This is a genomic window from Bradyrhizobium sp. 153 (assembly GCF_023073835.1).
Classification (GTDB): domain Bacteria; phylum Pseudomonadota; class Alphaproteobacteria; order Rhizobiales; family Xanthobacteraceae; genus Bradyrhizobium.
In genome coordinates, this window is sequence record NZ_JADPKH010000036.1 from 1 (window position 1) to 41,589 (window position 41,589).

33 protein-coding genes and 2 pseudogenes are annotated in these 41,589 nt (G+C 57.9%); 20 read left to right on the plus strand and 15 right to left on the minus strand.

The window, feature by feature from the left end; all coding sequences use genetic code 11:
- The first annotated feature begins 639 nt into the window (after positions 1-639).
- From IVA91_RS09655 to IVA91_RS09665, 3 genes are read left to right on the plus strand one after another with little or no spacing between them, the layout of a single operon-like run.
- Positions 640-2,232 carry a class II glutamine amidotransferase gene (locus tag IVA91_RS09655; protein ID WP_247458640.1) on the plus strand — a complete coding sequence of 531 codons (1,593 nt, stop codon included), beginning with the start codon at positions 640-642 and terminating at the stop codon, positions 2,230-2,232.
- Positions 2,233-2,236: 4 nt separating this feature from the next.
- Positions 2,237-2,920, plus strand: coding sequence for an HAD hydrolase-like protein (locus IVA91_RS09660; protein WP_247296196.1), 684 nt, complete (start codon positions 2,237-2,239; stop codon positions 2,918-2,920).
- Positions 2,921-2,931: 11 nt separating this feature from the next.
- Entirely contained in the window at positions 2,932-3,858 is a 927-nt protein-coding gene (locus tag IVA91_RS09665) for an NAD(P)-dependent oxidoreductase (RefSeq protein ID WP_247458642.1), read from the plus strand.
- A gap of 2,509 nt (positions 3,859-6,367) precedes the next feature.
- On the opposite strand, the gene IVA91_RS09670 is transcribed toward IVA91_RS09665, so the two are convergent.
- Together IVA91_RS09670 and IVA91_RS09675 are read right to left on the minus strand one after the other, a co-directional pair.
- The gene (locus tag IVA91_RS09670) at positions 6,368-7,111 is read right to left on the minus strand and encodes a LuxR family transcriptional regulator (protein ID WP_247281335.1); all 744 of its coding nucleotides are present in this window, start codon (positions 7,109-7,111) and stop codon (positions 6,368-6,370) included.
- A gap of 631 nt (positions 7,112-7,742) precedes the next feature.
- On the minus strand, positions 7,743-8,606 hold the full coding sequence (locus IVA91_RS09675) for a hypothetical protein (protein WP_247458644.1): 864 nt from the start codon (positions 8,604-8,606) through the stop codon (positions 7,743-7,745).
- An 861-nt stretch (positions 8,607-9,467) separates the two neighbouring features.
- On the opposite strand from IVA91_RS09675, the pseudogene IVA91_RS09680 reads away from it, so the two are divergent.
- From IVA91_RS09680 to IVA91_RS09705, 6 genes and pseudogenes are all read left to right on the plus strand, one after another.
- Positions 9,468-9,916: pseudogene (locus IVA91_RS09680) on the plus strand (transposase); the annotation flags it as partial.
- A 695-nt stretch (positions 9,917-10,611) separates the two neighbouring features.
- Complete coding sequence (aepX, locus tag IVA91_RS09685; RefSeq protein ID WP_247458689.1) at positions 10,612-11,484, plus strand: phosphoenolpyruvate mutase; 873 nt, start codon at positions 10,612-10,614, stop codon at positions 11,482-11,484.
- A gap of 366 nt (positions 11,485-11,850) precedes the next feature.
- Positions 11,851-12,651, plus strand: coding sequence for a phosphocholine cytidylyltransferase family protein (locus IVA91_RS09690; RefSeq protein ID WP_247450369.1), 801 nt, complete (start codon positions 11,851-11,853; stop codon positions 12,649-12,651).
- A gap of 7 nt (positions 12,652-12,658) precedes the next feature.
- Complete coding sequence (locus IVA91_RS09695) at positions 12,659-13,264, plus strand: CDP-alcohol phosphatidyltransferase family protein (protein WP_247458646.1); 606 nt, start codon at positions 12,659-12,661, stop codon at positions 13,262-13,264.
- A gap of 250 nt (positions 13,265-13,514) precedes the next feature.
- A complete protein-coding gene (locus tag IVA91_RS09700) occupies positions 13,515-14,606 on the plus strand; it encodes a histidinol-phosphate transaminase (RefSeq protein ID WP_247281289.1) in 1,092 nt (363 codons plus the stop codon).
- Between the two features lie 131 nt (positions 14,607-14,737).
- A pseudogene (locus IVA91_RS09705) lies at positions 14,738-15,034 on the plus strand (IS21 family transposase); the annotation flags it as partial.
- Between the two features lie 177 nt (positions 15,035-15,211).
- On the opposite strand, the gene IVA91_RS09710 reads toward IVA91_RS09705, so the two are convergent.
- Positions 15,212-16,927 carry an outer membrane beta-barrel protein gene (locus IVA91_RS09710; RefSeq protein ID WP_247458648.1) on the minus strand — a complete coding sequence of 572 codons (1,716 nt, stop codon included), beginning with the start codon at positions 16,925-16,927 and terminating at the stop codon, positions 15,212-15,214.
- A gap of 1,430 nt (positions 16,928-18,357) precedes the next feature.
- Complete coding sequence (locus IVA91_RS09715; protein WP_247458650.1) at positions 18,358-19,575, minus strand: endonuclease/exonuclease/phosphatase family protein; 1,218 nt, start codon at positions 19,573-19,575, stop codon at positions 18,358-18,360.
- On the opposite strand from IVA91_RS09715, the gene istA reads away from it, so the two are divergent.
- Positions 19,570-21,120, plus strand: coding sequence for an IS21 family transposase (gene istA / locus IVA91_RS09720; RefSeq protein WP_247458660.1), 1,551 nt, complete (start codon positions 19,570-19,572; stop codon positions 21,118-21,120). The two genes, IVA91_RS09715 and istA, sit on opposite strands and share 6 nt — an antisense overlap.
- Entirely contained in the window at positions 21,117-22,040 is a 924-nt protein-coding gene (gene istB, locus IVA91_RS09725; RefSeq protein ID WP_247458662.1) for an IS21-like element helper ATPase IstB, read from the plus strand. Before istA ends, istB begins: the two co-directional genes overlap by 4 nt.
- 525 nt (positions 22,041-22,565) lie before the next feature.
- Here istB and IVA91_RS09730 read toward each other — a convergent pair.
- Both IVA91_RS09730 and IVA91_RS09735 read right to left on the minus strand, forming a co-directional pair.
- Positions 22,566-24,068: an alkaline phosphatase family protein gene (locus IVA91_RS09730; RefSeq protein WP_247458664.1), complete on the minus strand. Its 1,503-nt coding sequence runs from the start codon at positions 24,066-24,068 to the stop codon at positions 22,566-22,568.
- A 900-nt stretch (positions 24,069-24,968) separates the two neighbouring features.
- The gene (locus IVA91_RS09735; RefSeq protein WP_247458665.1) at positions 24,969-26,378 is read right to left on the minus strand and encodes an MATE family efflux transporter; all 1,410 of its coding nucleotides are present in this window, start codon (positions 26,376-26,378) and stop codon (positions 24,969-24,971) included.
- Positions 26,379-27,627: 1,249 nt separating this feature from the next.
- On the opposite strand from IVA91_RS09735, the gene IVA91_RS09740 reads away from it, so the two are divergent.
- Entirely contained in the window at positions 27,628-27,954 is a 327-nt protein-coding gene (locus IVA91_RS09740; RefSeq protein WP_247458667.1) for a hypothetical protein, read from the plus strand.
- Between the two features lie 54 nt (positions 27,955-28,008).
- Positions 28,009-28,182, plus strand: coding sequence for a hypothetical protein (locus IVA91_RS09745; protein ID WP_247281282.1), 174 nt, complete (start codon positions 28,009-28,011; stop codon positions 28,180-28,182).
- A 37-nt stretch (positions 28,183-28,219) separates the two neighbouring features.
- Here IVA91_RS09745 and IVA91_RS09750 read toward each other — a convergent pair whose 3' ends face one another.
- The 3 genes from IVA91_RS09750 to IVA91_RS37085 all read right to left on the minus strand — a co-directional run bounded on the left by IVA91_RS09750 (position 28,220) and on the right by IVA91_RS37085 (position 29,118).
- Positions 28,220-28,435, minus strand: coding sequence for a type II toxin-antitoxin system HicA family toxin (locus IVA91_RS09750; protein ID WP_247281281.1), 216 nt, complete (start codon positions 28,433-28,435; stop codon positions 28,220-28,222).
- Between the two features lie 84 nt (positions 28,436-28,519).
- Complete coding sequence (locus tag IVA91_RS09755) at positions 28,520-28,924, minus strand: hypothetical protein (RefSeq protein WP_247458670.1); 405 nt, start codon at positions 28,922-28,924, stop codon at positions 28,520-28,522.
- Positions 28,921-29,118: a helix-turn-helix transcriptional regulator gene (locus IVA91_RS37085; RefSeq protein ID WP_346015475.1), complete on the minus strand. Its 198-nt coding sequence runs from the start codon at positions 29,116-29,118 to the stop codon at positions 28,921-28,923. The genes IVA91_RS09755 and IVA91_RS37085 overlap by 4 nt, the downstream gene beginning before the upstream one ends.
- A gap of 616 nt (positions 29,119-29,734) precedes the next feature.
- Between IVA91_RS37085 and IVA91_RS09760 the strand changes: the two genes are divergently transcribed.
- The 4 genes from IVA91_RS09760 (at position 29,735) to IVA91_RS09775 (ending at position 31,257) form a co-directional block, all read left to right on the plus strand.
- Entirely contained in the window at positions 29,735-29,980 is a 246-nt protein-coding gene (locus IVA91_RS09760) for an AbrB/MazE/SpoVT family DNA-binding domain-containing protein (protein ID WP_247281279.1), read from the plus strand.
- Positions 29,981-29,999: 19 nt separating this feature from the next.
- A complete protein-coding gene (locus tag IVA91_RS09765) occupies positions 30,000-30,341 on the plus strand; it encodes a type II toxin-antitoxin system PemK/MazF family toxin (protein ID WP_247450926.1) in 342 nt (113 codons plus the stop codon).
- Positions 30,342-30,419: 78 nt separating this feature from the next.
- A complete protein-coding gene (locus tag IVA91_RS09770) occupies positions 30,420-30,737 on the plus strand; it encodes a DUF1778 domain-containing protein (protein ID WP_247458672.1) in 318 nt (105 codons plus the stop codon).
- A 235-nt stretch (positions 30,738-30,972) separates the two neighbouring features.
- The gene (locus tag IVA91_RS09775; protein ID WP_247458674.1) at positions 30,973-31,257 is read left to right on the plus strand and encodes a hypothetical protein; all 285 of its coding nucleotides are present in this window, start codon (positions 30,973-30,975) and stop codon (positions 31,255-31,257) included.
- Between the two features lie 533 nt (positions 31,258-31,790).
- On the opposite strand, the gene IVA91_RS09780 is transcribed toward IVA91_RS09775, so the two are convergent.
- The 6 genes from IVA91_RS09780 to IVA91_RS09805 form a co-directional block, all read right to left on the minus strand.
- A complete protein-coding gene (locus IVA91_RS09780) occupies positions 31,791-32,111 on the minus strand; it encodes a hypothetical protein (RefSeq protein ID WP_247458676.1) in 321 nt (106 codons plus the stop codon).
- 4 nt (positions 32,112-32,115) lie between these two features.
- Positions 32,116-32,952 (minus strand): ABC transporter permease, encoded by an 837-nt coding sequence (locus tag IVA91_RS09785; RefSeq protein WP_247458692.1) that lies wholly within the window; start codon positions 32,950-32,952, stop codon positions 32,116-32,118.
- A gap of 39 nt (positions 32,953-32,991) precedes the next feature.
- The gene (locus IVA91_RS09790) at positions 32,992-33,924 is read right to left on the minus strand and encodes an ABC transporter permease (RefSeq protein WP_247458678.1); all 933 of its coding nucleotides are present in this window, start codon (positions 33,922-33,924) and stop codon (positions 32,992-32,994) included.
- A complete protein-coding gene (locus IVA91_RS09795; protein ID WP_247458680.1) occupies positions 33,924-34,922 on the minus strand; it encodes an oligopeptide/dipeptide ABC transporter ATP-binding protein in 999 nt (332 codons plus the stop codon). Before IVA91_RS09795 ends, IVA91_RS09790 begins: the two co-directional genes overlap by 1 nt.
- Complete coding sequence (locus tag IVA91_RS09800) at positions 34,919-35,905, minus strand: ABC transporter ATP-binding protein (RefSeq protein ID WP_247458682.1); 987 nt, start codon at positions 35,903-35,905, stop codon at positions 34,919-34,921. Before IVA91_RS09800 ends, IVA91_RS09795 begins: the two co-directional genes overlap by 4 nt.
- A 74-nt stretch (positions 35,906-35,979) precedes the next feature.
- Positions 35,980-37,560, minus strand: coding sequence for an ABC transporter substrate-binding protein (locus IVA91_RS09805; protein WP_247458683.1), 1,581 nt, complete (start codon positions 37,558-37,560; stop codon positions 35,980-35,982).
- A gap of 555 nt (positions 37,561-38,115) precedes the next feature.
- On the opposite strand from IVA91_RS09805, the gene IVA91_RS09810 reads away from it, so the two are divergent.
- The 3 genes from IVA91_RS09810 to IVA91_RS09820 all read left to right on the plus strand — a co-directional run bounded on the left by IVA91_RS09810 (position 38,116) and on the right by IVA91_RS09820 (position 41,290).
- Positions 38,116-39,135, plus strand: coding sequence for an aminotransferase class I/II-fold pyridoxal phosphate-dependent enzyme (locus IVA91_RS09810; protein ID WP_247458693.1), 1,020 nt, complete (start codon positions 38,116-38,118; stop codon positions 39,133-39,135).
- Between the two features lie 12 nt (positions 39,136-39,147).
- On the plus strand, positions 39,148-40,020 hold the full coding sequence (locus tag IVA91_RS09815; protein WP_247458685.1) for an isocitrate lyase/phosphoenolpyruvate mutase family protein: 873 nt from the start codon (positions 39,148-39,150) through the stop codon (positions 40,018-40,020).
- Positions 40,021-40,381: 361 nt separating this feature from the next.
- Entirely contained in the window at positions 40,382-41,290 is a 909-nt protein-coding gene (locus IVA91_RS09820; protein WP_247458687.1) for a LysR family transcriptional regulator, read from the plus strand.
- The last annotated feature ends 299 nt before the right edge of the window (positions 41,291-41,589 follow it).

Consider the following 41,589-nt stretch of genomic DNA (forward strand, 5'->3'; position numbering starts at 1 on the left):
TTTTGCTGTCCAATCCCATCTCAAACCTCCGTCCAACCCGGAGGCTTCTTCGCACAGCTATCCCGATCCCGAACCAAGGGCTCCGGCTAAGCGCTTACCGGACAGCGCTGTTCGCTCCGTGACATCAAGGAGATCGGAGCGCGCACGAATTCAAACAGCAAACAGGGCCCGATGGTCCCTCGGTGGGGCGTCCAGTTCGCTGAACGTCTTCGTTCTTCAGCGTACGGTTGGGACTGGCCGCTTGAGGATTGGACAAAGACATTCCCGCCGCGGCAACAGTCGCGTAACCCTCTTTGCTGCGGCTTCTAGGCGGAGCATCGCGGGATAGCCCCCATCAGGCACCGTGCCCACCAAAGCTGACTTTTGGTGGCCGCCATCTCGGGAGTCCGGCAGCCGGATCAGGGCGGCCTTTTCGAATCACACACTTCGTTTGCCAATCTCGGCGAAGCCTCATGCGCGCGAAAGAGGGCTTGGTACGAGCCTTGCTTGCTGAGGCGCGAAACCATGTGCTTCGCGCGAGCCGACGGATTACCTCCGCTCGGTGTCGGTTCCAGACATTGGATGTCTGCAACCGGACAGGGTGGAAAACAACAACGCGCAACGGGCGATATCCATAATCGTCGATCAAGGAGACATAGCATGTCCGGTGTTGCAGGCGCATTTCTGCTGCCTTCAAGCCGCTCACAAAGGACGGTTTACGATCAGCTCAAGCACATGGTGCCGAGGCTTGAAAACCGTGGACAGGAGGGGTTCGGCGTTGCCGCGTTTATGCATGAAGAACGGTTTCAACATACAAAGTCATGCCGGCCAGCAGGCAAACTAGCAGGTGTTGATTTCACTGAGCAGGACGCGCATTTCAGACCGCATGTAGCTATAGCACACGTTCGCACTCCCTCTCACAGAGAGAAGAGTGACGCCGACTTCCAGCCTTTTGACAATCATAAAACCTCCTGCCGCCGTTTGACGGTTTGTTTGAACGGGGCTCTGGTCAACGCTGATGAACTTAGGAAAGAACTGCACGCCGAAGGTCATTCCATCAGCGGCAACACCGATGCGGAGCTCTTGCTCAAGCTTATCGAGAGCATTTGTCAAAGAGATTATTGGCAGCACGGTCTGCCGGTTAACTACGAGAAGGTCTTCCAAGACATTGACAAGGGTGTTGACGGAGCCGTCAGTGCACTCTTGTTGGATGGCCTAGGAAATCTGACCGCCTTCCGCAATCGCATGGGCTTGCGGCCTTTGGAATTCATGCAAACCGAAGATGGTTTTCTACTTTTTGCCTCAGAAAACAGTGCTTTCTCTGGTCTACAAGGCCGAGTCGACGAAATTCGGCCAAGTCACATCAAGCATGTGAACGGCAGAACGGGAGACTGCCTTGATCACTTTGTGGGCCAGGCTCGGCACAGTCCCAAGCTTTGCGCCTACGAAACGCTTTATCTGGGAAATGCAAGAACGTTGGTGCAAGGGCAATCTCATCTAGCAACTCGTCATGATATAGGCATGACCTTGGGCCGAATTGTCTGGCCGCGATTAGCGGTCGAAACAAGCTCCGCTCCCATAATCGTTTCTTCCATGCCGCGCACCGGGACACCGTATGCCGACGGTCTATTTGCATCGCTGGCCAAGCAGCAAAGTGCGCTCGTCCAACGGCGCGAGGTGATCGCAGTAAACCGCTCTCAGCGCACACTTATCGGGTCTCTTGGCGAGCGCAACTCGCTCATCTGGCAAAAGTACCGCGTCGCAACGAACGACGTTACGGATAGAATCATCGTCGTAGCCGATGAAGCTCTTATTCGCGGCGATACAAGCCGCGCAGTGACGGAGATGCTCCTTGCCGCTGGGGCAAAGGCTGTGCATTGGGCAATCGGTTCACCGCCTATCGTTGCACCAAATTACTACGGCATGGGTATCGAGACCATAGATGAGCTAGCGTTCTGGAAAATATGGAAAAGCCTGGCACCCGAAACGCGGCAGGATAGCCTGCGCTTTCATAGGATCGCGCCGCAAACGCTTCGGGTGATCGAACGCAAAATTGCTCTATCGATCAACGCTGCTACCATTACGTATTTGCCCTTTGAAGATCTGCTTTCCTTGCTGCCGCGGGGACATGAGGGAATCGATCTTTCTGCGTTTACGTTCGAGATGCCGACCCCTTGCGGGCAAAAACGCGCAGACGAGAATTTAAATAGATTGATCGCCGAGCTCACCTCAACGAAAACGTCTGCAGCATGAGGCCATGATGAAACCTGCTCTTGTATTCGACTGGAACGGCACTCTCCTCGACGACGCCGACGCCTTGCTACAAACGACGAACACCATTTTGGGTCGCTTAGGCCGGGCTGCCATTGATATGCAAACCTTTCGGGATCATTTCGATGTTCCACTTTCGGTTTTTTTCCGCAATCTAGGAATGTCGCAGAGTGAAATAGAAACGGTGGATAGCCATGACAGTGCTATTTTTCACGACACCTACGAACCACTGGCGAGCAAAGCCGATCTGCGCGACGGCGCGCGTTGCATTTTGGAAACGGCACGTCAACAACACGTTTCCAGCATTATTGTCAGTAACCATATAGTCGACCCCCTTATTACCCAATTGCGAAGACATGGAATCGAAGATTGTGTCGCGGAGGTTCTGGCGTTTGAAAGCCGCGCTACTCAATATAAAGGCATAAGCAAAGGAGAGCGGCTTCGTCTGTATATGCGAGCATACAATCTGGACCCCAGCTCAACTTTCATCGTCGGGGACATGCCGGTCGAAACGGATATTGCACGCGAACTTGGCTTGATCAGCGTAGCCATTACGGGCGGATTTGTTTCCGAGACGCGTCTGCGAGCGGCGCAGCCGGATTATCTCATCGAGGACCATCATAAGCTGCTGCCCATTCTGCAGGAGCGTGGTCTTTTTCAGAACTCATAACGACGCAGAGCATGACTGAAACTCCGTCAACTGAAACGCCTGGGAAAGTCGGACAACGAATCGGCCTAATCGGCGCAGGGTGCATGGGAACAGGCATAGGAATCAGTCTTTTGCGTCATGGCACTGAACTGCATATCAAAGTCAACAGAACCCGTGTTGGCGCGGAACGCTTGACTGGCATGGGTGCTCATGAGCACACCGCAATTTCCGAATTGGCCCGGCATGTAAGTGCCGTCGTTTTATCCCTGCCCTCAAGTTGCGAGGTCGAGGAAGTCTGCCTTGGGCAACATGGGCTATTTGCACATTTGCCCCGACAGAGTTTGATACTTGACTGCACCACGTCCTATCCTGCTTCAACCCTCACTCTAGCCGAACAGGCCAAAAAGCATGCATTGCACTTCATAGATGCCCCCGTAACACGAAGCCCTGAACAAGCAGAGCAAGGGCGTCTCAACGCCATCGTTGGATCTGATCAGAACACGTTTCCTATGGCGGCTCGTGTTCTTACCACATTTTGCGAGAACATCGTCCATGTGGGTGATATTGGACAGGGCCATAAGCTCAAACTTGTCTATAATAGCATGACGATGGGCATGGCGGCGGTGGTAGCGGAAGCTTGCCAGCTTGCCGATGCCATTGACGTCGACCTTGCAATCTTACGCTCCTTGGTCAGTCGCGGCGCGACCAACAGCGGGATATTCCAAAACTTTGTAGCCTTTTTGTTGGACGAAAAGCCGAATGCTTTGGCAATATCGATCAGAAACGCCAAAAAGGATATTGACTGCAGCGTGCGATTAGCGAACGAAACCGCGTTGAAGGTCCCAGTTCTGACTGCCGCCGCGCAAAAGTTCCAAACCTGTCTCGCCGAAGGCAAAGGTGAATTGACCTTGCCTCATCTTGCGCTTTCGTTAACGGATGACGAATCACAGCAGAATTAGCAGCGACGCACCCAAAACAAATCTCTACAATCCATGTCTTCCTGTTCTCCAGCGTCGCCTTCACACGGATGGCGAAAGCATCGGCTAGATGCTTTTGTACTTCAAAGCGATGCTCGATCCCGGGCTGCTGTTTTGAGCACGCAGGCCCGGCCATCGTTCCCGCTTTCTCCAAGCTCTTTGAAGAATACCAGGCGATCACGAGAGAGGAGACCGCGATTTGGCGCAACAGCCACATACGGAAGTGAAAGAGCTCGAGGACGTCACCGGCCACAAAGCGGTTGCATAACTTTCTGACGACGCCGGGTAGACTATGCGGAATTGCACCGCGAACGTGTCCTGGCTGATGAGGTTGTTGAGCGGGCGTTTGGAATATGTCGATGGACATGTTTAGCCGGATGCTCAAGGAGCTGAGCATCAGACATCTCCTCAACATACCGCAAAGCTTTAAGGAGTTGAGGGTTGTTTGACGTCAGACATTGTGCGCGGCAGCATTCGATGATCACTGATGGCCCATCATCGATGCGTCAAGACCATGATTGCGCAGCTCGGTGGTCGTTCCGACAGGCAACCTTCGGAAGGGTCTGATGCCTTCAACGCTTTCCGAAGTTAGTCGACGATGCCCAAGATCCGAACCCGCTGCTCACGGACCGTGGACGCGCATTTCGTTCTCGGGCGCTTTGCCGAGATCTGCACTAACTGCGCTCTTTGATGCGAGCCGCCTTCCCAAGTTGGGCAGCTAACTCCCACGTGCCTAACCAATACGCGCATCAACGCTAAAATTCTGGAAATGGCGGGATTCTAGCTCCAGTACCTAACGCAACGTGAGATTAGGGCGATTTCGTTTCTGAGGAATGTTGTGCTGAAGTTACAGCAATTCACGATGATGTTGCCAAGACGCGCAGAGCCGGGCTCAAGTGTGGAATAGCACTCCAATGAAGAATTTTCTGCTTCTGACTGCAAGCATCGTCGCACCAACGCGGCGGTCCCGCACTTGGCGCGATCTCGCTCCACAGCCTGTCCAAACCAACGCGCCGCAGCTGTCGGTCGCTCCCGCGATCTGTGACTGCACCGGTTACTATAGTGGGCATAACGGCGGCTGGGTTCGAGCCATAACTGCTAGGATTTCGCAGGCGTTACTCCCGAAGGCTGCCATGGTACGACGGCCGGCACTATCGGTGGCCAGATTGGCTATCGCTGGCAGATCTTCAATGTGGTCTACGGCGTTGAAGGCCAGGGCAACTGGGCACTCTTCAGCGGCTCCAAATATCAGCACCGCTTTCCCGTCGAACATCAATCGAACCAAGACGGATGCGTTCGGCTTGCTCACCGGCTAGCTCGGCTACGCATTCAAAACCGTGCTGCTTTAGGCCAGGCGGTCCTGTGATGACCAGCAAAACAGACCAGACCAACTCCGACGGTCACTGGGGCGGAGCTTGCTAAAAGCGATAATGTCCGTTGGGGGCGCGCCGTAGGGGCTGGCCTGGAAAGTTAACTTCGCGCCCAGCTGGTCAGTTGGCGTCGAGTATGACCACCTGTTCATGCCGGAGAGCAACGTGACCTTCCCCGCTGTCGGGACGGATCGCATTCACCAGGATGTCGATATGATGACCCTTCGGCTTTACTACAAGCTGTTTCCGGTGGTTGGAAAATGGCGATCTCAACACGTTTGCGGCGGATCGAGGAGCCCCGACCTTCGGTCGGGGCTTTTTCTTCGGAGTGCTCTTTCGCGCAGCGCTAACTGGCCGCTTTTGCCGAAGCGCCGCCTTTCCAAGTTACGCAAGGGACATGATCTTCTGCACTGGCGCCGGCGACATGCGCCCCGTCGGCAGCGGCACACTGGGTGTACGCGCCAGATCCCAGCCTTCGACCTTTGACGGCGTGGTGTGTACGGTCAAGGCTAATGACGCGATTGTCAGGTTCGAGATATCGATGTTTCCAATCTGACGCGCCCGCGCAACATGAGGCGACTAGAGAACCTTCAGTTTTCAACCGGCACGCTGCTTGCTTCATTTCGTACCGCCGTCACCGATGCCGGCTGCCCGGCGCTTGGCTAAAAACCGGATGCGCGCAATGCCCTCCAGAAGGAGCTTGTCGACTAGGTCTAGAAGCTGGTCTTTTGATCGACTCATACTTGTAAGATAGTCAAGGAAGTAGCAGTTTTAAACTCATGACAAAAATCAACTGAAGCAAACCGATCAGCTCGAATCAAACTACCGATCTTCATTGGCGCCTAGCTACGATCGACCGAAACCCTCACGTCCTACGAACACCTGCAAATGCTGGACTCCCTAGCCAGACCTATTCTAACTTGCCGCTCCAAAGAATGCCCGAGACTAAGCTCGTAGTTGACGTATACGACGTGCGCGCTAGCAGCAAGTGGCTTCCTCACATGGCAGGTCGAGCTTGCTCAATGCCTTGGCGAACGATTGCCCATAGGATCGCTTTTTGTCTTCACAGCAGTTTTCATACGCAAACTGGCTCCGATACAATCATCGTCCCATCAAGATGCTCACGCAACATGGACGTCAAAGATAAGGTTGAGGCGGATCGCCACAATGGCGGCTTGGATCCGGCTGGTCGCGCCCAGCTTTCGCATCGCGTTCTTAAGATGAAAGTTCACCGTATTCTCGCTGATTTGCAATATCCTCCCGATTTCCCATGACGATTTGCCCTCTGCCACCCACCGTAGGCAATCTAGTTCCCGCTGCGATAGCGCAACTCTCATATTGCAGTTATCTTCGGCCGGACGTGTGATCTCCACACAAGCGGTGTGAAAGTGCCAGGCTAGTGCGTTGAGATGGCCTTTGGAATGTTGAGGATCGGCATCGTCGAACCGAGATGCAAACGATACGACGGATAACCGACCCAATGGCCCAAACAACGGTACACTCATGCCGTGCTTGAGACCGGCCTCTCTGGCCTCATCAAGTACGCGCCGTTCGTCGGGCTGTAGTTGATATTGCTCGGCGAGTTGATCCCACAGAAAGGGCCGCGAAAGCGTCGGTGTCCGCCGGACTACTGGATCGATTTTGTGGTACTTTCGCTTAAAATATCGTTCACACCATTCAGGCGGCCACTTTACGGCCACCGCCGGTGGCGGATACTCCGGTAGACGAAGTGGCTCCGCGAAATTGAGCGCTCCGTAAGAGACTTCGCTGAAGCCTTCGTCGCTCGCACAGCTAACGAGAAGCTCGAAAAGCGGTCTGAGGCATTGTGTTCGCGTCGCGCATTCGGTGAAGCTGAAAAGATCCATTTTGTGGCGCCTCAGCAGGCTGGCCCGAAAGGTCGGCATTGCGCCGCTCAATTGAGCTGGTTTTGAGCGGAGGCAAGTTCCAATCCGTCGCCGAGCCGCTCCGTGATCCCGAGCTCAAGGAGGCCGGTGTCACCGCCGATGTTCGGCTTGCCGGCGAGCATGAAAATTCTGCTTGGTGCAGAGGGCACTTTGCATACGCATCTCCGGAAGGGCGAGAACCTGGCGATGAGAACAGCAAGTGTCGTACCAGTTGCACCGCCCAAAAAATCGTATTTAACGACAATGACTTGAGGATTGGGATAGATTCCGCGGGCGCGTGCGTTGAAGTATTCGCGACATCAGGAGGAAAGCCGACAGCGCCATTTGGCTTGGTTGTTCGTGATGATTGCCTGACTGAATTTTCTCTTGACGTCTGATCGGTACCCCTTGTGCAAGGCACCGCTGGATCGCTCATTATTGCCTGTGGCTTGCCAAGACACTTGAAACAAGCGGAAAAGTTCAAGGGCAGCGCAGGCAGGCTATCTGACTCATCTATGAGCCGATCCGCTCTGACCGACCAATACATGCAGTTCTGAGGCACCGACAGGAGATGAGGCGCAGACGCTCGTTGGTCCACTTGCGCGCCGACGCTTCAATCCGTCACTGCGGCTTTTAGCGGCTTAGCAACGTTTCTCAGGACAGCGGCGCGGCAGTTGACAAACATCTGCTTCGTGTAATTCCCGCCGAAGTAATCCAGCACGAAGGTGCCGGTATAATCCGGATCATCGCCCACGCTGCAGATTATGCTGTCGAGAATCTCGCCGATTTCGGGAATGCGCTCGCAGTAACGGGCACGGAGAACATTAACAGCGTTCATCGAGTGAACTGCCTCGTCGGCAATCACCTCTCTCAGGCAACGAAGGAAGCTGCTGCCAAGTCCGGCATAGAACTCTCTATCCGCAGCATAGGCGCGGCAAGTACACATCTCATCAAATGCGATCATAACGATCAGAGAGAATTCGTCCTTCAAGTATGCATTGATTGCAGAAAAACTATGCGATCGAGCTTCCAATCTGTCTCGAAGATCTTTTTCGGATTCACCAGCGACAAGCTCCATGATCCGGATGAAAGCATCGGTGTGGCGCTCTTCATCCGCGGCCCAGGCACTAAAGAACGCCTCAGCTTCGTTGGTGGCGATCAGATTTCGGTTGAACAATTCTTGTTTTAAGTGCCTCGCGTCGTATTCAGTATACAACTCAGGCCACAACTTGTCCCGACGTGCGCGCACAGTCGATGGTCCGGCCGTGAACATCGCCGGCGTCAACTCATCGAAAAAGTCTTTTGGATTCCAGTTACGTCGAATCGGCGCAATCATCCGACTGTCCTTCTCTGCAAGCGGCCTAGCAGAGGACGCTCGCAAAGCATACTTGCCCTGCACCAAGTATGCTGTCGCCCCCTTGTTTTGGTGGGCAATTTCGAGACGCAACTCATCAAACGGTTTGAAACTCGCGATCATCAACAGAAGCTCATAGGGGCCGTCAACGGTTTTGGAGTTCGCCTGCAGTGTAGGCTGCGGTATCCCATCGCTTTCTTTGCAAACTGCGCGGCGGGATGAACCGGGGGATCTACGATTTGGCTCAATACACATCCTATCAGATCGGCTGGACTCCATGTGGAGGGACTATCGAGTGAGTACCCTGAAAGAGGCGCGCTTAGCTCGCGGATACGACTGATGTCTGAAGTGACTTACTACTTGCTTTGTCCTTCGCCCCCTCTGACGAAGGCAACGCGCCCGGAAGGCGACGGAATGTTTCAGCGCCAAGCGACTGTCAGGCACGCCGCAGCTCTCTCGCGCAAGCTAGGTCTGCCTGCACCCTCGCCTTCTCAAGGACGACCGATCCATCGAGCGTCGAGTTGGGGAACGCCAAGGTGATTCAGAAATTTGGGAATATGGAAGGACCCTCCTCTCGGTTGTGTGTTGTAGCCGCCAACTTCCCGGCTGCCCTGTGTATTAGGACGCATGCTCGAGTCTGCCAGACAGACACCTTCGGGAATTGGCTCCGGGCGCTGAAAGATGCGAATGCCATTGCTCAATCGCCGCCCGCATGCGCCTTCTCGAACTCGGCAATCTTGGACAATGTGAGACCAGTTGAAGGCACTTCCGAATTGCGGTTCGACGACGGCCACGGTATTGACATTAATTCCTTCAGCAGGGCAACACCGGGTCGTGTTCCCGGTGGTGGTGTAGCTCGGTAGAGCAAAGCCGCCCGGACGCGCCCCCAATAGCGCCGTAGCGGGCGGGCGGTCGTGCGCTGGTCAACGGCAGTTCTCCGGTAAGATCGGGTTGCGACACGCCAACCCAACCGAGCAACCACCGATGACCGACGGCATGATGAACCTGCGCACACTCGTAGAGAAAACCCTGATGCCGATCTGCTGCGCGAGATGATCGGCTTTGCCGCCCAGCGTCTATGGAGTTGGAAGTCGAGGGCCAGACCGGGGCGAGCTACGGCGAGAAGAGCCCCGAGCGCCTGGCCCAGCGCAACGGTTACCGGGAGCGGATCTGGGAGACCCGCGCCGGCGCGGTCGAACTGTGCATTCCAAAGCTGCGCAAAGGCTCCTACTTTCCGGGTTTCCTGGAGCCGCGCCGCATGGCCGAGAAGGCGCTCACCGCATGCAGGAAGCTTATGTGCAGGGCGTCTCGACCCGTTCGGCGGGCGATCTGGTGCAGGCGATGGGCATGACTGGCATCTCCAAAGCCAGGTCAGCCGGCTGCGTGGCGAGATCGACGACAAGGTGAAGGCCTTCCTCGCCCGCCCGATCGACCGCCGAATCTCCGGCTGAAGTAAACCGCGCCGTGCTTCCATGCCCCGAAGGAAGCGACTCCATAATACCCTCAGCGCGAACATCATCCCGATCCTCGAATTAAAGCTGGCTGAAGAGCTCTCTTCAAGTTCGGGGCACTGAGCCACCAATTTTCTCAGTATGCCACCGAGGCGTCTCCCGCCCCTAGAAAGCGACGGTCGCCATGGTATGCCGCCGCTGCGGGGATCAGAATTTGGCGCACTGCGCCCTCCCCAAACCTTAAAGGCGCGCGCGTCCACAATGAATTCGCGCCCTGACTTGCTTGAGCCCGCACTCTCTAGAATGCTATCGACTTCAGAAGCCTTCGCGCAGATCGTGCAGTCTCAAAACCGCGTGGACAAATGCAAGAGCGATGATGCCGTTGGTCGGCGCCTCGACCAGGGCACAACTGTGCTTTCAATTTGTGCCATCACTCAAATGATCGGCGGAGCTTAGCAGTGATCCTCGAGCACTGCGAGACGGAACAGGTTTGCGGGCCCGATCAACTACCAACCCTCGTAATTGATCTAGATGACGGAAGCATGTCACCTATCGATTGATGAAATCGGCCGGTCTCCACGTTACGCCGGTCATCACAAGGAATTGGCATGCAACACCGATTACCATCTGTTCTCGCCAACGGCCCTGATCAATCCGCCGGTTCCTCACGTGCTGAAATCCTGCGCGCCGAAATCTGCTCCCGCAGAGAGCTATCGTTCCTCATGGAAGCGCATGATGGTCTCTCCGCCGCGATCGCTGAGCGCGCAGGGTTCAAAGGCCTCTGGGCGTCTGGCCTGTCTATTGCCTGCTCCCTGGGCTACCGCGATGCCAACGAAGCGTCGTGGAGCCAACTCGTAGACGTAGTCGAGCGGATCGTGGAATCGGGCGAACTGCCTGTGCTCGTTGACGGAGATGGCGGCTTCGGGAATTTCAACAATGCACGCCTCGTCACACGCAGGCTTCGTCAGCGTGGAGCAGCCGGCGTCGCGCTCGAGGACAGCTGTTTTCCGAAGATGAACTCGTTTGTTGGGGATCGGCACCCCCTCGCCGACATCGACGAATTCTCTGGCCGCCTCCGGGCAGTGAAGGATACAGTCGCGGACGACTTGATCTTGGTGGCAAGGATCGAGGCATTGATCGCTGGGCATGAGATGGACGAAGCACTTTCGCGCGCTCACGCTTACGCCGACGCGGGAGCCGATGCGATCCTTATTCATTCGCGAAAGAGCACCGCGGACGAAATCCTTTCGTTCGCGCGCGCTTGGCAGAACAGATTGCCGGTCGTGATCGTTCCGACGAAATACTATCGAACACCGATCTCTGCATACCGCAAAGCCAACATCTCTACGGTGATCTGGGCCAACCACTCCATGCGAGCGGCAACGGCGGCAATGCGTCAAGTCTGCGGTCGCATCATCGCTGAGGAAAGCACCGCGAGCATTGAGCCGCATATTGCCACTCTCGAGGAAGTCTTCGAACTGTTCAAGTACGACGAACTGGCCCGTGCGGAAACGCGATATTTGCGGCCCGACGCTGAACTGCGCAAATAGGGTTTCGTCGACATAGGAGCGCATAGTCATGGTCGAAGACCTACTGTCCTGGACTTCCTCCTAGCTGGCCAGGTTCGACTGCAATCTCAAATCCCTAACCATTGCACTAAGATGTTCTTAGATGGCGTAGCACGCCTCACTCAACCGAAATGCGCACTTTGCCATCTCGGCAGCTCGAGGCACCGGATCCAGCGCCTTCCTTCTCTCTGGAGAAAGGACCGACCAGGACCATTTGCTTGTCTTCACGCTTGGGCTCCATTTTCAGATGGCTCCCGCAGACCTGATGTCGCTTCAGCATGCCTACGCTGGCGACGAAGAAGCTGTCGGTGTTTCACCCTAGAGGCGCGACGAAAAAGGAACTAAACGGTGACCGATGCTCCCAAGAACGCCGTCATTCTCGCCGCTGGCTGCGGCTCTCGCCTGCGTCCTCTGACAGATCTGCGGCCGAAGTCGCTGGTCGAGGTCAACGGCACTTCGATTCTTCACAACGCTCTGCGCAATCTGGAAGCTGTTGGCGTGGAAGAGGTGACGATCGTGGTGGGTTACCGCAAAGATGCCATTCAATATGCCTGCGGTAGCCACTTTGGCGAACTCAAAATCAAATATGTCGAGTCGACCGTCTTCGACCGGACCGGAAGCGCCTATTCTTTGTGGCTGGCGCGCGACGCTCTTCTCTCCGGAGACTGCTTTCTTCTCGAGGGCGACGTCTTTTTCGAAGAGGATGCGCTGCGACACTTGATGGTCTGCCGGGGGACAGACGTAGCTGCAGTCGTTCCCTTCGATGATTCAATGGAAGGGTCGGCCGTTCTGTTGTCGCAGAACGGCTTCATCTCAGGTTTTCGATTGAAGCAAACCGCGGCAAATCTTGTTGCGGATGGCCCACAGCTTTTCAAGACGATGAACCTTCTACGGCTTTCGGCGCCGACACTCAAGGCAACGATCGTTCCGACACTGGACGATGTTGTCGCCGCTGGAGCTCGGCAGACCTACACCGAAGAACTTTTGGGTTATCTGATAGAGAGGCGAGGCCTCCAGCTCGCCGCGGCGCGATGCGATGGCCTCAGCTGGTACGAAATTGATAACGCTGACGATTTGGAGATTGCCGAGCGCATTTTCAAGGACCGAACGAAGGCCTACACGGCGAGACGTGATTTGCAAACGAGGTGAGAGTGCAATGCTAAAATACCTTTGGGATCCAGCGAACGCCATAACGATCACAGGTCTTCTCTTTTCCTCCGCCAGCCTGTTTTTAGCTCTCTCTGACCGCCTTGAGCTATCCGTGGCAGCAGCGCTTTTGGCCGTTCTATCGGACCACCTCGACGGGGTTGTGGCAGGTCGCACGAAAGGTCGCGATCCAGATGTCGCAAGAATGGGAGCGAGCCTCGATGGGTTTGCAGATATCGTCTATGGAGCCGTCGTGCCTGCGGTAGTTGTGGTACAAGTCAGCCAAGCTTCACGACTCGCGCTTGCGACCGCAACCGCTCTACTGGTGACCGGAGCAATAAGGCTTAGCTACTTTGCGAACTTCGGCAGATCGCGCGATGGACGCTTCTTGGGCGTCCCCTTGTCATACGACGTGCCGCTCCTGGCGCTTCTATTTCTTTTTAAGCCTCTTATTCCTGCTGAAGCATTTCCTGACGTCGTAAACATTGGCTTCTTGCTGCTCGCTACAGCGCATGTCGCGCCTGTTCGCGTGCCACCACTCGGCGCAACAATGTATACGGCAATAAGCATCTTCGCCGTCGTGTCGTCGGTGGTTTTAGCCAGTCGCTCCTTTTGATTGCGGATGGAAGTATGATCCAGCGACTACCTTCTTCGTGTTGCAGGCTTCCCTCCATGCAGGTCACATGATGACGTGTAGTCTCGCCAACCGCGGCGTGCACCAGACTTGTTGCCGAGAGCATTTCCGCACCCATCGGCACTGCTCGATGCTTGTTCGCCGTGAGCTTGTCGAGAGATGGCAACCATCTTGCAATTTTCGTTTGTCCTGAAATGTTGAGCTAGTCGCACGCATGAAGAGGGCAGCACAAATGGACCCACCCCTTAGGTCGGACGAGGTCTCTGACCTGATCAACCGATTCCCCGGCGGCTATTGGAAATATGACATCAAGGACTTCGTCCTTCTGGTAAACCCTTATTTTCCGCCGCAGGCGTTCCTTGACGAACTTAAGAACGCGCTACCGCGGCTTATTACCTGCTATCCCTCTCCTAATGCGCAGATGGTCCAGCTTCTTGCGGATGCGGTGAAGACGCCAGCGAATAAACTTGTCATTTGCAATGGCGTGGCTGAACTCATTCCCATCTTCCTTGGTCGACTGGGAATGAGGATTGCTGTCCCGGTCCCAACCTTCAATCCTTATGAAACCACCGCCTTGCCCGGGCGGTTGTCACGCTTTTTTCTGTCACCGCCAGATTTTGAACTCGATGTGCACCGCTACGCAGCATTTGCGCGTACAAATGGCGTCAATGGCGCAGTCGTGATATCGCCGAATAATCCCACTTCGCGGATGGTTCCCTATGCGGATTTACTATATCTCGCTTCCGCGCTTCGAGCTCAACAGCAACTGCTACTGATCGATGAGTCATTTATAGAGTTTAGTGAGCTCGGACGAAGTGCTAGCCTGGAAAATCACTTGCTCGAATTTCCCAATGTGATCGTTCTCAAAAGCCTCGGAAAGATTTACGGGACATGCGGTTTGCGGATGGGGTATGCGGCATCCGCAAATGAACAGATGATGAAGGAAATTAGAGCGGCGCTCCCCACGTGGAATGTCAATACGGTTGGCGAGTTTTTTCTGAGCAGGCTCCCTCACCTCGCGCACGCGGCACAGCAGAGTTGGATGAGGGTAGGCAGCGACAGAGACAAACTATACGCAGACCTGCGCAGCATCGACGGAATGAGAGTTCTAAAGCCCGACGCGAATTTCGTGTTCTGCGAACTGCCGCCCCACTGGCCGGATGGGGACGTGATCGCCTCAACGCTTTTAAAAGATAGACGCATATTGATCAGGCACAGTGGCGGAAAGACGCTTCAAAATGGCAAGCGGTTCTTGCGCATCGCATGCCGCACTGAAGAAGACAATAAACTCTTGGTGGAAGCATTGAAAGAAGTTGCTGATTAGCGCAACTTGTCTTCAGTCACCGAGCATTCGAGACTTGAGACATCCTTCGGCATTGAAAGGCACAGCCTCCGCTCCGAGGGAGCGAAGCTAGTGGCCTTCCGGCGCTCGCCCCTCAAAACAGCCAGACAGCGCTGAGGCTCTACATGAAGTACCGTAGACCGATAGCCCGCCAGCGGCCGCGGCAAGGCTTCGTTGAGCACCTCGACCGCTTACCGGATCGAGAAGGATCCCCGGCTTCCATCGCAGAGAAGGCTCCCCGCGGCCGTCGCCGGCTGAGCCCGTTGGCCAGCGTGTTTGAGACAGAGATGGTGCCGATGCTGAAGGCCGCTCCCGGGCTGCGGCCCGTCGGGATCTTCGAGGAGATGTTTCGGCGCCATGCCGAACTCCGAGCCGGCACCCGTCGCACACTGGAGCGTCGGATCCGAGCCGAGATCGAACGCGTGTGGCCAATCCGACCTCAGAAACGCTTCACAAAATCGGACCCGCGTTCGGATTCCAGATCGGCTTCGTGCTGATCACGCCCTCCGCATCCGCGAAGAATACGGAGGCGTAACCAGTATCCGCGCCATAATGCCGTTCGACGCTTAGAGCAAGGAGCAAGCAGTTCAGTCAAACTTGTAGGAGACCTGTAAGAACGTGCCCCATCGTTCCATGCGATAGTCCCCCGGAAGGGGCCCAGAGGTAGCAGGAGGGCGGTTCTCCTGGTTGGCTCCGGTAGCGAGCGTCTTACGTTGGTTTGGCGTCCACATAGCCGAATAGCGGCCACCGAAGCCAACGCTGACGTTCTTAGTGATAAAGTAGGATAGGGCTGCCTCAACCTGCACACCACCGCCACCACTCCCGCGTTGATCAAGGAAGGTCGTGAATTGGCGCATCAGGTGGTTGTCGCGCCCTCGGAAGTCCGTCCACGGCAAGTAAGCAACGTCGGCACTTACGCGCCAGCGATCGAACAACATGGTCTCAGCGCTAAGGCCGATGCGCAGCGCATTCCAATCAGTGTCTTGGCTGCCGACAATCCTTCTATCGCCCGGCACAAGGCAAGGTGCAACGTTGGGGGAGGCGGTCTGCACACATCCGATCGTGTCAGACTTCTGGCCGTAGTAGCTCCAGCCCATGAACCCACCAACCTTGTAGGTGCTGCCATGCAGGAAATCGTAACCGGCATCCGCGGTGAAGTACGTGAACCTTCCGTTGCCCTGGCCCGATAGTGTGTTTTGATAAGCGAGCGGGTCCACGCCCCAATCTTCATCGTTCATCTTTCCATTGCTGAAGCGCCCAAACCCGATATTGCCCTTCAGGAAGATTCCCCAGGGGCTGTCCAGCCGTTCGAACAACTCACCGGAAATCCCATCCTGCCCATGGTAGGTGAGCTTTGATACTAGATCAGTACTCCCGTGGTCCCATTGAAAGCTTCCGCGGCTTAACCACAGCCGTGTGCCGCTTTCCAGCGACCACCCATCAGCGAAGCCAATCGGCGAGGCGCTGACGGTCGGCTTCGTTGCGTATAGCGGCGTATCTGACCATCCTGGCGTCCGTGGGTGTGCGTCAAAATGGTAGTTCAGACCGAGCTTACCGATGTGATAGCTGCTGGACAGGCTGGTGGTGTTGGCGGGGATGGTTGCCAAGGGCGGCCTCTGTAGGGTCGGAGGGGTCGCGACACTTGGACCGGTGAATCCCAGATAATCGTACTCAAACGTCACGGACCATGCGTTCGCGAGTGCTTGCTCGACGCCCAGGCCGATCGTGCCACCGACACGACCATAATCGAAATCGGTGGCATTCTGTGGCGCCAAGCCAAATGGGTGACTTCTGCTACGGAATTCGCTATTGTTGGCGGCAACGCCGCTATTGTGCTGCCAGGCCACGCCCCCCTTGAGATAAACAAGTGTTTGGCCATGCGGGCCGAACGCATACCCAAGGCGACCCGTCCCGGTCGCAAAGACGCTTGGACCAGCGCTGCAGTTTGCGCTGATGACAGAGCTGGAGGCGGCAAGACAGGTGTTTCTGCCGTCTGAGACAGCGCGACTGGCGTCCAGTTCAACGCCAACAACCCAGCGTTCCCTCTGCCAGTTGTAGCCGATCTGACCTCCGGCCAGGAACACAGGGGTGTCGACAACGTCACCATAGAGTGACTGGCCATAGGGGTCGCTGAATGATGTTCGCCCGTAGCCCCCACCGACGTGCCCGCCGATATATCCTCCGGTCCAGCTCCAGACGGCGAGTGGGACCTTTACTGCCGGCTTGAGATCGGCCGAATTGACAGCGCCGCCTGCAATGAGCGCAGCTGTTGCGACAGCGTAAAAAAGAAGTTGGGACCGCATTTCACCTCACGAACACAGACGCGCGCCACCTTGCAACGACAGCCAAATGGCCGACGTTGTTAGCGCCGCTTCCACAGCGGTTGCGGTTTGCAGGATCTAGGCCAGCGGACGCAATGCGCATTCGCTGCGGTTTTCGACCTCGATGTTGTCTTCGCAACAAGATCGGTGGATTTTGAAACGGGCCGAGCGTCTGAGGTCGGACACGAAACGCATGCTGCACGCCGGCTCCGGCCGATCGGATAGGTGGTGAATGCTCCCGCGAAGAGCCCTTTCTCTTGCTCCACACTCCTCGGCTGTCGCACGGCTCGGCCGTCCCGGACGCCGGGGAAGCCGATGAGGACGTCCACATCGCAGGCGACGAGCTCGGAGACGGCGACGCAAGGGCGCTCAGGAAGACCGCAGAGTACCTTGCTGGTTCGGGCCTCGACCCGCAAGCCTTTTAGGCGTTGTCAGATGTGCGGTGAGCGGTGAGCGGCTCTCCGTGTTCCTCGGCGGTTTCTTCTCACATGACGTCGTACTCAATCGGCATGCCTGAGCAAAGGATCGTCGACTCGAGCGCCTCCTCGCTCTTACCGCCGCGAGGATACGCGCGAGGGTCTCGTCAAATGACAGCGGCTTTATTCCTCAGCTCATCCGCTATCTCTCTAAGCGTCGGAGTTCAAGCGGCGGTACCGCATTCCACAATAGTGGATCGACGGCCAGCCCACTCTTCCGATCCAGCAGTTGATTGAAGTGCGTGAAACGCGCGCCCGCCAGAGCTGCATACAGGTTAGGCTCGCTGGCCATCTGACTGGGAGCTGGCTAACGGATCTTGCGTAGGTCCTCGCCTTTTCGGTCAGCCTTTGCCAGTCATTAGGCGAGCCGCTTTTGAGGAAAGAGGAACTCCTATACGTGAGGACGCATTGATCTGTTGAACTGTCCGACAAGTCCTCTCCGCAGCTTTTTCTTCTGCTTTCCTCGCACTTCAAGGACTCGCCGGTGCCAAATTTAACCGTTGGCCACCGAAAAATGAATGAACTCAGTTGCACAAAGATGGTGCAGAAGCATGCCACCATCACCCACATCATGAGGAAAGCCCGCATAACGTATGTGGTGCTGTTTGTTCGCATCAGGCTCGCGAACGCAAGCAGCACGATCATGAAGCCCAGCATGATAGCCGCGCTGTTGGCGGCGCTTCTGCTGTCCTCTTTTAACGCAGTATAGACAATAGCTGCGGCGGCACCGACGCCTGCAACGCCTATCGCGCACGGAACCGGACGGTACCTCTTCACAGCCTCCAACAGCAGACTCGGCAGATCTGAAACTAGAAATACCCTCGTCCATCAGCAGCGTCCGAGGTAAGACGCTATTTTCGCGATCGTCTTTGCAGCGGGACACGCAACGCCCTCTTCTGCCGAACGTAACGAGAGACCCAGCTGCGATCGGCCGTCCTACTTGCCGTTCCAAGCGGCCAACGCCTTCAGGTAGGCATCTGTTTGGTCAACGCTGAACTCGCACCACATGATCAGGTGGTCCGACATCTGGAAGGTGCGCCACTGCCTGAACATGTTAGCGGTCGGCGCGCCTTTACCGCCTCTGAATTCCTTCGGATCGTCGAAGACATAGTCGAAGAAATTGAAAACGCCTGCGTTAGTGCTTTTCACACCTACCTTCTGCTTGAAAAATGCGATTTGGTCGTAGAACTTGTTCTGGTCCACGTTACTCCCTGGCAGCTTTTGCAGCTCGGCCGGGACCTCGAACCTGTTTCTGGTGATCGCCTCGTAAGTCTTATCCGTGCGGGAAAAGATATTGAAGTCGCCGAGCAGTACGAGGTGTTCGGGCGAGTAGTCGGCCGGGGCGCTTGTGTTGATGTAATCCTTGGCCTTGGTGGCAAGCAGCTTGGCAAGCGCGTTGATCTCGTCGACACGCCGCAGATCCTCCGCTTTGGCGGTACCGTAGTAGATGTGGACCGTACATAGGTTGAACTTGGCCCAGCCCACCTGGAAACCGCAGACGAAGGGGGTACGGGCGACCTGGCTCATTCGCTCGGTGGCGGTCTTGCTCGGCAGAACCAGTTCGCCGGCAAGTCCGGTGAAGCTGACCTTGGCCGTGTTGTAGACAAAAGCGAGCCGCTCGAAATTGCCGCCGTCGGCGAAACTGACGTCTGTGAAGATGACGTCCCACTGCCGGCCAAGCAGGCGTAGAATTTCCTTGAGCGCCTTGAGGTCGGCCCGTACCTCCTGCACCGCGATCAAGTCGAAGCGGCTTATGCACTCCGCGATGTAGTACATTGCGTCGGTCGTTCGGCCGCCATACTTGGTCCCGCCGAACTCGCGGATATTCCAGGTTGCCAGCAGCAGCGTACCGTCACTCTTGGCAGGCACCTTCTTCTTAAGCCCGGTGCGCAGTTTGCTGAGCCCCGCAACAATCCTCTGGCGCTGCTTGTCGTCCTTGATCCACCTCAGGCCTGTGTAATTCATCGATAACTCCAAAAAGCGATAGAGTGTCGCGCGCCGATCAGGATGGAAGAGCGCGTCAATCAAGGTGAGAGAGTTTCGCCGGGCTCGTGACGAAGGGAGGGCGTAGCCCGACCGGAGTTGCGAGCCCGGCGTCGGCGCGATCCGCGAGGGACCGCGCCGACTGGTGATCGCGGCCGGCAGGTTATGCAAGTGATTCTTCCGCCAAGAGGAATCACTCGCTTGCCCGGCCGACACATCACAGATCACCAAATGAGGCTCTACATGAAGTACCGTCAGACCGATAGCCCGCCAGTGGCGGCGGCCAAGGCATCATTCAGTGCGTCGACCGCTTATCGGATCGAGAGAGATCCCCGACTTCCGTCGCAAAAGAAGGCTCCCCGCGGCCGGCGACGACCGGACCCGTTGAGCGAGGTGTTCGAGACCGAGATCGTCCCGATCCTGAAGTCGGCACCTGGCTTACGCCCGGTGGCGGTGTTCGAGGAGATGCTTCGACGTCATCCTGATCTCGGCACCGGTATCCGTCGTACCCTGGAACGTCGTATCCGTGCCTGGCGGGCGATCCACGGCGAGGAGCAGGAAGTCATCTTCCGCCAGATCCATGAGCCTGGCCAGCTCGGCCTCTCCGACTTCACAGACATGGGCGAGTTGGGTGTGACGATCGCGGGCGCACCGCTGGATCATCGTCTCTATCACTTCCGTTTGGCCTATTGCGGCTTCGAGCACGCCCACGTCGTGCTTGGCGGCGAGAGCTTCGTTGCCCTGGCCGAAGGCCTGCAGAATGCCCTCTGGTCGCTCGGTGGGGCGCCGCGGGAGCATCGGACCGACAGCTTGTCGGCCGCATTCTGCAATCTCGATCGCGATGCACGGGATGATCTGACGCAGCGATACGAGGCCCTTTGTGCCCATTACGGCATGCGGCCTTCCCGCAACAATCGAGGCGTCGCCCACGAGAATGGCTCGATCGAAGGGCCCCACGGTCATCTTAAGCGGGCAATCGCGGACGCCTTGCTGCTGCGCGGAACTGTCGACTTCGACGATCTTGCCACCTATCGCGGCTTCATCGACGAGATCGTCAGCCGTCGCAATGCCCGCAACGCCAAGCGGATCGATAGCGAGCGCGTGGTATTGCGGGAGCTGCCCGATCGCCGCACCTCCGACTACGAAGAGGTGATCGTCCGCGTGACGTCTTCGGGCGGCTTCACACTGCGCAAGGTGTTCTACACGGTCCCATCGCGCCTGATCGGTCACCGGCTGCGGGCACGGCTCTACGACGATCACCTCGACGTGTTCGTCGGTGGCACGCATCTCCTGACCTTGCCGCGCGGCCGGCCGCATCCCAACGGCAAGTACGACCAGGTCGCCGATTATCGGCACGTGATCCATTCCCTGCGGCGCAAGCCAATGGCGCTTCTCAATCTGGTCTATCGGGACAGGCTGTTCCCGCGAGAGGGCTATCGGAGAACCTTCGACCGATTGCGCGAGCGCTTACCGGACAAGAAGGCCTGCCGGATCATGGTCGATCTCCTCGCGCTCGCTCATGAGCGCGGCTGCGAGGCCGAGCTCGCCGATCAGCTCACGGCCGACCTTGACGCCGGCCGACTTCCCGAACTCAACCGGCTGCGCGCTCACTTCGCTCCTGACCCCGCCCACCTGCCCAACGTCGTGGTGCAGCTCGCGCCGCTTGCCACCTACGAATGCCTCATTGGTACCGCCGAGACCGTAGGTGCCACATGAGCGTGGCCAACACCGTTGATACCGCGCGCCTCAATCTGTTGCTCAACGAGCTCCGCCTGCCAGCCATCAAGGTGCTGTGGGCCCAATTTGCCGAGCAATCCGACAAGGAAGGTTGGCCGGCGGCCCGCTTCCTCGCCACCATTGCCGAGCACGAGATCGCCGAACGCGGCCGCCGGCGCACCGAACGCCATCTCGTCGAGGCCAGGCTGCCGGCCGGGAAGACCTTCGACAGCTTCGACTTCGAGGCCGTGCCGATGATCTCGAAGGCGCAGGTGATGGCGCTCGCCGCCGGTGACAGCTGGCTGGGCAAGGGCGCCAATTTGCTCCTGTTCGGGCCGCCCGGCGGCGGCAAGAGCCACCTGGCGGCAGCTATCGGCCTGGCCCTCATCGAGAACGGATGGCGCGTCCTCTTCACCCGCACCACCGATCTCGTGCAAAAGCTCCAGCTGGCTCGCCGCGAGCTTAACCTCGAGGCCGCCATCAACCGCCTTGATCGCTTCGATCTCCTGATCCTCGATGATCTTGCCTACGTCACCAAGGACCAGGCCGAGACTAGCGTGCTGTTCGAGCTCATCAGCGCACGCTACGAGCGACGCTCGATGCTGATCACCGCCAATCAGCCGTTCGGCGAATGGAACAAGGTCTTCCCGGACCCCGCCATGACGCTCGCCGCCATCGATCGTCTCGTTCACCACGCCACCATCGTTGAGATGAACGTCGAGAGCTATCGCAACGCGGTCCGGGACGGCCGACCTTGCACGCGACACCCAAAACCGTCGCTGATTGACGCTCCGCGACAATCAGAGTTCAACAAAACTCTTGCGCACGACAATCTGCGCGGCAATCATTACTTCGCCGCGACACTGACTCGCCATCCAGATTGCCGCGCCTTCCCATCCAGATCGACGCGCTACAGATAGAGCGACCGCGGTCGCTGAAATGACCGTATACAACCACTGATTTTATCGATTTGAAATAGAGGAAGGCCAACGGGGCGGGCAAATACCCTGCGGCGCTCTGACACAACTTGGATCGCTCGCGGAAGATTGCTGCATAGCGCTGGCTTGGCGCCCTGAGCGCCGGGCGTACCGTTGGCGATCACCGGCCCGGTGTCGTTCCGCGGCGTCCCAAGGCAGCGATGACTTCACCGGCGGCTTGATCGAGGCAGCCAAGCTGCTGCATACAGCTTTTCTACGCTAGACGGGGGGCGCGACTGGCACTCCTGCCCGTCTCTTGCGTGCACTGTCAGCGCATGATCCGTCGTGGCTCTCCGCTTGCAACTGCCCTTCCCCGACGCCACTTTCTTGCGCGTCTGTGACATGGCGACACCTGCGCGCCACGCTTGCGCATGGCTGCCGATCACGTTCGACCGATGCGCTTACGCAGCAAAAAGAAAGATTTCTGCGCGTTATCGCCCTGATGAGGCCTGCGGATCGACGCTCATTTTATGTGAGATTGTTGGGACGACCCACCACGTCAGCAGAATCAAGATAGACTGCCTCACCGACCTGCACATGACGGAGGTGCTGGTGGTATGCGCCGCTGCTGGTCTCGTAGACCTTTTCGATCGTCCGAGGCACGTCCCCTCCCTCGTCGATGAAGACCTCAGTGAGGCCGCGGCCGGTCATCGTTGCTGGCCGCGAGATGCCCAGAAGACCGAGCACTGTGGGCGCAAAATCGCAAATACTTGAGGGGACTTTTGAGACGAAGCCGCCTTTGACGAGCGGTCCTGCCAAAATGCCGACAGACGACATCTCCTTGGCATGCAACCCGCCGTGCACTCCTAAGCCGACTGGCCCATCCGCACTCCAACTGCGACCGATAAGACCAAAACGATCAAGGCCGCCATCGGATCGAAACGTGAACAGGATATCTGCCGATCGGGCATGGTCGGCGAACACGAGATGACGGGCGAAGCTGCCGGGTGCAATGCCATCGACCGCGCCGCCAGCGGTGAACACCGGACCGCACCAGGGCCTTTCGATCATTGCCCCGACGGCGCGGCGGATAACGGTCTGCGAGGGCTCGGCGAGGTAAATTGCTCCGACCTGCCCAGGTATGACGATGGCGTCGATCCCAGCCGCCGGTGCCGGGCCGCAGCGCAGCCCCGCAGCCTCAAGCGTCTGCAAGAGATCGGCCCGCGCATGCACCGTCACGTGCCCGTGATCGGAGGCTGCGATCAGGTGCACGCCCTGGCACACGCCTTCAGCTTCCCACCAATCGAGCACCCGGCCAAACTGCCGATCGACAAAGCTGATCGCTTCCAGAGTTCTTGGCGCGCCGGTTCCACAATCGTGGGAGGAACTATCGGGTTCGCCGAACGAGAGGATTGCGACGTCGGGCCGAATCTGAGGCCAGATGACGTCGAGGAACGCTGAAGTCAGAAAGGCTTGAGAGGCAAGATCCGGGGTGCCGGGGGGTGGCGTCGCAGGCGTCGGCCCAAGCAGGCTCTCCACCTGGCTGAGCATCTCGGCCGAGGTCGCGATAGAAGGGAAGTGGCCCGAGAGCGTCACCTGGCCGAACTTTCGGGCCTTATGGTTCAGCAGACGGGTTGCCCCCGCCGAGTTGGATGCCAGGACTGACAATGTCCTGCCGTTCGCCGCGAGGATCTCGCCAAGTGACGCCACACCGAGTAGATGGCCGTCGCTCGCGGCATCGAGGTCCTCGATCAGACGCGCATTACTTGTGTCAACCAAGCGCGGTGCCGGAAAATGCCGGTCGAGATACTGATTGCCAACAATGCCGTGGCGATCCGGCGTTGCGCCCGTGATGAGGCTCGTGAGCGCTATCCGTGTTTCGCTGGGATAAACGGTGCGCTGCCGGGCCAGCACCGCACCGCGGCGCTGAAGCCTGACCAGATTCGGCGTCAGCGATGGTTTGATGAGATCCGGCCGAAGCCCATCAAATAGCACGATGAGAACCCGATACCGGTCCGGTCGGTTGAACATGATCGTAAGCTTTCGTCTAGCTGGGACGTAGCGGATCGGCCGGGGCTTGGCTGACCTGACGCAGCCTAGCGCCATTGTCTTCGGGATGGACGCTGATCGCTTGCGCGAGGGTGATGCCGGTATGGAGCTCCCAGTCATGCCGACCAACGCCTGGCCGGCGTGCCGACCGGCACCGTGCCGGGATCAGTGGCGTGCGAGCGCCAGCAGCTCTCCTCAGTCTTAGACTGCACCGGGTGAGATTGGACAGCGACTGCATCGCTAGCGGCTTCTGAGCGAGGACGTCAGGTGAGACATCCAACAAGCCAAGGGCAGCCTTGCCTCGCAAACAAAAATAACAAATGCTTCGTCGAATCAAGCTCGCTCGGCGCAGTAGCCGATCCTGATCTGGTCGACATTGCGGTTGAGCCCGGCGTTGTGACTGCTGCTGCCGCGGATTGTGTGGCAGCTTGATTCCGGCGATTGCGATATATCGCGGGTGCTTGGCAGGAATTCCGCGGCTGCGGAGCTCGCAGTCAACGGCCAGCGTCTGGAAAGTCGATATGCCCTGATTGAGAGTCATCGCGTCAGCGCGTTTTGCATGTGGCTACCTGTCACAGCAACGCTTTCGAAGGGAAAACCCGTTGAGCCATTCTGTCGGGGGTAACAAGTTGGAAAGCTCGCGAATTGCGAAGGACGCCTTGAGGAGTCCTACTAGCTCCCGAACGAGCTAACCACTTTGCGTATCGCTTTTTGGAACGGAATGATCGAATAACGCGATGCTAGGCGTCTCTTTACGCTTGCAGTCGCGCCATCAGGAGCAACGTCCAATTTTCAGCCAATCTCGAGTTTCGACCCGCTCGTATCGGCCAGTGCAAGTATCCTGGCATATCGTCGCCGCTTGGCATCAGCGATACGCCCGCATCAGTGAGCGCGGCTTGTCAAGTTGCGGAATCGCAGGACGAGAAGCGCCGCATAGATTGTCGTTCCGGTCGACAAGCCGATCCATATACCAGTGGCGCCAAGACAGACCTTCAAGCCGAGCCAATAGCTGAGGGAAAAGCCGATCAGCCACCAACCAATGATCGCAAACAGAAGCGGCATTCGCGAGTCCTTTAGTCCGCGCAGGCCGCCCGCCGCAATGCACTGGACAGCGTCAGTGATAAACAGCGTTGCGCCGACCACGAGGAGCTCTGCAGCAAGGCTAATCGTTGCCGCCGAACCGGCCGATCTGCCCAGAAACAGCTCGACGATCTCAAAGCGCGCAGCGATCAGTGCGAGCGTTAACGATGCAGCTATGACAATACCGATCAGCATCGCTGCCAGATATGCCTGCTTGGCCCCTGCAATGTCGTTGCGGCCGGCCGCATAGCCAACGCGCACGGCTGCCGCCGTGCCAACGCCCACATAAATCATGAACAGGATCGCGGCGATCTGTACAGCGATCTGATGAGCGGCCAGTGCACTGGTGCTGATCAAGCCCGCCAGAATCGATGTGGCCCAAAATAGTCCCGACTCGATCCATGAACCCATTGATATCGGCACTCCGATTGCGATGAGCTGTCGCATTGTGCGCCAATCGAAACGCCAGAGATGTGCAAGTACATGGTAGTGACGGAACGGACGACGCAGTGCAGCGAACCACAAGCCGGCTAAAAACATGCTGCAGTTCACCAGCGTGGTCGCAAGACCTGCCCCCAGCAGCTCCAGCCGAGGCAGTCCAAGCTTTCCGTAGGCCAGCATATAGACCAGCAAAGCATTCAGGGGAGTCGCTGATAGAGTAATCCACAAGACCGGCTGTGGCCGATTGACCGCGCCCATGAAACTGCGGATGGCCAAGAACGAAAGTGCCGGCGCGGCGCCGAATCCTAATCCAAAGAGGTATTGCTGGGCGAGCCGCGCAACATCTGGGGCTTGGCCCAACGCAAGCAGTATTTGCTCTGCTCGCAGCGCCACAGCAATAATTGGGAAAGACAGGATCATGGCGGCCCATAACCCCATGCGCAGCGCACCCCGTACTGCGGCTAGATTATTTGCCCCAAACGCCCGCGCCACCATGGGCGCGATGGCACTTAGTAGCCCCGCGCCGAAGGCGAAGCTAATGAGATAGAACCGGCCTGCCAGCGCGGCCGCAGCAAGCGCCTCGGCGCTGATCCGACCGATCAAGGCAAGATCAGTCGACATCATCGCGATCTGCCCAACCTGCGTCAGCACCATTGGCCACGCGAGTTTCGCGATTTCGCCGAGCTCGACAGCGAGACAATGCATGGCCGCCCGTCTCGTCACTTTTGGGCGCAAATTCGATGTCGGTTTTGTCTCGGCTATTTTGTCCATGTCATCATGGCGCCGCTTGCCTCGGCGAGCGAAGCACTGCCTCTTTCTCGAAAGCATCCACCTGCTGACGTGAACTCGTGAGTCAGTCGACGATACGTTCGCGCTGGGCTTCGACCAGCGCGGCCAGCGATTGTCGCATGCGATAAGTAGAGGAGAGTTTGCAGATGCCGTCTCAAACTGATTGGCCGATTACCACTCGCGCAATGGTGACGGCGCGCATCGGAGTCGAGCGAGCTCGATCAGGGAGGCGAATTCATGCGCGAGCTCCTGAGTTGATGCCAAAGGTTGGAGGACCGAACTTGGACCTGATCAACCCGATGAACTGAAGGCTCATCATCCCGTAAGCCATTCCTGCATTCCTGAGCGATCGATGAGATCCCAATCCTTCAAAGCTCGTGCCAACTGCGACAGCTGGATGCTTGCATTCATCCCAAACCGACCTGTCGGAGGATCGACAGCATGTCGCTAATAAGACGATCGGCATCGCACGTTCAGCCCGAGTGGGCGCCAATGCGACCACAGTGAGTGGCGATTTTCACCGGTTATGAAGACCTGCCGGGATGATCATCACGAGCTCTGAATGTTCGCGCTTGCTCGACTGGATCACAGATATCGATATGCAGTCATATCGATGAGCTGCGCGGCCTCGATGACGGCCCGGCGAAGGCGAGCACGGCACGGGTCTTGTCTGGGGCCAATCAGACCGGCACCTTCCTGTCGTCAATCCCATCGTATTGGCTTGAAGCGCGCGAACGGCATGAGCCACCGGTGCTCCTGACCAAGTCAGCGCCTCCAATGCGCGCTGTTGACGCTAAATTGGTGGCCACTGTCCGGCCTATGCGAAGCAGTTGCTCGGGATCGACTGTCTTGCCGTTCGCGATCTTCTATTTCTGAGTGGCGTCCAGTAGCGATTGGTGCAATGGCGGCATGCTCCATCGCGCCACGACGATCTCGCGCCCGTCGGCGATGCCATGCGCCAGCTTGCGGATCGACCGCCGAGGCCATGAGAACAAATTATGAACGAAGAGTCAGGTCTCCGATCGGCAGTCTCGTGAGGCGACGCGCAACTCGGCTCCGACAAGCAGCACGATTCCGAGCTGCAAGGGAACATGAACGCTCGAAAGCTGCACATGAAATGCGGTACTCTGGCCTAGCCGGCAAGGTTTCCGTTTGAAAACCGATGATGTGCGCTACGTGCCTCTGGTAACGCCGGCATTGTCTCGCTTTCGTTGAATCATTACGTGCCCACATGAGCTTTCAGCTGCCCATCCTGAAGATACTTGCCGGGCAACCGGGCGGCCGAGCCAGTCTTGAACTCGTCAAACAGCACTTGGCGATCTTTTACACCAGTGGGCCCGAGTGGCCAGCGCGCATGAAGCGCATCGCGAGCCGCGAGCCGAACCTCGATATCTTTGGACAAAGGCTGATCGAGCGGGAGGAAGGATATTGGATCATCACTGCGCATGGACGAAAGATCCTCGAGAGGCTTGAGGTCCTTGACGCCGCTGAGAAGCTCAATGAATCTGTGACGAAAGGACAGCCCCAGGGACAGGCCGAGGGGACAGCTGGGCGATGAGAGACTGCCGTTGCCGGCTGCGCCGCCACGACCGATCGCTTGGAGGAAGCGTCCATGGCGTACCTGCCGATGAACTTCGTCAAAGGCAACGGTCCTGCTGAAGCGGCGACACTTTACTTCGCAATTGTCGACGCCGCGCTAAAGGTGTTGATCAAGCGCGAAAAGTGGAAGGGCTTTGAGGAAAAGGACAGCCAAGCCAACTGCGGAGACTCTTGCCAAAATTGGTAAGGCCTTCGGCCTCCAAATCGGCTTTGTCCCGATGGCATCAGCTCAAGCTTATGCAAGCGAGAGCGATGATCATTTGCCCCGAGCCAAACGAAGCTGAGGTACCGAGTTCTGCCGCCGCGATAAGCAGGAAAAAATTACGAGGGACCGTCACGCGCGGTTTGGTCGGATGCTTGAGCTGAACCTGGCTGCCTTTCTGGGCTACCTGCGTCCAACCGTCGGCCTTTAGGGCTGCAATGATGTCCATCGACTTCATTGGTGCATAGCGTTTGAGTGGCTTGGACGAGTGTCAGGGTTCCTGATTTGCTCTCCATACAGCAGAACGTCGAGGACGGAAACATCAGGCATCGTCCTCCTCCTCGTCGAGTGCGTAAGCCGGGCGCGGCGCTTCCGGCAACGCGTGGGCGATGCGGTTGCGCAACTCTCTCAGTTGTTTTGAGGCGCTCTGGACCATAGGTAGCGCGTTCGGACCCGTCGGCAACTTCATCAACCGGTCGGTGATGCGCCGGATCGCTTCAAGTTCTGAGCTTCCGAGTTGCAAATTTGCGAGCTGGCGTAAGGCTTGGTTCAGGCCTTCTAGGCCCGTCGCATTTTGATGCAGTCGATTTAGCCTGGTTACGGCTGCCTGCGCGCGGCTCAGCACGCTGGAGCGCAAGCGCGCGTCATCGGAAAGTGCAGACGAAGCGTTCCGGACGATAGCCTCGACCGCCCGCAAAAGCTTGCGCGACAACCAGAACCACTTCATGGTCGAGCGCGCGCGAGCTCGACGAGGCTGGAGAGCCTCAGATCGGCGCCGCCGCTCTCGATTTTGGAAATGTGGCTCTGCGGTACTGTGATCCGGGCACTCAGATCGCGTTGACTCAAGCCGATGGCCTGCCGGGCCGTTCGGAGGTGTAAAAACAGATCGCGACTGGCATTTGATCTGCTAAAACAGATCACCCTGTAAGCCCGATTTGAGGCAATAGAGGTTTGGAATTCCCGATATATCTGCGCTGCCCAGAAGCGCTATGCGCCGGCTACGGGACATACGCCGGCTGGCTTCGCCGCCCAGGCAAATCTGGCCAAGCATGGTCTGCAGGGCTCAAGGAATGGTATCGGGCCGGAACTGGAAAGAAGACAAGGAGGCGATGTCGGACGCCCCAAAGCCGAGGACTGGCTCGAACCTATCTCCCCTGGCCCGGCCAGCGCGCTCGAATAGCTTAAGAGCAGAGGGTTTTCGGGTCGGCAGCACTCATTTTGGCGGCCGGAGCCTTCCAGCCAACTAAGCCGCGCTTAGGACCTCCCGCGGCCGCCGGCAGCCCGTCCCGGCGCCTTGCTGGGCGTGTCCGCGACCTCACCGGTCGCAATCCTGCCGATGTACGGTGTCGGCGTGGCGCTTCTCGCCTTTTGGGCCTTCATTCGTCGGTTCCATAGTTGAATTATCGTTATAGTCTTATTTACATCGAACCTTGATCCTCCTGTCGATACAATGTATCTACACTATCTAGTTGCGCAGCAACTTTATTAGTGTATCTTCGTTGTTGATACCTGCCGGGTATCTCGTTTGGAGGTAGCGATGGTCGTTCAGTTTGCAATGTGGGGCAATAGCTTGGCTCTCCGCATTCCGAGCGCCTACGCAAAGGAAATCCATGCGTTCGCGGGTCGGGAAGCCGAAATCACGGTTCAAAACGGCAGATTAGTCGTAGAACCGCGCAAGACTCCCGTTTACACGTTAGACGGGCTTCTAGCTGGCATGACTCCCGAGAACTTGCATGAGGAATATAACACGACTGCTGCAGTCGGCGAAGAGTTCGGCTCCTAAAGAGCCGTATTGCCCAGACGTGGGTGATATTATCTGGCTCAACTTCGATCCGCAGGCTGGTCGTGAAATGGCGGGACGACACTCCGCGTTAGTGGTGTCGCCCCGCAAATATAATCAGTTCTCCCGCCTTTGCCTTCTTTTCCCGATCACTAGCAAGGTAAAGGGCTATCCGTTCGAGTCGCTTTTCCCGGAGGAATTTGAAATTCCTGGCGGCACGGAGCGCGGCGGCTGCGTTGTGGCCGATCAGCTCAAAAGTATGTCTTGGCTTGAAAGAAAGTCGGACTACGCGTGCCGGGCCCCCGATGGCGTTCTGGAAGATGCCATCGCAAAGTGCAGGACATTGCTCCCCCTCGGAGATTAACGCCCGTTTAGACGTGCATTTTGTTTGTCCTGCGGCGGCAATATAAGAGGTCCAGAGAGACAGTGAGGAGTAACCGCAATGGAAGCAGCAGTACTGGAGCGCCCTAGGGCGCGGGTAAGGTCGCGCCGCGTCCGGAGCGAAACCAATATCCACATTCGCGCTACCGCACAGGTGAAGCATCTGATCGATACTGCCGCCGTTGCAGTCGGTAAGACGCTTAGCGAATTTATGCTGGATAGCGCGCGGCAACATGCCATTGATATGCTTTTGGCTCAAAGATTGTTTATTCTCGATCCAGAGAAGCACGCCGCCTTCTTGAATGCGCTTGATAACCCGCCTCCGGCCGGAACCAAGCTGAAGGCACTGATGAAGCGTAAGCCGCTTTGGCAGAAGTAATCCAACATCCGGGGAAACGTGGGGGCATGACAACCTCCACGCTTCTCAAGCCTACGCACGACTTCAGCCGTTTTGGCTGTGGCAATGAAGCGCTGAACGATTGGCTCAAAAACCGCTCTCTCGAAAGCGAGGGCAAAACTGCTCGCACATACGTGGTGTGTGAGGACAATGTAATCATTGGCTATACTGCATAGCATCTGGCAGCGTTGAACGGGCAGCGATCCCAAAGCCTCCGATGAAAAGACATGGCCTGCCAAATCCAGTGCCAGTCGCCATCATAGGACGGTTGGCTCGCGACCTTACCTATAAGGGTGAAGGTCTTGGCCAAGACCTGCTTCAGCACGCGCTACATCAAATCGTACACGCATCAGAAACGATCGGCATCCGCGCTATTCTGGTGCATGCCATCGATGAAAAGGCCCCCGCCTTTTGGACGGAGGCCGAATTTATCGAGAGTCCGATGGGATCAAGAACGTTTTTTCTCTCGCTAGAAACAGCAATTGACGCCATGCCCTCGTAAGGCCCTGCGTCATATTAGAACTGACCCATTACCTCCCATTCAGCCATTGAGGAGGGCCTCATGAAAAGCAACGCAAAGGCGCGCCCGGCCAGAATACCGAGTGAGCGCGATGAGCGCCACGAGTCGCGTGGCACGCGCCAAGCCTTAAGAAGGCTGGTATTGTGCAGGTCTCGACCGGCAATTTGCGCAAGGCTTTACTGGTTCTTTCGCGTCGAGCCCCACTCATAATGCGAAAAGCTTGTTGAAAGAACAGGACCGACGCACCTTGTGAAGGTTGCCAAAAAGCATGCCCTGCTCATAGGGACCACCGCTCCTTTCGGAGGTTTGCGACGTCTTACGAATTCTGAATAACCTTCAACATCGCCTTGCTACGCTTCCCTGCGGCATGCAGTGGGAGAGGCTCGACTGGAATAAGTATCCCGCGAAGTACCTGGACGGCTCGTGCGGGCACCCGCGTACAGCAAGCCGCTTTACAGCATCCAACATCAGCTTGAGCCAAACTGCGCGCTCGAGGCCGCGGCGTGCGACCCCTATCAGGCTACAACAGCATGTAAATCGAGATCGAGGTCGGCACAAAGCAAACTCGCATTGCTGCACGTCCAACCCGCCTTAGCGGTATTGTTGTTGACGATCATTGTCGAACAAGCCCCGCTGGTGAGACACGCGTCTTGAGGTTTGCCAGCCAGGAAACTCCAAGCCGAACCCGGCGCCCGGCGCTTCTCTTGCCTTGCCATTGCAAGAACAACCTTGAGACGTGAAAGATCCGACGAAGGCATGAACTTCTCTGCTATGTTGCCGAAAAGTACGATCGTCTCCCATGCGAGCGATGAGATATCTCTGATCTCGCGTTTCAAAGTCTCACGACAATGTTTTGTCGATCCGGTCGCGCAGCCAGTCGCCGACCAGCGAAATCGACAAGGTCGTAAGCGAGATGACCAGCGAAGGCAGAACAAGGATCCAGGGAGCACGGGTCAGATAGTCACGACCATAGCTGACCATATTGCCAAGGGAAGTCAGCGGCGGCTGCACTCCGAGTCCAAGAAAGCTAAGGCCGCTCTCGAGCAGAATGACGTCTGGAAAGGCAAGTGTCATAGTGACGATCAACGTCGAAGCGATGTTCGGCATGATGTGGCGCAGGTAGAGACGCCATGGACTTGCGCCAAGCTGCCGTACGGCGATCACATAGGCTTGCTCGTTGGCACTCATCGCAAGCGCGCGGGTGACGCGGGCGTAGCGTTCCCATCCGTGGAGACCGATGAGCCCAACGAAGAGGAGCAGAGAGTTGCCGAAGAAAGCAAGCACCGCGAGCGCCAAAACGAGAAACGGCATGCTTGCCTGAAAATCGACACAGCCGAGGATGATCTGCTCTACCCAGCCGCGGAAGTGAGCGGCCAAAAAGCCGAGCGTGATGCCAAGGATGGCGCCGATCAACGTCGCCCCGAAAGCAATAAGGAGGCTGATGCGAATGGATATGACCAGGCGTGCCAGTACGTCCCGACCGAGTTCATCTGAACCGAAGGGATGCGCGATAGTTCCGCCAAGGCCAAGAGGTGCAGCGAGGCGATGATGAAGGTCAAGGGCTGCATAGTCATACGGAGCGAGGTGATCTGCAGATATCGCGACAAGAAGCATGAAAACCAGCCAGGCGACTGCTATTCCGATCGCGCGGTCGCGCCACCACCACACCTGTCGCATCTTTGAAGACGGCAGAACCTGGTCTGCGAAAATGCTCAATTATCGCCTCCCAGAGTGCAACTGGCGCAAACGTGGATCGAGCATGCCATAGAGCAGATCGATCGTAAGATTGGTGGTGATCATGGCGGCGGCCACGACGAGCAGGATGCACTGGACGACAGCCAAATCGCGACTGGCGACTGACACGACCAGCAGACTGCCAATGCCTGGCCACGAATACACGCTTTCAACCAGCACCGTTCCCGCGATGAGATTGCCGACCATGAAGCCGACGATGGTCAGCACCGCTATCGCGGCGTTGGGCAGAGCGTGACCGGTCACGACCCTGGCCCAAGGCACGCCCTTGGCGCTGGCCGCACGAATATAGGGCTGTCCAAGCACCTCGAGCATGGCGCTGCGGCTGAAGCGGGCGAGAACGGCCGCGCCGCCCAGACCGAGCGTGATGACCGGCAGCACCACATGGTGCCAAGTGCCGGCGCCGCCCGAGGGGAACCAGGGGAGCTCGACTGCGAAAGCGAGTATGAACAGGAGGCCAAGCACGAAAGATGGCACGGTGAAGCCGATAACGGCGACCATCATCACCAAGCGATCTGCCAGACTATCCCGCTTGAGGGCCGCGTAGACGCCGGCCGGAATGCCGATCATCAGGTTGAGGATCAGCGCCGGCGCAGTCAGCATCAGCGTGATAGGAATGCGCTCGGCAACGACGGTGATCGCGGCACGTCCGTCACGCATCGATTGGCCAAGATCTCCATGCACGACGGCAAAGAGGTATCTGACGTATTGCACCCAGAGTGGCGCATCGAGCCCCCAGGCCTTTCGGAAGGCCTCGACCGCTTCCGCCGGCGTTTCCGGCGACAACAACGCCAGGGCGGGATCGCCAGAGGCGCGCAGCACCACGAATGCGAATGTAACCACAATTGCGATGGTCAGGAACGCGCGCGCCAAGCGGACCAGAACAAAACGAGCCATCATGTCTCCTTGTCGAGTTCGGCACCATGATCGCCGATCAGATGGCAGGCGACGCGCCGCCTGTCAGGAGCGTATCTGAGCTCTGGAGCGAGCCGCGCGCAAAGCGGAAGAGCGACCGGGCAGCGAGGATGAAATGCACAGCCGCCCGGTCGCGCAGCCGGATTGGGCGGATCTCCTTGAAGGATGGTGCGAGAGCGATGTCGTCCTGGCCTCGGCACCGCGGAAACGAGCGCCCGCGAATAAGGATGCAAAGGATCCAGAAGAACCGCCTCAGACGATCCTTCCTCGACGATGCTGCCGAGATACATCACAGCAATCCGATTGCTGATCAGCCGGACCACTCGCAAATCATGGCTGATGAAGATCATCGCCATGCGCCGCCGCTCCTGCAGGTCCCGCAGAAGATTGATCACTTGCGCCTGGATCGAGACGTCGAGTGCCGATACTGGCTCGTCGCAGACAAGGAGATCCGGATCGGTGGCCAGCGCACGAGCCAGGACGGCACGCTGGCGCTGGCCGCCTGAAAGCTCGTGCGGAAAGCGCCCGAGGTGGTCGGTCCTGAGCTCCACATCCGTAAGAAGCGCATTGACCCGCTCCTCTCGTTCAGACTTGCTGCCAAGCCGATGAATTTCGAGCGGCTCGGCTATTTGCGCGCCGATCGTCAGGCGGGGATCGAGCGCAGCCAGCGGATCCTGAAACACCATTTGGATTCGCATCCTGAGCCGGCGCCATTGACTATCGCCGATAGCAGGCAAAGCTTCTCCGTCGAAGGTCACCTTGCCGGCATCCGGCCGGTCCAGGCCGATCAGGAGCCGGCCCGCAGTCGACTTGCCGCAGCCGGATTCGCCAACCAGTCCGAGGGTTTCGCCCGGAGCCAGCTGCAGGGAGAGCCCATTGACCGCGTGGACCATCGCTGGAGGGTGGAAAAGGCCCTGCCGCAATCGATAATTTCGGACAAGCCCGTCTGCTTGGAGCATCGGCGGAGCAGCCCCGGTCATGCAGCCACGACCTCGCCCGCGGGCCGTTCGCTCGTGACATGCAAGCAGGCAGCCCTGTGTCTGATGTCGCCATCCAGCGAGGCGAGCTCAATTGCCCATTCATGACAGCGTCCGATCCGCCGATCGCATCGAGGGGCGAAAGGACAGCCTGGCGGAAACGCGGCTGCGTTCGGCACGACACCGGGAATGGCGAAGAGGCGTTGCCGCGGCCCATCCAGACTTGGAAGAGCCGCAAGAAGACCTTTCGTATATGGGTGAGCAGGTTGGTTCAAGAGACGGTCGGCGGGCAATTCTTCGACGATGTGCCCCCCGTAAAGCACCATGACACGTTCACAGACTTCGCTGACGACACCGAGATCGTGCGAGATCAAGACCAGCGCCATGCCCGTCTCGCGCTGGATTTGCCGCAGAAGCTCAAGGATCTGCGCTTGAATTGTGACATCCAGGGCGGTGGTAGGCTCATCAGCGATCAAGATGTCGGGCTGTCCTGCAAGCGCCAGGGCGATCATGACGCGCTGGTTCTGCCCACCGGAGAATTCGTGCGAATAGGCGCCAAGCCGGCGCGCTGCATCGGGGATACCGACCTGGTCGAGCAGACGTCGCGCTTCGGCCTGCGCCGTGCGGTGGTCCATGTCACGATGGAGCCTCAAGGCCTCGATGATCTGATCGCCCACCCTGTGCACAGGATTAAGCGCGCTCGCCGGGTCCTGGAAGATCATGGCGATCTGCCCACCCCGCATCTTGTCCAGGCGAGAGGCTGGTGCATGGAGCAGCTCCTCTCCAGCCAGGCGTACGCTGCCCGTTACTTTAGCGCGCTGCGTCAACAGTCCAAGTGCAGCAAGCCATGTCACCGATTTGCCGCAACCGCTTTCACCGACCATGCCCAGCGACTCGCCGCGCGCGAGCGTGAGATTGATTCCGCGCAGCGTCGGCACACCGTCGAACGCCACACGCAACCCTTCGATCTGAAGAAGCGCCTCCATGCGAGGCCCCTGCTCGTCCCTCATCATAGAGGCCGCATCGGCTTTAAGCCGATTCAAGGTATGCGTCATCGCGATCAGGTCCGGATCAGAGCTCTGTTGAATGGGCCGAAATTGAGGTCGAGCGTCAGTCCCGGCAGCCATGGCACATCGCGGCGCTTGCCATAGAACTGGCCTGAGACGTGCAGGATCACGCAAGGGGGATCGACTTCGTTGATGATCTTGAGCATGCGGCGGATGATCGGCCGGCGCTGTTCGCTCTGCACGGCGTCCAGGAGCTTGGCGCCCAGCGCAAAATATTCCTCGTTCCTCCAGACTCCGATCGACTTTGGCAGGGTGCCGCTGGGCCCGAATTCACGCCAGGGATGGCCGAGATGATCAAGGAACAGCGCCGTATTCGACGTATCGAAGATGGCACGGACCGGCTGGCGCTGAACTTGCGCGAAGTTTTCCATCATCTGGATTTTGACGTTCAGGCCAACCGCGCGCCACATCTCGATCATCGTTTGCGCGCCAGAGACCTGATTGGGGTAGTAATTGTTGAGCAGACGATAGGTGATCTGCTCTCCCTTGTAGCCAGCATCAGCCAGCAACTCCTTGGCCTTGCCGGGATCGTAGGCAAGCGAGGGGAATTCGTGGATGTAGCCTTGCCCGTAGCTCGGCAGCTGGTAGCCGTTCGGAATCGGGACCCGGTTCTCCCACAAGCTTTGCACGATCAGCTTGCGATCGAGCGCAAGGCTCATCGCCCGGCGAACACGCGCATCCTTGAGAATGGGATCAGTCTGATCGAGGGCGAGCGAGCGGATATTCTGCACGGCACCACCCACGATCTCGAGATCAGCACGCTTCTGGATGCCCGCGAACTGGTCGGGCGGAATGTCAGTGGCAATGTCGAGCTCGCTGGCGAGCAGGCCGTTCACGCGCGCGGAAAGCTCGGGAATGATACGGTATTCGATGCCATCGAATGGCGGCCGCCCGCCCCAATACGCATCGTGGGCGCTCAATGAGACACGAATATCAAGCTTGTGATCGACGAGCTTATAGGGACCGCTTCCGACAGGGGCAGTGGTCCAGCGCTCCCACGAGCCCGCCGCCAAAAAGGCGCGCTGGCTCACGATCTCAGATCCCCAAGCAGCCAGACGCTGCTCGAGGAGGGCGTCGCCACCCTTTGCATGCACAATGACGGTGTAAGGATCGACGATTTCGACCTTCTCGAGCCGATCAAGCGACTGAAGCGCCTCGGACATGCCGCTGCGTCCAGGTCCCAGCAGATGGTCAGGACCAAGGCTAAAGGCAACATCTTCAGCCGTCAAAGGCGCCCCATCGTGGAAAACGACTTCCTTGCGCAAGAACAGCCGCAACGACTGCGCGTTGATCCGCTCCCAACGCTCGGCCAAGCCCGGCCGTAGCGTCATGTTGTGAGCATGGTCTACTCTGATCAGCGTATCAAAAAGCTGCGGCACGACCCGACGAATGGCAGTATCGGTCGCGATAACCGGGTCGAACGATCGCGGAAATCCGGACATGCCGACTTTGAGGCGGCGACGCGGCAATGTCTTAGGCTCACTCTCCACAGCGCCGGCGCCTGTGCTGGCTACCACGCTTGCGGCAAGGCTACCTGCGATGGCTTGCCGTCGCGTCAGATCGATACGGGTCATCACGGCCTCCGGTTCCACGTCCATTGATGCGAATGCCAGCCTGTGAATTGTTCGACCGGCACGAACTCTCGATCCCCGAAATCGAGCGCTTTTGTTGCTCAAATTCGCGATTGTGCGCGAGCTTAAAAGCCTGAACTGCTACGCCAGAATGACACACATCGAATAAGTCGATGTGCGCTTGCAATTATCCGATGATCGGCAGGCCGATGATGAGGAGGAGCTGAGACGCAAACGACTCATGCGAGCGCTAACAGAGCCGCACGAAGAAGCGATACAATTATCGTAATCTTCGATGATTATATCCAAAGCCGCGATCACCTGGCTCGTCTGGCCGTTCGAGTTCGGATAGATCCCCAATCGCTCATTCGAACGCGTAGGGTATTGTGTCTTGTCTCTCGTTTCAGAACAGCTCAAGGTCGTCAGTCCCTCTCAAACCAAGGTCATGACGGCTCGCGCCGCCGAGCTGCGAGATCAGGGAACCGATGTGATCACGCTTAGCCAAGGCGAGCCGGATTCGATACGCCGTCCGTCATCTGTGAAGCTGGCATCCGGGCCATCCGTGCCGGGCAGACGAAGTACACGGCGGTCGCCGGAATCAAGCAATTGCGGGCAGCAATTGGCGAGAGCCTCCGTCGCGATCATGGCCTCAACTACGGTATCGACCAGATCACGGTGGCCTGCGGCGCCAAGCAGGTTGTGTTCAACGCACTATTTGCCCGCCTCGATGCTGGCGACGAGGTTGTGATCCCGACGCCGTGCTGGGTCTCCTATCCCGACATGGTGACGCTTGCAGGCGGCAAGCCGGTGCTCGTCGACTGCAGTGAACGCGATGGCTTCAAGCTGCGCCCCGAGGCACTAGACCAGGCGATCACGCCGCACACGAAATGGTTGATGTTGAATTCGCCATGCAATCCGACGGTGCGGTCTACAGTCGTTATTTGCTCGCGCTCGCCGCGGTGTTGCGCCGGCATGGCCATGTGCATGTGCTATCCGACGACATCTATGAAAAGCTCACCTATGACGCCGACTTTGCAACGATGGCCGCAAGTCGCGCCGGACCTGTGCGAGCGTACCTTAACGGTCAACGGGATGTCCAAGGCAGACGCGATGACCGGCTGGCGCGTCGGCTACGGTGCCGGGCCTTTGGCGCTGATCAAAGCCATGAACCTCATCCAGGGCCAGACCTCTTCGCACACCAGCTCAGTTTCTCAATATGCCGCTCGAGGCGCTGTCAGGGAGACGGGACCATATCACAGAGTTCGCGCGCGCGTTTATGCAGCGACGCGATCTTGTTATCGCCAAGCTGAACCAGGCCAAGGGGCTTGCCTGCCGTGTGCCGGACGGTGCCTTTTCCCCTCCTGCGCGGGGGTCATTGGCAAGCGCACGCCCGACGGCAAGATGATCGAGACCGACAGTGATTTTGCCGTGTATCTGCTCGACGCTTTCGCCGTGACTGTCGTGCCTGGCAGCGGCTTCATGGCTTCGCCCTATACCCGCATCTCCGATGCTTCCTCGCTCCAGGACCTCACGCGCGCCTGCGACCGGATCATCGCCGCCGGCGCGAGCCTGTCCTAAAAGGATTTTCCGATGTCCTCTGCCAAACGCCTTCGTGCCCGCATGGCCGAGATTGGCCTTGTCCACGTCATGGCCGCCCACAGCCCATTCTCAGCGATGCTCGCTGAAGAAGCCGGATTCGACGGAGTGTGGGCGTCCGGCTTCGAGCTGTCTGCGCTTTATGGGCTGCCGGATATGAGCCTGATCTCAATGACACAGCATCTCGACATGCTGCGGGCGATCGCCGGACGCACGAGGCTTCCCATCGTCGCGGACATTGATACAGATTATGGCAATGCGATTAACGTCATTCACGCTATCGCGGGATATGCGCGGGCCGGCGCCGGTGCCGTTGTCATCGAGGACAAGACTTTTCCAAAAGTGACGAGCCTTGCTGCCGAGGGCCGCCAGGACCTATTGCGCATTGAGGAATTCCAGGGGAAGATCGAGGCTGCCATCACGGCAAGATCAGATCCGGACTTCCTCGTCATCGCCCGCACGGAAGCCTTGATCGCTGGCCTCGGCGAATTGGAGGCCCTGCATCGGGCACACGCCTATGTAGAAGCTGGCGCGGACATGATCCTGATCCATTCGAAAAGCAAGACTCCTTGCGAGATCGAAAGCTTTGCGCGCGCCTGGACCAGAACGGTGCCGCTGGTGATCGTGCCGAACGGCTACCCCGATCTCGACGCCAAACGGGTCAAAATGCTTGGCAACATCCGCATGATAATTTATGGCAATTACGGCATTCGTGCTGCTGCAACCGCCATGCAGGAAACCTTCCGCCGGATCATCGCCGGCGGTGGCGTCCAGAATGTCCACAAGGATATTCTTCCGGTGGATGAGATCTTCAGAATCCAGAAGATGGAAGAGGCCAAGGCGGCTGAAGCTCGCTTCCTTCGCTAAACGCTGAACCGATGCCTGCCAGCGAGATTTTGAGACGGCACTCAGCAGCGAGCTCTGATTCGCACGCAATCCTGAACGCACCTAAGAAGTCTCGGGCCTGTCATCTCGACGGCCCTCGATGTCGATCCCGACATCAGCAGTCATTCCCCTTGCCGGCACCTGGAGATCACCTCTTAGAAAGCCGTCGACAGCAATGGAAGTCGCCGAGCCAGATCGCCCGAATCCTCAAGAAGGCAGATTTTGTGCACGAGATATCACTTATAAGCGGCAATCCGGCTATAGACATCGAATAATGTGATGGAGCTTCTGGCAATGGCCCGCGTGACAATCAGCGGAGGCAGAGAAGCTACCGGAGCAGAAAATGGCTGCCGAACACAATGAAGTGCCCCTCAATGCTATCCGGGTCTTTGTGACCATTGCGCGCGAGGGGAGCGTCACGCGTGCGGCGAGCACATTGGGAACGACACAGAGCTCGGTCAGCCGGTATTTGGCTGTGTTGCAAGACTACTTTGGCACGGATCTCGTTCAACGGCGGGGTCGACGCAGCGAATTGACAGAATTTGGAAGGCTCTTTGCGAACGCCGTGGCCGAACCGCTTGATACAGTGTGTTTCACCGCGAATAGAATGCGGCGGAGGAACCGAACGGACGCCAATCGAATCGTAGTCCACACCTCTCTTTCCACCTTCGCCTACTCCTTCCTGATACCCAACCTCCAGGCGTTCTCTGCCGAGATGGGCGGCGTCGTCGTCGACGTGATCAGCTCATTGTCTCCACCGAGATCCTCGGACAATTTCGACATCCTGCTTACCCGCGATCTTTGTGTCGCTGAACCGGCCGACGATTGGGCGATCTACAATGAGATGCTCGTTTGCGTAGGCTCTCCAAATCACGTCATGGGAAAAACGCTCTCAACGGCCCGCTCACTGCCGATTCTGAATATCACATCAAGGCCCGACATACTGCCCACCTGGCTCAGAGCCATGAACCTGACCGCGAAGGACATCAAGTCGGGGGCGCGATACGATCATAATTACCTTGCTTTGCCCGCCGTCATAACAGGGAAATGCCTGCTGGTGGCGCCCGAAATCATTGTGAGCGATCTCGTGCGTAAAGGGGCTCTCCATGTCATACCGGGATCGCGTACTTCAAGCGGCATGCAATATCGGGCCTATGCGGTGGACCGCAGTGACAACCCAGAAGTCGCTCGCGCCTTTTGCCGATGGGTCGCGCGGCTCTGTAAGAAGGCCGCGATTCCGGAGGCTGCCTAATCGCGTGTTTGCGTGATGGCAGACGTTTGATCGATCTTATGGAATCTTGGCGCGTCCATTTGCACATGCAGACTGTTCCGATCGCCAGCGAACCCGTCGTTGAGCGAGCACCGCGGCCAGCCCGCAAGTGAAGACGTTAACCCGCGCCCTGCCAAAACGCGTTCAAACCGGCCGACTACGATGGTTTTGTAAGATACGGGGCTAAAGCGGGATGGGGTTTGGTTGAATCGATTTGGGATTCCCAAATCAGTTCGTTTCTGATTCACCATGCTGGCTGGGCGGGAGGCCAGCATGGATGG

Bases quoted from the DNA above. Each gene is read 5' to 3' on its own strand.
- IVA91_RS09655 (WP_247458640.1), top strand. From the start codon at position 640: ATGTCCGGTGTTGCAGGCGCATTTCTGCTGCCTTCAAGCCGCTCACAA.
- IVA91_RS09660 (WP_247296196.1), top strand. From the start codon at position 2,237: ATGATGAAACCTGCTCTTGTATTCGACTGGAACGGCACTCTCCTCGAC.
- IVA91_RS09665 (WP_247458642.1), top strand. From the start codon at position 2,932: ATGACTGAAACTCCGTCAACTGAAACGCCTGGGAAAGTCGGACAACGA.
- IVA91_RS09670 (WP_247281335.1), bottom strand. From the start codon at position 7,111: ATGGATCTTTTCAGCTTCACCGAATGCGCGACGCGAACACAATGCCTC.
- IVA91_RS09675 (WP_247458644.1), bottom strand. From the start codon at position 8,606: ATGATCGCGAGTTTCAAACCGTTTGATGAGTTGCGTCTCGAAATTGCC.
- IVA91_RS09695 (WP_247458646.1), top strand. From the start codon at position 12,659: ATGCTAAAATACCTTTGGGATCCAGCGAACGCCATAACGATCACAGGT.
- IVA91_RS09700 (WP_247281289.1), top strand. From the start codon at position 13,515: ATGGACCCACCCCTTAGGTCGGACGAGGTCTCTGACCTGATCAACCGA.
- IVA91_RS09710 (WP_247458648.1), bottom strand. From the start codon at position 16,927: ATGCGGTCCCAACTTCTTTTTTACGCTGTCGCAACAGCTGCGCTCATT.
- istA (WP_247458660.1), top strand. From the start codon at position 19,570: ATGCAAGTGATTCTTCCGCCAAGAGGAATCACTCGCTTGCCCGGCCGA.
- istB (WP_247458662.1), top strand. From the start codon at position 21,117: ATGAGCGTGGCCAACACCGTTGATACCGCGCGCCTCAATCTGTTGCTC.
- IVA91_RS09730 (WP_247458664.1), bottom strand. From the start codon at position 24,068: ATGTTCAACCGACCGGACCGGTATCGGGTTCTCATCGTGCTATTTGAT.
- IVA91_RS09735 (WP_247458665.1), bottom strand. From the start codon at position 26,378: ATGGACAAAATAGCCGAGACAAAACCGACATCGAATTTGCGCCCAAAA.
- IVA91_RS09740 (WP_247458667.1), top strand. From the start codon at position 27,628: ATGAGCTTTCAGCTGCCCATCCTGAAGATACTTGCCGGGCAACCGGGC.
- IVA91_RS09745 (WP_247281282.1), top strand. From the start codon at position 28,009: ATGGCGTACCTGCCGATGAACTTCGTCAAAGGCAACGGTCCTGCTGAA.
- IVA91_RS09750 (WP_247281281.1), bottom strand. From the start codon at position 28,435: ATGAAGTCGATGGACATCATTGCAGCCCTAAAGGCCGACGGTTGGACG.
- IVA91_RS09755 (WP_247458670.1), bottom strand. From the start codon at position 28,924: ATGAAGTGGTTCTGGTTGTCGCGCAAGCTTTTGCGGGCGGTCGAGGCT.
- IVA91_RS09760 (WP_247281279.1), top strand. From the start codon at position 29,735: ATGGTCGTTCAGTTTGCAATGTGGGGCAATAGCTTGGCTCTCCGCATT.
- IVA91_RS09770 (WP_247458672.1), top strand. From the start codon at position 30,420: ATGGAAGCAGCAGTACTGGAGCGCCCTAGGGCGCGGGTAAGGTCGCGC.
- IVA91_RS09775 (WP_247458674.1), top strand. From the start codon at position 30,973: ATGAAAAGACATGGCCTGCCAAATCCAGTGCCAGTCGCCATCATAGGA.
- IVA91_RS09785 (WP_247458692.1), bottom strand. From the start codon at position 32,952: ATGCGACAGGTGTGGTGGTGGCGCGACCGCGCGATCGGAATAGCAGTC.
- IVA91_RS09790 (WP_247458678.1), bottom strand. From the start codon at position 33,924: ATGGCTCGTTTTGTTCTGGTCCGCTTGGCGCGCGCGTTCCTGACCATC.
- IVA91_RS09795 (WP_247458680.1), bottom strand. From the start codon at position 34,922: ATGACCGGGGCTGCTCCGCCGATGCTCCAAGCAGACGGGCTTGTCCGA.
- IVA91_RS09800 (WP_247458682.1), bottom strand. From the start codon at position 35,905: ATGGAGGCGCTTCTTCAGATCGAAGGGTTGCGTGTGGCGTTCGACGGT.
- IVA91_RS09805 (WP_247458683.1), bottom strand. From the start codon at position 37,560: ATGACCCGTATCGATCTGACGCGACGGCAAGCCATCGCAGGTAGCCTT.
- IVA91_RS09815 (WP_247458685.1), top strand. From the start codon at position 39,148: ATGTCCTCTGCCAAACGCCTTCGTGCCCGCATGGCCGAGATTGGCCTT.
- IVA91_RS09820 (WP_247458687.1), top strand. From the start codon at position 40,382: ATGGCTGCCGAACACAATGAAGTGCCCCTCAATGCTATCCGGGTCTTT.